Consider the following 57,671-nt stretch of genomic DNA (forward strand, 5'->3'; position numbering starts at 1 on the left):
AACGCCATCCTTTCCTATGATTCTACAGAAAGAATAGCGTATTTTTTCATTTTAGGGGGGATTTTATTTTGTTAGCTTGATAGCGATGTGGTGCTACCCCTAAAAGTAAATTATATAACAGATATAAGATATACATAAGAAATAGAGTCCCTTATTATTAGGACTCTATTTTTATGATTGCTCATGTATTCTTTCATGAGATTCACACTTCCATTAGCAATTGTTTAAGTTTTTAGGAAGCCTGTTTTTTATAAGAACGAATTTTTTTATAGCGACCATGTTTTACAACATGACGAACGTCTAATTCTTTATAACCCTTATTTTGGATAGTTTCTGAAACATCTACGATAATTGTGTTAGTTAAAATATTTACTACATAACCATTTAATTTTAAAGAAGGATTCTTGCGATTTGAAAATTGTACATAGTCACCAATTTTTATTGTTGGAACTGAAATCCTAATTCATCAACTTTACGATTTATACCAGTAGTTTTCATTTTTATTCTTCCTTAAATAATCCAATCAATGCTTTTTTGCTGTGGTTTAAAATTCAACTTAACAGTGGATTATACATTACGGAAAAGATAATTACCTTAAAATCACAATCTCGGCGACTATCAATATACAACCCCCTTTTTTATATAAATCCCAAATAAAACAAAACCACTCACGAGGCACAGCGAGTGGTTTTGCTCTTTACGTAAAGAAATTAATTATATCTCGCAACTTATACATCAATGAAAAGCAATGATAGCTTAACAAACTTCAAAATTGAATTTACTAGTGTTTTTTCACGAGAACGGGAAATCTTATAATTAAGTTCTTATATTTTCCAATAACTATTTCCCCTCATCTCTTCGGTCTCGAATCTTTTGTAAATAATCAAATATACAACTACATATCATTATAAACAACACTGCTCAAATAATCCAAACCCATAATTTCTTTAATCAGATAGAAAGCTAGGGGAAGTACATTTAAATTTTATGCAATTGTAAGTAATTGCAGTAATTCATTGTACGTTGAAAAAGCAACGCTTACAAAAGAACCTTTAATAGTCTAAAATAATTTTTATCGAACATTAATTTCACCATTCGTTTGAATTACATATTTATACCAATGAAACGAATCTTTTTTGTATCGTTTCATGGATCCATTACCTTCATTATCACGATCCACATAAATCATCCCATAGCGTTTTTTCATTTCGCCTGTAGTAAATGAGACAATATCTATAATTCCCCAAGGTGTATAACCAATTAAATCGACACCATCGTAGGTTACTGCTTTTTCTAATGCTTCAATATGTGATTTTAAATATTCTATTCTTTTCTGGTCATGGATTGCCCCATCTTTTTCTAGAATATCCGCATCTCCAAATCCATTCTCTACGATAAATAATGGAATTTGATATCTGTCATACAATCGATTTAATGTATATCTTAATCCAGTTGGATCAATTGCCCATCCCCAATCAGTAGATTTAATATATGGATTTTCCACACTTTTAGCTAAACCACCGTTTACAATATCTTTTGCACTACTAATTTCCACATCATTTTTTACTGTCGTGGACATATAATAACTAAATCCTAGGTAATCTACTGTACCATTTTTTAATGTCTCTTCATCACCTTCTTCGAAATTAATAACGTACCCTTCCCTTTCAAATTCTTTCAACGCATATTTAGGATAGTAACCACGAATTTGAACATCAGGGAAGAAGTATTTTAGTCTTAGTGATTCTTCGGCTAGCATAACATCTTCCGGGTTTGATGAATAAGGGTAAATAGGTATATACGAAATCATTGCCCCAATTTGGAAATCAGAATTAATTTCTTTTCCTTTTGCTACAGCTAATGCACTTGCAATTAATTCATGATGTTCCTACTTGATACATTACTTCTTTAGCATTTTCTCCTTCTTTTACAACCACTCCTGAGTTTGTCCATAAAAATAGTGGGTTATTTACATCCATTTGGTTATTGATTTCATTAAAAGTCATCCAGTATTTCACTTTATTTTTATATCGTTTAAAACAAACTTCAGCAAATTTTACAAAGAAGTCTATTACTTTTCGGTTTCTAAATCCACCATATTCTTTGGCTAGATGCAATGGCATTTCAAAATGAGATAATGTGATGATAGGCTCAATACCATATTTAAGTAATTCATCAAATACATTATCATAGAATTGTAGTCCTTCTTCGTTAGGCTCTGTTTCATCACCATTTGGAAAGATTCTGCTCCATCCGATAGAAGTTCTTAAACACTTTAATCCCATTTCACCAAATAAAGCGATAGCTTCTTTATATCTATGATAAAAATCAATTGCTTCATGGTTAGGATAAAACGTATTAGGTTCAACTGTATCTGTTATTTGTCTTGGCACTCCATGTTCACCTGCAGTTAGTACATCAACTACACTAGGTCCTTTATTCCCTTGATTCCATCCACCTTCGAATTGGTGGGCAGCTAAAGCACCACCCCATAAGAATTTCTTTGGCATTGTTTTCATTGTTTATTCCTCCTTATTTTACTACTGTAAATAATTTCTTTATAAGTATTCGAATTTGTTATGATAATAGGTGTAATTGTTTTTAACCCATGTGTTTGAATTAATTCTTTATCAAATTCAATTAATAAATCCCCTTTTTTGATTTTTCTACCATCTTCTACATGTATAGTGAAAGGCTTTCCAGCTAATTTAACTGTATCTAAACCAATATGTACAAGCAATTCAATATCAGATTCTGAGCGTAACCCAATCGCATGTTTGGTAGGTGCAATCATGACAACTGCTCCATCAAATGGGGCATATAATTTATGATCTGACGGATCTACAGCTAAACCTGTCCCCATAGCACCTGAGCTAAATACTTCATCAGGTACTTTTGAAAGTGTGATAACATTACCACTAAATGGAGCACCGATTGTTTCTTCATTATTCTGTTGGATATTTGTCTCGCGTTCTTGTTTTGCTGCTAAGTTTTCACCTTCTATTTTTTCTGCTGTATCTTCACCGAATCCAAATATTTGAACTAAAATGATAGGTAAAATAATCGCAACCCCAGAACCTAATAAAATTCCCCAGATAGACATTGGGTAGTCAGCATTTATACCATTTACAATCGTTAATGGACCTGGTAACCCCGCATAGGCAAAGTAGTATGGATTAAAAAAGCTAGCTGTAATTGCACCTATAGCGCCTGAAATACATCCGAATATAAATGGCTTTTTAAATCTTAAATTCACGCCATAAATAGATGGTTCTGTAATACCAAAAAGTCCAGTAATACCCGCTGAAACTCCAACTTTGCGCACTTCTTGACTTTTCCTTTTTAAAACAACACCCAGTACGGCACCAACTTGTGCAACCACTGCAATTGTTTGATAGGCTTGGAATGAATCTCTACCATACAAATCAAAATTTGCTAACACCATAGGAGTAGTCCCCCAATGAATACCGAAAATAACTATTACTTGCCAGAACCCTCCTATAATGGCTCCAGCTAATGCGGGTACATTTTCCGCTAAGAAATTATAACCATTTGCAATTTCTGTTGCTCCCATTGTTGTAAGAGGTCCAATCAGCAACAATGTAAGCGGAACCATTATTACCATACATAAAAGCGGTACAAATAACGGCCTAATTACCTCATTGATTCGCTTATTTAAAAATCTTTCAAGATAGGACAAAGTCCACACTAAAAATAGTGGTGGTAACACTGAAGATGTATACACTGTTTCAGTTAAGGAAATACCTAAAAAAGTAATACAATTTGCGCCGCCATTTCTGTCCATAAGGGACTTACTAATGCAGCACAACACGCCACTGCTATGTACATGTTTGTTTTAAAGTGCTTTGATACTGTAATTGCGATAAAAATCGGTAAAAAAGTAAATGGCGCCCAAGAAATAAAGTTTAGAACTTGATAAGTTCCAGTTTCTACAAAGTTATCAGAGAGTAATTTTATTAATATTAGTAAACCTTGTAAAATGCCAGCTGCGGCTAAAATATAAACAAATGGGGCAAAAACCGCTGAAATGGTTGCGATTATACGGTTTAACACTATTCTTTTTTCTGCTTTTGTTTCACTAGGAATATCGGTGTTTATTAAACCTGCAAATTCTTCATAGACTTCTCCTACATGTTGCCCAATAATAACTTGAAATTGCCCACCATTTTCTACAGCCGCAATAATCCCGGGTAAACTTGCAACTTTTTCTTTGGCTTTTGGATTAGATCTCTTAAGTACCAACCTAAGCCTTGTAGCACATCGTGTAGCATTAATAACATTCGTTTCTCCGCCGACAGCTTCTAAAATATCCTTTGCAAGTTTAGGATAATCTCTAATTTTTTTTGACAATCTAACTCCCTCCTTCGACTTTTATACACACCTATTATAATTGTACCGGTATAATTAATCAATAACTTAACAAAATTATTATTCATTAACGATTATATTAGATGTCCTATTAATAGGTTTATGCTATATTTGATATTAAGCGAAATAAATAATTTAATGAGGTATGTATATGTTAAAATACCAAACAATTGCAAATGAAATTGAAAAGTACATTGAGGATAATAAGCTTCAACAAGGAGATAAATTACCAAATTTAGAAACGTTAATGAATCAATTTGGAGTAAGCAAAAGTACTATTACTAAATCATTAGACCTTTTAGAGAGAAAGGGTGTAGTGTTTCAAGTTCGAGGAAGCGGAATATTTGTTAGAAGGCATAAAAGAAAAGGCTATATTAGTTTACTTTCTAATCAAGGATTTAAAAAAGATCTTGAGGATTGTAATATCACTGCAAGAGTAGTTGAATTAGAAGTTAAAAAACCAACACCAGAAGTAGCAAAGAATTTAAATATGAATCTAGATGATGATATTTATTATGTAAAAAGGATTCGGTACATTAACCAAAAACCGTTGTGTTTAGAGGAATCATATTACAATAAATCTATAATAACGTATTTAAACAAGGAGATTGTAACTGAATCTATATTTAATTATATTACGGAAGGATTAGGCTTAAGGGTTGGCTTTGCAGATTCATATATTCATGTAGGAAAACTAAATAAAGAAGAGGCCGGATATTTGGATTTGGATAATGGATCACCTAAGCTTTATGTTGAAGGCATTTTTCATTTAACAAATGGTCAGCCATTTAATTTTTCAAAAGTTACTTATAACTACGAGCAATCACAATTCTTTATACAAACAAATAGTCATTTTCTATAAAATCATATATCAAAACCCCCAATAACCGAACTGGAAATTGAAAAATGACTTATCCTATCGATAAGTCATTTTTATATCGTAATTATCAACAATATAATTTAATAAAGCCAAAAAATAAAAAATCCGATTTCAAATCATATTGGAAATAAAAGTAAGGTTATGACCTACTCTTACACGTATCTCGGCTGTACCCCATATAGATATAAATGTTAATTATGGGATTAACATCCCAAATTAACTAAAAATAATATATAATAAAAATATGATGGTTATCCTTTTATTTACTCCTTATCTTTTTTTATTTGTGGATTTTTGATACAAAAAGAATCCTTATCATAAGGGAGTACGGCAACAAAACGCGAATTTCGTATATTATCAAGACCTAAATTAATAAATGCTTAAAATTAAAAGGCCTACACATATTAGATATTACTAATATGTGTAGGCCAGCATTGTTTTGTCTATGTTCTCTTTATAGTAACTAGTCCCTCTTGATTTTTTTCGTGATCCCATTCCACTTAAATTTCGAATGTTACTTCTTCAAAGAACAAAGGGAATCTTCTACGAATGGATTTCTACATAGGAAGATTGTAAGCTTCATTGATATTCACCCAAACAGCTTTTCCTTCTGGTGAATCTTTTAGTAAATCCCCCTTAAAGTCTTTTGTAAAATAGTTAAATATCATATATCGGTCTTTGACGATCGGATTAACATATTCATAAAGTCCTTTATAAACAAGGTTGCTAACTTCAAGATCAGTTTCCTCTTTAACTTCTCTAATGGCACTATCAACAATACTTTCCGGAAATTCCAAAACTCATTACTAAAAACACAGTATCATACGGAACATTAAACACCGTTTATGGATTGTAGTGCTAGTCCATTTATTATTTCCAAACCCATTTAGAATGATCAATAAATGGGGGCAGATTATGTTGATATTTCGTATAAATAATATCATTACATTAATTTTCTTTCGGAAGTACAATTCTTTTATACAATTGAACTGTAATAAAATAGTAAATCGAGTAAATCACTACGAAAATAATAATTGGTACCCAAATACGATTGTACGGATCAGGCAAAAGAACTCTGAACATGTTCATACCAACTAATACGTGAACAATACCCACAATTGCTGGGACTAAGAATACAAAGAATAACTCCTTATAAATTGATTGTGCTAATAACTCTCGGCGAACACCGATTTTACGAAGCATTTGATAACGTGTACTATCTTTGGATGCACCGGATAGAATTTTAAACATTAAGCAGCTTGCCATCATTGCTAAAAATGCAACTCCAACGAAAAAACCCATAAACATTAGTCCGCTGGCAAAATCATGACTCACAATATACGCTTGATACTTACTATCCAATTCTTCCGCTTTCACATTTTTATATTTTGATATCTGTAATTCATCAAGTTTTTTCCATTCTTTTATGTATGATCCAAAATCATCTGTTTTCCCCATAAACACAGTACTTTCTTTACCCTTCAACCCATCGTATATGTTTTGATCTACAATTTTCATTTCATAATCAGGATATAAATAATTTGGCTGGATCGTTCTGAAAGCCTGGATCCATTGTTTTGTGTCGGTCTCTCCTTTAACCCATTTTATTGAAAATGCACCAATGGGTAATCCCTCTGAAACTTTTTCTGTTTTCATACCTTGCAAGAAAGGGCGATTTTTTTCTAAATCTTCTTTAAGATAATAAACATACCTATCATCAACTTTGTAATGATATTCAAGTTTTTCTTGAAATAAGATACCACCCAAAATTTTCTTTTCTTCCGCTGTTGGATTATGAATGACTGAATCATAAATTCGCATTTGATCTGTCATTTTTAGGATGTTGTTTTTAAATGCCATACCACAAGTAATTCCACCAGCACCAAGAGCTACTAAGATTGCTACTGTTGCAAGCACATTTGTTAGGCCATTAATGCGGAAATTTAATTGTGCAAAAGTAAAAGCATTGAGGCCTTTTTCACTACGTTTTTTATTACTCTTTAACTTGTTAATCATAACTGGGAGAAGTGATCCAAATAACATGTAAGTACCAACGGTTGCTGTGATTAATCCAACGGCCATTAATCCCAGACCAATTAGCGGGTTTGCATATTTCATATAGATTAGTGATGCATAACCAATACCCAATAAAATCACACCAAGGATTGCAACTACAACTGTCATTTTTCCTTTTATGGCGACACGTTCTGTTTGTGTATCTGCATGTACAAGTTGTAATACAGAAAAACGCGCTAGCTTAATACTACTTATACTTGCTGATAGTACAAATAATGCAAAGAAAAAGATGCAAGTAACCGTCATAGATGGCATGTAAAATGCTTGATAACCACTAACAGGAAGTTCTAATTGTTTCATTAGTAACTGACCGATACCTTCTGCGAGCCCTACACCAACTGTAATTCCAATCACAAGAGATGCGGCACCTAATATAATTGTTTCGATAAACATTAGTAAGGTAACTTTATGCTTTTTTGCTCCTAACATCATATACATACCAAATTCTTTTTGGCGAAGAGATGATAAGAAAGAGTTTGCATATAAAATATAAAAAAATGTGATAAACGCTAACAAAAAGGACCCAATTTTAAATACAGACACAATATCCCTAATAGAAGAGTTAGATTCAAGGAACGCCTTATTGAGTGCTAATGTTTGAAACATATAAAAAGTTGAAATAGAGACAATAAGACCAACAAGTAAGACAATGTAATCTTGCAACTTACTTTTTAGGCCTGACATGGAAAGCTTAAATAACATGATTGAACTTCCTTCCTTACGCTTTTTGTGTAACTAAGTTTGCAAGCACGTCTAAAATTTCTTTATAGAACTCTTCACGTGTACCACCGCAATAAATTTCTTTATATAGCTCACCATCTTGAATGAATAAAATACGCTGACAGTAACTTGCACTATATGGATCATGAGTAACCATCATAATAGATACCCCTTGCTCTTTATTTAAGTTTGTCATCGCATCCAGTAAACTCGTTGCATTTTTAGAATCAAGCGATCCTGTTGGCTCGTCCCCTAAAATAATTGCTGGTTCATGCACTAACGCACGTGCTGCTGCTGAACGTTGCTTCTGTCCACCAGATACTTCAGATGGATACTTTTGAAGTATTGCTGAAATGCCTAACATATCAGCTACTTTTTCTACTTTCGGTCCAATATTTCGTGATGAAACACCTTGAAGTGAAAGTGGAAGAGCGATGTTTTCGTAAATAGATAAGTTCTCTAATAAGTTAAAGTCTTGGAAAATGAATCCTAACTTTTGTGAACGGAAATCAGAAAGCTCACCTTGTTTCATTTTCGTAATATCCGTTCCTGCAATTTCAACAACGCCGCCCGTTGCTTTATCTAACGTTGAAATTACATTTAATAATGTCGTTTTACCAGAACCAGAAGGTCCCATAATTCCGACAAACTCACCCTCTTGAATTGAGAATGAAACACCTTTTAACGCGTGTGAGTGATTCTCACCTTTTTTACCGTACACTTTTTGGACGTTTTTCACATCTACAACTGGTTTTGTCATATATATCCTCCTACGTTTGTTTTTTCATTTCTTTAAAATAAGCTGCTATTCTTATTTGCTTTTAATAAAATTTTCATGTTGCATCCACCTTAAAGCTAAAATGAAAACTTTCTTCTTTATCTACTTCACTCACCTCATCGCTTTCAATATATACATGATAAACTATGAAAATTAGAAAACACCCCGTAAAAACCTTAAGAATTCTTAAGATTTTATAAAAAAAAGCTTATGGAACCTGTAATTCCATAAGCCATTCTATTTGATTGGATGTTCAACAATAAAGGACATCCAGCCGTCTTTATACTCTGCATGTATATTACCATGATGAAGTTCAACAATTCTTTTTGAGATAGCAAGTCCTAGACCATTTCCCTGGTCATCTTTTCTTGCCTTATCTCCCCTGAAAAACCTTTCAAACAATTTATTTGGATCGCTAACAGGTGGCTTCTCGACTTTATTTGATACTTTTAAAATTGCTTTGTTACCTATTAGTTCAAGACTTATTGATAATTCGGATGGTTTCATGCTGTACTTTATCGCATTCATAAACAGGTTTTCATAAACACGTACCATTTTTTCTACATCCATGAAAATAGGTATTGTTTCTTCCGTTATTGATTTTTGAACGATTAAACCTTCCTTTTCAAATATAGGTATGTATTCTCCAACTATTTGCTCCAACAAACCTGATAAATCAACTTCATTAAGGTTTAACTTAGCATCGAGGTCTGATAAACGGGTATATTCAAACAGTTCATCAATTAGATATTTCAGTCTCTGTGATTTTAAATAAGTGGTTTCGAGGTATTCCTGTAATTGTGTTTTACTGTCGTATTGCCCTCTTTTTAATAAATCTACATATCCGATAATAGATGTCAACGGTGTGCGTAAGTCATGAGATACGTTGGTAATGAGTTCATTTTTTGTACGTTCTAATCGTCTTTCCTGTTCAAATGTATTCTCCAATTCCTTGGACATATAATTAATATTTTGAGCAAGTTGGGTCAATTCGTCCCTACTTTCTATTCTGATTGTTAAACCAAGTTTTCCATTAGCAATATGGTGAACGCTCTCGGTAATAAGTTTCAAATATAATAATTTTTTCCGCACCATTAACAAAAATACTGCAATAAAGATAAAGATTATGATTGAAAACAAAATTAGCGTATAAATATAACCTGTAACTAGAGTAACTTCGGGCAGATAATTTTTTACGGATAGATGATAAAGCAATTTACTGAAGAGAAATATCGCACCAAGTGAAACAAAAAAACTAATTGCTACCGCAATAAGAAGTTTTGCAACTAACTTATTTCTAAGTTTAAACATCCTCATATTTTATATCCTACTCCCCATACTGTTTTAATGTAGATGGGATGTTTGGAATCTTCTTCTATTTTATCTCTAATTCTTGTAATGTGTACCATTACATTATTATCCGATTTGTAAAAATTCCCCTTCCAAACAGCTTCATATATTTTTTCAATGCTTAAGACCATCCCTTTGTTACGAGCAAGAAGTTCAAGTATATCGAATTCTTTAGGAGTAAGCCTGGTTTCCTTTCCCCTTACCCATACTTGACGTGCATCTGTATTCAAGGTCAAATTACCAATTTCAATAATATTTTTATTCTTGTTCGTTTCAGTATTATATTTTGTATATCTTCTTAATTGAGATTTTACTCTAGCAATTAATTCTAATGGGTTAAACGGTTTTGACAAATAATCATCGGCACCAGAAGTAAGCCCCTGAATTTTATCCATATCTTCGGATTTTGCAGAAAGCATGATAATGGGAATAGTTCGTTCTTCCCTAATCTTCATACATGCTTTAATTCCATCCATGTTAGGCATCATAATATCCAAAATAATGAGATCAAACTCTTTTTCTTCCAACTGTTTTAAGGCCTCAATAGCATCTTCAACCTTTTGAGTTTGCAAACCTTCATTTTCCAAATAAATAGAAATAAGGTTTCTGATTTCTTTATCATCATCAACAATAAGAATTTTAGCTTCCATATTTTTCTCCCTTATTTTTTGGTGTTGAACAGCTAAAAACAAAAGCTGGTGGTACGTTTCTAAGCTCCCATTTCTCATCTATTGTATCAAAAAACTGATTAAGGAACTTCTTTTTAAATTTTGTATATTGAAAAGTAATAAATACCCCATCTTTCTTTAAAATTTTTGTGGTAGTTAATAAAATTTCATCTGAAACATTTTGGGGCAAACTAGCAAAAGGAAGACCAGAAACAATATAGTCTGCATAAGGAATAGAGAAGTTTTTTAGATACTCGTCGATATTTTCCGCAGACCCCCATACAATGAATAAATTTTTCTCTTTTTTAAATTTTTCTTTCAACATTAAATAAAACTCTCTATTATTTTCCACTAGCATAAGAGTGGTATTCGAATTTCGTTTTTTAAGTAATTTCTCAGTGAATACACCCGTACCTGGCCCATATTCAATAATATATTTAGCGTTCTCAAAATTAATGTTTTCCATCATTTTTTCTGCGAGAAACTTTGAACTTGGAAGTACTGCACCGACGTTTCTTGGATTAGTTATACATTGAGATAAAAAAGACAAATGCTTCATATTTAGTCACTCCAATAGATTAACTTTACAACCATAGTTTAAAATCCAAACATGAAGAAACTGGAGTGAAAATCCTTAAGAATCCTTAAGATTTAAAAAAACTGTTAAAATTTCTCGGCTTCAACAGAAAAAATGCAGGAGTTTACACTCCTACGTTTTTTTACTCATATCGTAAACATTCAATTGGATCAAGTTTTGCAGCTTTGTTAGCTGGTAGTAAACCAAATGCAATACCGATTAGCATTGAAATGCCTACTGCAAGAAGTCCAAGTTCTGTTGAGACAACGAGAGGCCATCCGGCAAAGATTGAGACGATCCAAGCGAAGAAAATACCGAGCATGAATCCGATGAAACCACCTAGTCCAGTCAAAATACAAGATTCAATTAAGAATTGTGTTAATACTTTACCGCGTGTTGCACCAAGTGCTTTACGAATACCGATCTCACGTGTACGTTCTGTTACGGATACAAGCATAATATTCATTACACCGATACCACCAACAAGTAAGGAGATAGCAGCGATACCACCGAATACCATTTTCATCATACCGATTGATTCGTCTAATTGCTTCGTAAATTCACCCATATCTTGAGCTTTAAATTTATGCTCAAATTTAGGAGCTTTCATCTCGTTCAAAATAGAAACAGCTTGTTTTTCTACACTTTTACGTTCTGTTGGTGAAGTTAGTGTTAATTTTACAGAGTCATACTCAGTTACTCCTGAAATGACAGGAGCATTTTCAAGTGATGTATAACCTGCTGACATAGCCATTCCGGAATCATTTTTTGCTTCATAAACACCGACTACTTTATACGGTTTTCCTTTTATGTCTGTATATAGATTTGGTTCCCAACCATTAAATAATTTGTTGAAAGTTTCTTCATTTAAAATAACTGCAGAGATTGCTTGTTTTAGTTCACTATCGTTTAATTCCCGACCGTGAACTAATTTTATTTTCGCATCTGTCATAAAGGCGACTGTTCCACCTTTTAGATTAAGAGAGACATCTTTTGAACCAGAAGATGCTTTTACTTTCATACTCACATCTGGATCAACATCTTTAACGCCTGGCACAGTTTGAAGACGTTTGAGCATATCAGTTGTGATTTTGGCACTATCTGTTCCATAATCGGGGTTGTTATAGTAAATGGTTACTTCCGTATCTTTTCCTTGCCCTAATTCTTTTTTAAACTTTGCGTTTGTACCATCACCCATTGAAATGATGGTAATGATGGCGCTAATACTGATAATAATTCCTAGCATCGTTAAGATAGAACGCATTTTATGAGCAAAGATAGAGGAAAGGGCCATGCTTATAGTTTCACTCGTGTTCAAAATTAACCTCTCCAATCTTGGACGATATTTCCGTCACGAATTACAATTTGGCGGGCAGCCGCTTCACCGATTTCACGATCGTGGGTAATCATAATGATTGTTGAGCCTTGCTTGTTTAATTCATAAAAGAGGTCCATAATTTGTGTACTTGTTTTCGTATCAAGTGCACCTGTCGGTTCATCGGCTAAAATAAATTTCGGGTTATTTACGATTGCACGAGCAACCGCAACACGCTGTTTTTGTCCACCTGATAATTCATTTGGCAGGTGAGTAGCACGATCAGCTAAACTTACTTTTGTTAAAGCAGCTAATGAGCGCTCACGTCTTTCTTTTTTATCGACTCCAGCGTAAATAAGAGGTAATTCAATATTTTGTAGTGCTGTAAGTCTTGGTAGTAACATGAAGTTTTGGAATACGAATCCGATTTCTTTATTACGAACATGTGCAAGTTCTGTTTCAGACATGTTTGAAATATTTTGACCAGCTAGTTCGTACGTACCTGTCGTTGGTTTATCTAAGCAACCGATAATGTTCATTAATGTTGATTTACCAGAACCAGACGGTCCCATAATAGAAGTGAATTCTCCTTGGTTCAGAGTTACGTCAATTCCGTGTAATATTTGAACGGCTTCTGCACCATTTTGGAAGGATTTCGTGATGCCTTTTAAATTAATCATTCAACGACAACCTCCATACCATCTTTTAAGTCTTTTTCAGGTTTAGAGATAATTTGTTCTCCTTTTTTCACTCCAGAAACTTTTGCTTCGCTATCTGTCTCGAATTCAACAGTAATCGCTTGTTCTTTCGCTTTACTGTCTTTTACAACGAAGACAACATTTTTGTCCCCTTTTTTCACGATGCTGCTTTTCGGAACAATCGTACCAGTTGCTTCGCCAGATTTACTCGTTACGTATACATGGAAGCCGTTTTGTAATTCTTCACTATTATCTAATGTGACAGTGAATTGATAATTAGAAACAGTTTTATTTTCGTCCATACTCTTTAATGGTGTAGAACCGATTTCTGTTACTTTCCCTATCCAATTCTTACCAGTGACAGTTTTTGATGAGACAGTTACTTCTTGCCCAACTTTCATGCTAGCAAGTTCATGTTCAGAAAGTTGACCTTTTACTTTAAATGGACCAGCGTGACGAAGTGTAATGCCACTCATACCTGTTTTTTCATCAGCAGTTTTTACGATATCATCAATTACACCATCAGCAGGACTCGTTACAGAAAGTGTGTTTACTTTCTCTTTTGCTTCTTTAATCATTTCATCAGATTTTTCAACTTCAAATTTTTTCATTTCAAGTTGTGATTCTAATTGTTGCACTTCGATTTCCGATGCTTTTAATGCTTCCTGAGGAAGACCAGCATTTTTATCTTTTTGTAATTTTTGTTTCGCTGCATCAAGTTGTTTTTGATACAATGTTACTTCTTTTTGTGCGATTTTCTTTTGCATTTCTGCTTCCGTTACACCTTGTTTAGCAGTAGGGGCATTATATTTAAACAGAAGCTGACCTTTTTTCACTTCATCGCCTTTTTTAACAGCTGATTCATACGTACCTTTTGTTGGATCGAATGAAATTGTTTCAATTCCATTTGGAATAACTTCACCGCCAAATTTTTGTGCATTTTCAATTTGTTTTTCTATAACTTTATAACCGCTATATTCCATTGCTACTTCCGAACCGCCGCCAGCAAATGCAAAATATGATCCAGCAGCAATTCCAATTGCTACTACACTAGTAATTAACACTTTATTTTTCTTCTTCATCTATTTATCACCTTTTCAATGAGATTGTCACTATGTATCCACCTGAAAGCTACAAAGAAAATTTTCTTTTTTAATTTCTTCACTCTCCTCATCGCTTTCAATACATACATGATAAACTATGAAAATTAGGAAACACCCCGTAAAATTCTTAAGAATTCTTAAGTTTTATAAAAAAAGCTTATGGAACCTATAATTCCATAAGCCATTCTATTTAATTGGATGTTCAACAATAAAGGACATCCAGTCGTCTTTATATTCTGCATGTATATTACCATTATGAAGCTCAACGATTCTTTTTGAGATAGCAAGCCCCAGACCATTTCCCTGTTCATCTTTTCTTGCCTTGTCCCCCCTGAAAAACCTTTCAAACAATTTATTTGGATCGCTAACAGGCGGTTTCTCGACTGTATTTGACACTTTCAAAATTGCTTTGTTATCCATTAATTCAAGACATACGGATAATTCGGATGGTTTTATGCTGTACTTTATCGCATTCATAAAGAGATTTTCATATACACGTACCATTTTTTCTACATCTATGAAGATAGGTATTGTTTCTTGTGTGATTGATTTTTGAACGATTAAGCTTTCCTTTTCAAATATAGGAATGTATTCTCCAACTATTTGCTCCAACAAACTTGATAAATCAACTTCATTAAGATTTAACTTAGCATCTATGCCTGATAAACGAGTATATTCAAACAACTCATCAATTAAATATTTCAGTCTCTGTGACTTTGAATACGTGGTTTCAAGGTATTCCTGTAATTGTGTTTTACTGTTGTATTGCCCTCTTTTTAATAAATCTATATAGCCAATAATAGATGTTAACGGTGTGCGTAAATCATGAGATACATTGGTTATAAGTTCATTTTTTGTACGTTCTAATCGTCTTTCCTGTTCAAATGTATTTTCCAATTTCTTGGACATATAGTTGATATTTTGAGCAAGTTGGGTTAATTCGTCCTTCCCGTTAATCCCAATAGTCAAACCCAGTTTTCCATTGGCAATATCATTCACATTATCAGAAATGAGCTTCAAATATACTATTTTCTTTCGAACCAATATCAAAAAAATTACTATAAAGTTAAAGATTGCGAACGTGAATAAGAACAACATTGCGAATCTGAATTCAAACATGCCAAAATCTTCGTGTTTTATAAATAATGGATCTATGACGTATACCAAAATGAGGATTGTTAAACCAAATGAAACAAAAAAACTAACTGCAACAGCACCAAGAAGTTTTATAATGATCCTATTTCTAAAACTAACATTCTTCATATTTTATACCCAATTCCCCAAACAGTTTTAATATAAATGGGATGTTTAGAATCCTCTTCAATTTTGTCTCTTATTTTTGTAATATGCACCATGACGGTATTATCTGATTTATAAAAAACCTCTTTCCAAACTGCTTCATATATTTTTGCAACACTCAGGACAATCCCTTTGTTACGGGCAAGTAGTTCGAGAATATCAAACTCTTTTGGAGTTAGCCTTGTTTCCTTTCCCCTTACCCATACTTGACGTGTATCTGTATTCACGGTTAAATCACCAATTTCTAGGATGCTTTTATTATGATTTATTGACGTATTGTATTTTTTAAACCTTCTTAATTGGGATTTTACCCTAGCGATTAATTCCAATGGATTAAACGGTTTTGTTAAATAATCGTCTGCACCAGAGGCTAGACCCTGAATTTTGTCTATATCCTCAGATTTTGCAGATAGCATAATGATAGGCATATTGCGGTCTTCCCTAATCTTCATACACGCTTCAATACCATCCATATTAGGCATCATAATATCTAAAATAATAAGATCAAACTCCTTTTCTTCTAACAGTTGTAAAGCTTCAATAGCATCTTCAGCCTTTTGAGTTTTCAGACCTTCATTTTCCAAATAAACAGAGATAAGATTTCTAATCTCTTTATCATCATCAACAATAAGAATTTTTGACTCCATATTATTCCTCCACATTTTTTTCTAATATTGAACAATTAAAGACATTTGCAGGTGAGACATGTCTATCGTCTCTTTATTGTTAACTTGCAAACGGAAAACAAGAAATAACATAATGAATATAGTGATATCAATCCCCTAATATATTGTTCAATATATACTGCTAAGCCATATTACAATTCATAAGATTCCTTCTTCTTATAATTAATTTCCCTTTTAATACACGTGTGCTTGGCCCATATTTGACAATGTAATTTACTTTCTTCAAATCAATTCCTTCAATCATTTTATCTCCAATAAACCTTAAACTTGGAAGGGCTGCACCAACTGATTTTTGGCTCATTATATACAGAAATAAGAAAGTGAATTGTATTCATACTTAATCACCCCACTGGTAAGAATTCATACTCATACTCTAGAATCCAACCCTTAAGAAAAAGGGGCAAAAGTTCTTAAGAATTCTTAATCTTTCTACAGCAGTTTGTCTTAAAAATATATAGTCACTCTTGAAATGTCCACTATTAGCTTCTCATTGTAATAATATTTATTAATAACACCTAAAAAATAAAGTAAAGTATTAGATTCAACTTCCAATAATCCAAGAGGGAGTCCATAGTAATTTATAGAAGATTCTGGGGTAGGCATTACATTAAATAATATCGTAAAGAAATTCGTAAATTTAGTAAGATATATACGCTAGCCCAAAAGGAGACTGGTGCAAATTTTCTTAGCAGATAAAAAGTTGGTATGATTGCAGATGGATTTTATGCGATCGTTAGTAATTGATGTAATTCATCGTACACTAAAAAAACGAAATTTCGTTGTTGCAAAAGGATTATGAATATCTAATCCAATTAGAAGAATACAATAATCAATTATCCGAAGTTAACTTCATACAAAACTAATAACAAGCATTAAAAAACTTTGCCTACTCTTTAAAATGGAAACATAATCTATTTATCAAGTAGTCAATAATGAATAGAAATTTTGGGGCGCTTTACAAAGAGACTCCGCCTTTTCAGCGTACAATGAATCTCAACAATTACTAGCTACTTCCTAAACATTGTTTCTCATTTATCAACCTGTTTATGCTGGTTATAAAATTTGCAACAGAATCAACAATTTCTTTATATTACTTATTAACCATTAGTTGCTGGATCTTCTCCTGTATTCCCATCATAACTTGGTTGCGTTGGCGTTCCACGACCATCCCCATTGTTTGGCGGCGCTGTATTTCCTTGACCACTACCGTTGTTTGGCGATGTTGTATTTCCTTCGCCTCTACCATTGTTTGGCGGCGCTGTATTTCCTTGACCACTACCGTTGTTTTGTGATGTTGTATTTCCTTCGCTTCTACCATTGTTTGGCGGCGTTGTATTTCCTTGACCACTACCGTTGTTTGGCGATGTTGTATTTCCTTCGCCTCTACCATTGTTTGGCGGCGCTGTATTTCCTTCGTCTCTACCATTGTTTGGCGGCGTTGTATTTCCTTCGCCTCTACCATTGTTTGGCGGCGTTGTATTTCCTTCGCCTCTACCATTGTTTGGCGGCGTTGTATTTCCTTCGCCTCTACCATTGTTTGGCGGCGTTGTATTTCCTTGACCACTACCATTGTTTGACGATGTTGTATTTCCTTCGCCTCTACTATTGTTTAGCTCACTTTGCTTTTGCTCTTCTGGTTTCTTTTGCTTTTCTTGTTGCTTATTTTGATTATTATTACTTGGCTGTTCAGTCATATTTGGGGAAGAATCACGTTTCTCACCTTTAATACGTAATTCGCTACCTTCTTGAACTACACTGTTCGGCATTTTAAATTGCGACTTATCTGTAGCAAACTTACTCATCATTTCTTTAAAAATTAACTGAGCAATTTTCGTATTTTTACTACTAATATAATCGTCTTTACTATCTTTAATATATCCAGTCCATACTGCCATCGTATATTGTGGTGTATAACCAGCAAACCAACTATCACGAGTTGCACTTTCTGGTAGATTATATTGTGCTATTTGTTCTAAAGAATAGTTTGTTGTCCCTGTTTTACCCGCTACATCTAAAGAACCTATATTAGCTGCTGTACCCAACCCAGAAGAAACAAAAGTACGAAGCATATCAGTAATCATATATGCTGTAGAATCCTTCATAACTCGTTTGGGCTTTTGCTCAAAGCTTTTTGATTTACCATCTGAATAAACGACTTTCTTAACAAAATGTGGCTTCGTATACTTACCATCATTACCAAATGCCGCATAGGCACCTGCAATTTCAGTTGGTGACGCTTCATTTGTACCTATCGCTGTTGATTCGGTCGGTGCTACATTAAATGTAATACCTAGCTTTTCAGAGAAAGCTTTTGATTTATTCATTCCTACTTCTTTTGCAGTTTTAATTGCCGGGATATTTCGGGACGTTTTCAATGCATCACGCATTGTAATTGGTCCTAAATGCTTTCTATCTGCATTTCTAACTTCTTGTCCTGTTGAATACTTAAATGGAGAGTCGTCAATTTGATGGTAAGTAGCCCATTTTAAATATTCAATTGCAGGAGCGTAATCAAAAATTGGTTTCATCGTTGAACCTGCTGAACGATTTAATTCAATCGCTATATTATGTCCTTTAAATACAGCTTTATTTTCACCACGCCCGCTACCAATTGCACGAATTTCTCCTGTTTTCGTATCCATAAATGTGAAAGCCCCTTGGAATTTCTCATTTGGATAATTTATAATGTTTTCATTTAAAAGCTTGTCCGCAAAATCCTGTGCCTTTTGGTCTAATGTAGTATGAATTTCTAAGCCGTCAGATCCAATATTAGCATCTGGCAACTCTTTTTCAACCTCTTTCACAACCGCATCCATAAACGCAGGATATGGCATTTCTTTTTGTTCAGTTGCTTTCTTAAGTCCTTCTGTTACTGGAACTTTTGATGCTTCTTCCATTTCTTTTTTTGTAATATAACCATGTCGATTCATTAATTCAAGTACAACATTTCTTCTTTCTGTTGCTTTTTTGATATTTTTTTCTTTTGTTGGATCATAGTTATTAGGTGCTTTCATTAAACCAGCAAGCATCGCAACTTCTGGTAGTGTTAAATCTTTCAATTCCTTACCATAGTAATTTTGTACTGCTGTTGCGATTCCGTATGAACGGTTGCCTAAGTAAATTTTATTTAAATACATTTCTAAAATTTCATGTTTTGAATACTGTTGTTCTAGCTTATACGCTAAAAATATTTCTTGCGCCTTTCGCTTTGACGTTTTTTCCATCGATAAGAAGTAATTTTTAATAACTTGCTGAGTAATCGTACTTCCACCTTGAGAGCCGTAATCACCTTTTAGGCTGACTAAAACTGCACGTGCAGTACCTTTAAAGTCTACGCCACTGTGCTCGTAAAAACGTGCATCTTCTGTCGCTAAAAACGCATTTTCTACTAATTTAGGAATTTGATCATACATAATATTCGTTCGTTTTTCTTTCCCATATTCATATATCAATTTTCCATCTTTATCATAAATTTTTGAGGATAACGGATTAACAAGTTTTGCTTTCTCAAGTTTTGGTGCATCCTTGATCATAACAAAAAAAATAGCAACCCCTGCGACTAACCCTACAATACCAAGTAGTAAGCAACTGATTAAAAATTTGCGAAGAAACAATGTTTTACCTTGTTGTTTTTGTTTTTTAGAAGTTGGTTGTTTTTTCATTTTAACTTGTCGTCGCTCCTCTCGAGAACGATAATTTTCTGACATGTTACTTTCTCCTGCCTTTCAATTCTCCCGTTGATTTACTTAAAACTATTGAGGTCACCTTTAGAAATATACTTATATTAAAAAAGTATGGTAATCGAGATTAGTAAATATTTTTCTAATCAGCAGATTATAAAACTTAGATTAACTCTTGAACAAAATAGTTTCATATCTATTCTTTATAATAATGCTGCCCTTTAAAGTAAGGGAATGGTGAGCTGTTCCTCACCTCTTTGTACTATATCTAATGTTTGTAATAGTGAGTTCTTGAATTACTCGTCTAATTTAATGGTTCTTGTTAGCATAATCATAATGAAAAGAATGTGAAAAACGATTCTTTTGATGTAAAAAAGAATCGACTTCTAATTTTATCCTATAGATGGTATGGAATATAGGGAATCAGAAAGCAAAGGTAAAATCAATACCCTCACTTGAGAGCATCTATTGTAACCTTGGCAGTCTGCGCGATTAGCTCAGTATCATATATAGCATCTTGACTGGACAGAATTGCAATGATAATCGGTTCTCTGGTTCTCTATTCGGTGGCTAAACGATGGCAATATATCATTAGGTGTTCCGTAGCTTCCGGCTCCAGATTTATCATCGACTTCCCAATCTTTTGGTACACCCGCATGGATGAGTTCGTCTCCTGTAGCGTTTCCACGCATCCAATCCGTAGGGATTTTACGTTTATCAGTTTGGAGTGCATCTCTGACCGTGAAAGCCTTAAGATTGGTAGCAAGTGTTTTTGCTGTACTTGTATCACAAATGTCTCCCGGAATAGCTTCGTTCAAATCCTTTAGGTCCGTCTAATTTCTTGAATAAAGTGTTCCCCGCAGTGTTATCACTGTAACGAATAGCAGCCTCCGCAATTTTCCCAAGAGTCATACCGCTATCCACATGTTTCTCTGTAATTGGTAAATACTCTACTAAATCATCTTTTGTATAAGTGATAACTTCGTCTAATTTGTCAATTGGATATTGTAGTAACAATACCCCTGTAACCAGAGCCTTAAAGGTAGATGCGTAAACAAACCGTTCATTAGGTGATCGATAAGTAACTGCCCAGTTTGTACTGGTTTCGATTTCATAGACACCCAGTCGAGCGTCAAACTTTTTCTCGAGTTGTGCGAATTCTCAATGAGCCGCATGATTTGTATGTTTAGTTTTCTCTACTTTTTCTTTTGCTTCCACCTACAATGGTTCACCTGTAAAAAGTTTTACACTTGCAAGACTTAAACTTAGTATTCCAACACACATCCCTATTTTTAACATCCTTGTACTTTTCAAGATAATCAGTCCTTTCGTATTTTGCAGTACTTAAAATAGATGTCAAACCAGATTCAGTGTATCAAGTTTGGGCACTAAGTTTTTAGGATTACACTTAATAGACAATCTAAGTAATAAATTTGTTCCACATTTACAAATAAATTAAATTTAAGATAAAATAAAATCTTTGGTTTGTATAGTAACGGAACAGAAATGGTAATAGGGGTACGGCAATATCGCCATTAAGCTAAGATTTTAAAGTACCCCCTAAACGAAAATTTTCTTTCTCTAAAGGTAGTTACTTTGAGAAGTCAGATCACTTTTTTCGTTTTGGGGGCTAATTAGTTTTTTAACTTGATACGTTATGGTGGAACCCAATATGTAATTATAGTTATAGATAATTGTAATTCTTAAATACAGTTATCATGCTGATATTCTTCACAAATATTTAGATGTTGATAGTAGGATACTAAGGTATGTTATTTTGAAAGTATAAGATACGGATATTGTCTTATGATTTCTACTAATTTTTATCCAATTTCCTTCTGTTTTCCCAACTCTATTAATATTTATGTTTATAGTTAAAGAAATAGGGGATTTCCCTTCTAGAAACGCTTCAAAAACTACTGTTCCTTCTGGCTTATCATGATTAGCCAGAGCGGTTTCAAAGGCCTTTTCTGTTGCATCAGTTAAGTAAAACATACCTTTATCCTTTACACCTGGATTGCCAATACAATCCTTTTGATAGCTGTCTAGATTATTGTTACTAAGAAATATGAATTTCGTACATTATCAAGAATTTTTTTCTAAAAAATCCTTAAGAGAAAAAACATTTACAAGTTAAAATATAACTAATATGAAAATGCCTTTATTTAATTCCTTGTTTTTGAACTACCCCCACTTTCACTTCGATTAGAAGAGAGGGATTCCTAAGTAAAGAGTTCTATCGAACTCTAATTTATTAGGCTATCTCCACAGTCCTTGCGGTTAGAAGCCTTATCGCTTCATTCTTTAGATTGATACTTGCGTTAATATCCCTATCATGGTGTGTACGACAAGAAGAGCAGTCCCATTTACGTAGGTTTAGATTTTTAACGTCTTTGTTTTGATATCCACAACAAGAACATAATTGGCTTGAAGCAAATGTTTTCGATACAACAATGACTTGTTTGCCGTACCATTTTGCCTTATATTCCAACATAGTTCGAAACTGAGACCATGATACCTCACTAATTGCTTTTGCTAACTTATGATTCTTTAATATATTCGATACTTGCAAATCCTCTATACCGATAACATCGTGGTTTTTGATGATTTCAGTCGAGATTTTGTCCAAGTAATCTTTTCTAGCATTCGTCATGTATTCATGAATTCTAGTTACTTTTACTCGTTGTTTATTCCAGCGAGAAGATTCTTTCATTCTTCTAGAAAGAACACGCTGTGCTTTTGCCAACTTCTCTTCTAATGATCGAAAAAACTTCGGATTTTTATAGGTTGTTCCATCTGACAAAATGGCGAAATCTTTTAGTCCCACATCCATTCCAATGTAAGAATTTGTTTTCGGAAGTTCTTGCACTTCTGTTTCAACTAACAATGAAACAAAGTATCTGCCAGAAGGGTTCCGTCTAACTGTAGCATTTAAAATACGTCCAATTACTTCACGACTTTTGGCAAATCGAACAAGACCTAGTTTTGGCAATTTCATTTTGTTCCCTACAACGGCAATGTTTTCATTTGTTTGTTTTGTGGTATAAGATTGTACGTTGTTCTTCTTAGATTTGAAACGCGGGGCACTGTTTTGTTTTTTGAAAAAGCGTGTATAAGCATCCGCAAGGTTGCGAACAGACGACTGAATCGCAATACTGTCCACTTCTTTTAGCCAAACAAACTCTTTCTTCATGGCAGGAATTTTGGCAGAGCATGTACCGTATGTCAAACCTTTTCCTGTTTCTTTGTATGCATTATCCCATAGAGATAGGAAATGATTGAATACAAAACGAGAACAGCCAATTGTTTTATTGATTAGGGTCGCTTGTGCTTTATTTGGATAGATACGAAATTTATATGCTTTATTGATCATCATTCGTTTCACCCCCATTTCGATATGTGTCTATTATACAACAAACGTACATTCGATAGGTAGTGAAGTAACAGTTTATGTATGTCGAACAATTAAGATGGCTTCCTGCCATCCCTTGTCCGAAGCCATTTCATCTCCCACCTACTCACTTCGCGTTCCTTGAGGAAGGAGTCTTCTTGGCTAAAATGATAAATAATCCTTCATAATTTCACGTAAAATATCTTCATCTTCCACAATTAAAATTGTTCTTTCCATATTCTATCTTCCCCACGATTTATTTTCACGAAAAAATACTTTCTTTTCTAGTTTAATCAATTAAAAGTCTTTCACTATTTCCATTATTAATAAATGTAAGATACTTACATGAGGAGAATAACATGCTGATGTAAAGATAAAATGCAGAGATATGAAAATGCAAAATCTATTGTGAATTTGTAGTTGATGGAGGTACATAAAACCAAACCGTAATTTTATAACTAATTGTTTTAGTGGTTTAGTAGCAGCTAAAACAACAGAACCTGGTCTTGCCGTATCAATAACTACTGCTAACTTTGTTTGTAGTGGATCATAACCTAATTTCAAGCAAGAAACGGATACGAAAAATGACACAGGATCTAGGCAAAATACTGTATTGTTTGGGCAAAGTGAATAGTCATACACTGCATTATCCCCATTACAGAATATTCGCTCTTAATATATTCCTACTTAACCCAAATATTCAACCTATTTTACGAAAATACGTTCGCTATTTTGATGGATTTTAATATAAATAGTTACGAATCATATTTCTCAATAATTCCCATAGATTAATATAGTAAAATAAATGTGATATGAAAGATAGCTGATATATTTGTAATTGTAAGAAGAAATGGATGTTATTAAAATTAAGATGGTTCAAGTAGGAGAAAAGACACTCTATGAAGAGTGTCTTTTCTTTGTATACTTTATTAGATTTGAAATTTTCCAACTATTCCATCTTGATGAATAATAACTTCTTTATTTACTACGTCGCTTCAATTCGTTAAATAATAGATACATAACAAAACGGACCTGACACTTACTGCAGAACCTTTTTTTGAATCGGAGTAAATCTATTAATTTTTACAAGCATTTAATGTTTTACATTTTTTACGTGCTTTAATTTCAGCTGGCTCAGCACCAAGCCAATAGGTTGGAAATGCAGTCCCCTCAGTGACATCGCCATCACGGTGCATGTAATAGCGTTCATCATAGTGAGTTTTAACGTTACCTTCAAGCGCAAGTTCTACCCATTCTGCACCAAAACGGAAAATTTCTGCAGCTACTCCACCAAGCGGATGGAATTCATTCTCGTAGACGCGCAGCTCTTTTGGTGCTTCTACAAGCTCATAAAGACTTAATGCTTCTTCCAAACGGGTTAGTTCATCAAATTCTCCTATTCCCATGAAGACTGGACAAGTAATCTTTGGAGCCAATTTCCATAGGTTCATCTGGCTACTCAGCTCGTTTTCAAAAGCAACCTCATCAGTGTAGCCCGACATATACATAAAGTTTGCTTTGAAACTCGGCTGTGCTCGGTTGAAGATGGTATCAAATTCGCCATATACACCTTCAAAAGTTGCTAAAGCGTTTATACGATTATCACTTGCAGCAGCCCGCATCCCCCAATACCCACTCATACTGATGCCAAAAAATCCAATCCGATTGGGATTAACCTCAGGTCGTTTTGATAGAAAATCAATATAACAACTAACGGCGCGTTCGTAATTAGTCAAATCAACTTTTAGACCTCCTGATACAGATTCACCTTGACCTGGTCCTTCAATTGATAGAGCTACGATACCACGAGACGTATAATAGCGTTGCGCAATCTGTATATAATCTTCCTTAATCATATCCATACCTGGGCCTAATATTACTGCTGGTGCATTACGAATTTCACCTGAAGGTAAATGAAGTAGTGCATATATCTGTTTGCCTTCAAATTCTAATACTATACGTTGTACCGTTCCCCCTCCAAGTGACGAAATAGCTGCCACACATTCGTTACAACGCTCTCGAAACGCTAATTTTCGTGGATCATCATTAAAATATGAATATTGTGCACGTCCCCACATAACAGCAGCTCGCTGATACAGATCACGGGCAGTAACTGTGAATCCTTTTTGTTCATAATGTTTTGCTCGTTCTTGAGCTTGAGCAGCAACCGTGGCCCATGCTTTTGGTATCATTGCTCCACTCTTTACTTGAGAAAAAACTTTATCAAAATCAGTGTGGTCGTGTCCTAACTGTTCCATAGTTGCCTTTGCTTCAGGGTGCAAAGCATCAAACCCACCAAGTGCAAGAGCTATATCTAAAGCCCATCCTTGAGATTGTGAACGTTGAGTCATAATAATCATCCTTTACAATGTAATTAAGTACTTAATGATTAAGTACTTAATTAATATGATGAAGTATACTATCTACTTTTGTCAAGTCTATAAACTAAGTCGTTTTATTTAGGATTCAAAGTAAGTAGATATACTATTGCTTGGAAAAGAACAGCAAATCTATACTTAATTTGACTCTACTCTTTTCCATATGTTAATGTTAACTTCATATAATTAAGTACTTAGTTAATAAGAAAATGGTGATATTATGACAAATTCTATAAATAAGATAACTGCAATAGACGAACTTAGTCAGGCTATATATAGTCTGACTGCAGCCGATGGACGTTTAAGAGGGCGAGCTACTCGTACATTAGGAGCAGTTTCAATGGTCCATGCTCGAACTCTTAAAGTATTAGCTGAAGAAGGTGAATTATCAGTCAAAGAATTAGCTGATCAAGCAGAAACTACCGCCGCTGGTATTACTCAATTAATCAATGGATTACAACAAGCAGGCTACGTTGAGCGTGTTCGTTCAAATAACGATCGGAGAGTTGTCAAAGTCCGGCTTACGCCTAGTGGTTTAAATTGTCATTTAGAAAGGGAGGAAAAACTAAAACATATTCTTAATGCGAACCTTTCAGATTTTGATGCAGAACAAATCGAGAAATCTTCTGAAATAATTAGGTGCCTAGTTCATGTGCTTGATCAACTATAATAGTATTCTAAAGCTTTCTTAGGTTCTGAGAACTAACTCCATCGCCATTAAGTTAAGTAATATATCACCAGCAAAATTGAAAAATGGGCTGAATACTCAAATATAACTGTAAGATTTTGAACTACTCCCACTTAACGACTTTGCGGCCTTTTTGAAGTGGGAGATTTCTGTGAACATCGGTGTACCCACCAGTTATCTTAGTAGGATCCGCCCGTAGTTCCTATGGTGGGAACTGAAGTGTCTTTTACGTTGCCTCACCACGTTTCCTACTTTAGCTTGATTTTCGCAATTTCGGCAAGCGCGGGACGATAGGACGTTGAAAATTTTACGATTGCAACGAATTTTCTGCAACCAACCTCATATCTTCAGTTTTCAAAGATCAATCTGTACAAGTATATGGTTAAAAACATTTTGGCTTACGCCAACCGACATGCATCCCCCACTTAAAATTGACGTTTTACACCTTCACATTTTTAAGAAAGGAGTCTTTTGTCAGAAATCGATAAAATCGCTCCAATTCCTATTCATATAAATTAGTAAAAAATATTTTCCTATACCTTGGAATTAAATGTATCATAAGGCAGTCCTGCTTTTTTCCATGCAAGAAATCCTCCCTTTAAATTAACTACTTTCTTTATATCAGCTTTTTGTAAAATGCTAGCTGCTATAGCGGAACGTAAACCCGTTCGACATTGTAAAACTATTGGACAATTTTTCGGTACATCATCTAGCCGTTCAAGTAGATTACCTAAAGTGATATGTATTGCATCATGAAGATGTCCTTCATCCCACTCTTTTTTACTACGCACATCGATAACCTTTACACTTCCATCTTTTATTAACGGATATAATTCATTTGATGTTTTTTCCTTATAAATCTCTAAACTATGGAATCTTTGAATTACCTTTGAAGGTGCAAAAGCAATAATATTATCTAAGCCAATGGACTCAAAGTCTCTAATAACTTCCTCCACTTTAACATTTTCCGCATCTAAAATTATTAAAGTTTCTTTTTTATAATCTAATATCCCCCCACACCAAGTTGTGAAAGAATTGTTATAAGGTATGTTAATTGACTTCTCGATGTGGCCAGCAGCAAAACACTCTACATCCCTTATATCAACTATTTGCTGAACACCCCTCATCACTTCTTGAAGTTCTTCTATTATATAAATAGCAGTAATCTCTCTCTTCTTACGAGTTGGTGGACCATACTTATTTAAATGCTTCATTAATGGAAAATACTTTGGAGGCTCTGGCTGTCCCGTCAATAAATTCGATATAAAATTATCTTCATCATTACATTGAAACGCCCAATTAAACATCTTTTCATAACCTAATGTGGAAGTTGGAATTGCTCCTAATGCTTTTCCACATGCACTTCCTGCACCATGTGATGGCCATATTTGCAAATAATCGGGGAGTATTTTTATTTTTTGTATAGAATCAAATAATTGTTTCGCTCCTATTTTTGCGGTATCTTTAATACCAACAGCAATTTCTAATAAATCGGGTCTACCTATATCTCCTACAAATATAAAATCACCTGTGAATATTCCTATCGGTTTATCATTCATATAATTATTTTGACTTGTATCGGTTACTAAAAAGGAAATACTTTCAGGCGTATGCCCTGGGGTATGAATGACATTGAATTTTATATGACCAACCTTAAACTCCGTTCCCTCTCTAACCAAATTGTATCGGCCCTCGTTAAGATTTTGATATTTCCAATCACTATCTCCTTCATCTGATACATATAAATTTGCATTAAAAAGAAGGGAAAGTTCTCTAGACCCAGATAGAAAATCTGCATGAATATGAGTCTCAGCCGCAGCAATTACTTCCATTCCCTCTTTCTTAGCAAATTCTATATATTGTTCTATATAGCGGCTGGGATCAATAACAATTGCTACGCCTTCCTTCTGACAACCAACTAAATAGGAAGCATGAGCTAATTTTTCATCATAAAAATATTTTAAAAGCATAGCTATTCCCTCCAAATGCTTATTTCAAATTACTTCTCGGTTGTTACAACAACTCTCTATCTTTCCTTATAGAATCCCTTTCAACATTAAATTCCAATACATATAGGGCAACATATACCTTTTAAGTAAAAACATACTATACCGTTCTTTCGCTTGATTAAACGGAAACGTTTCTTGAGGCTCATGTTCATAGTTAAATTCAGCGAGTATAAGACTTTTATATCCTGTAACAATCGGACAGGATGTATACCCATCATAATTAGCCTGCAAGTCTCTTCCATTAAGTACGTCCAAAATATTTTGTTTTAAGACAGGTATTTGTTTTCGAATTGCCGCTCCAGTTTTAGATGTAGGTAAATTGGTACAATCTCCAAGTCCAAAAATATTCTTATATTTTACATGCTGCAAAGTATAAGGACTTATATCTACCCACCCCTGATGATCACTTATCTCACTTTCTTTAATAAAGTTAGGTGGCCCCATTGGTGGAACAACATGTATCATACTATATGGTACTGTTTCTCGTTTCAGTGTTTGCGTATCTTCAAAAATTGCTTCTCTCTTTTCAGCTATAATTTCTACTAAGTTTTTATTATAGTTCGTTATAATTTGCTTTCTTTCTAGTACTTGTTCTAATGTTTCAGCATAACGCGGTACCTGAAATATGTTAGCGTTCGCAGAATAAAACATTACTTCACTTCTGTTTTTCAAACCGCTATTACAAAAATACTCTTCTGCTAAATACATAATTTTTTGTGGGGCGCCACCACATTTAATAGGAGTATTGGGGTGGGTAAAAATCGCATTTCCTCCTTTGAATTTTTCAATTTCTCTCCAAGTAGAATCAACATATTTATAAGAATAATTGCTACAAACCCCATTAGTCCCAATAGACTCCTTTAAGCCTTTAATACCACCCCAATTTATTTGTATACCGGCTGCTACAATAAGAATCTCATATTCAAGTAGCATTCCATCATCTAAAAGTATCTTATTTTGATCTGGAAACAACTTAACAACACTTTTAGGAATCCACGTTGCTCCTTTTGGAATAAGTGATTCTTGATCACGCATCGTACATTCCTTTGAAACAATTCCTCCCCCAACTAAACTCCATAGTGGTTGGAAGTAATGTTTTTTAGATGAATCGATAATAGCTATACTTTCTTTCAATAGGGATACATTTCGTAACAAATGTGCAGTAGAAGATAGTCCTGCAGTCCCAGCGCCAATCACAATAATTTTATAATTATCTCTGGTCTTCATTATCCTCTTCCTATCTGAATTTAATTTTTAAGTTAACTAATTATTAGCCTTATTTCATCGTAGTAACAATATTATAAGATAAAAATACTATTATTTTATCTTATTAAAACGAATATTCCGTTAACTTTATCCGTCGACATTACTATATGCGTAAATCCCTTATGTTACTTCTTTAATTTGTTTCAAACTCTACAAACTTTACATTTCTCAATATTAGCCTGTATCCTATCTCACTTTAATGACATTACACTTCTATAGATAATGAAATGCAAGTTTCTTTGGTATGGTTTGTCCATCCTCCTTTTCAGGAGATAGACAAAAACAATCTTATTCCAATAGCTATATTACCTATTCTTTTTTGAATCTTTGTTATAAATATCTATACATGCATTTGAGAACGTCTTTGTTGTTTTTCCAGTCCCTCAATAATGTGAGAATTGCTATTACCATATTTCCCGTAGCCTTTGATTTATAGGGAGCTGAAAATAGTACATACCAACCCGACTGGAATATTGAACACCTCATAACAGGAGATACTTTCTACTTAACTCAACGTTTTGGTAGAGCGCATTTTGGTGCCAAAATGAAGATTTTCAAGGTTCACCCTGACGGCACTTTACAACGCTTTATTACAATTGAACCAGAATTTATTACTACGCCTAAAGGGTTAGAAATTTGGAGAACACCAATTACAAATGTATATACTAAAGGGACATATATTGCAGTAATTAAGTATAACCGAGAATTTACCTACTCAAATCATTTTCAAATTAATTAACTCTTTCCTACTCAGTAGCTAGAATTGATTAATTAGGTAGCTATGAAGAATTAAGATCTTAACCAGCTTCAATTTGATTTTAACTTTTTTAATATAAACACATTTTACTTTTAATAGAAGTAAGTTAACTATTATATCCACCTACTCTTCGTATGCAATATTGCATACGAAGGGCCTTAAATATTTTGGTATACTATGCATGTGGATTTTTCATCCAAAATTCCACTCAAACGCATATTTATGTATATGCCGACCCTAATTGCTAAAAGTGAGAAGAATGTTATTCATTCTTCTCACTTTTTTTATTTAAAATGTGTGCTTGTACTTAGGTCTTTAGATATTTTACATTTTGAATCTTAATACTAATCCACGTATGTGAATTTCCTTATAAAAATAAACTCCAAAATAGAATTAATCTTCCAAATTCCACCTATGGAGTCAGTTGTTTTCTAAAAAACATTCCAGCGTTTTTATCAATTGATTTTAGAATAGTCAAATAATAATACCGTATACAAGCTCTGCATAAATTATTCATTTTCTTTTATATAATACCTACCTTTTTACTTCTAATAAATCATTAAACATTGGATTATATTTCACTTTTATATAAATAAAAGCCAAATAGCCGTTCATAATGAACGACTATTTGGCATCTTACTAATAATTTGAAGTTTATTCATATTAATCTATTTTGCTTAATCCCGTAGAAGTAACTTGATAGGTTCTTTTTTTACCTATATATTCTTGTTTATTATTCTCAAGGTTAATAAGTGTAGCCCGTGTCTTTTCCTTTACTGCTTCCCCTTCTATATGGGTAAACTCGATATAATCTCCCACTTTGACTGGCACAGTTTGTCTTTCAGCAGTTTGCTGTCTATTTCCCACTATTTCCTTATTGTACACAACACTACCGGATGAATTCTGTACTTTGATACTTGCATACGTATTATTAAAATAAGAATGTGGTACGCCTGCTTCTAAATTCACCTGTATTTTCTCTGTTACCCTATTATAATTTACTTTTGCAATTTCTCTATCACTATATCCTTTTAAAGACCAACCAAATTGATTTCCGTCTAAAACCGTTGTTTCTGGCATTTTTTCTACTTTCTTCAGACCTTCTTTTGTAACTTCGTACATTGCTTTTTTTCCAAAGCTTTCTTGTTTACTATTATCTACATTTGTGAAAGTAGCTCTATGCACACCTTCTAGATGTGTTAACTCAATATAATCCCCTACTTTAACTGGAACTTTTTGCGATTCAGCATTTTGTTGTTTGTTTCCATAGATGTCTTTATTGTATACTACTTTTCCTGATGCATTTTGTACTTTAATACTCGCATATGTTTCATTAAAATAATGATGCGGTACACCTGCTTTTAAGTCCACTTGCATTTCTTCTGCCGACTTATCGAAATTGATTTTAGCAAACTCGAAATCACTAATTCCTTTTAGTGACCAGCCAAATTGATTTCCATCTAAAATTGTTGCTTTTGGCATTTTTTCTACTTTCTTCAAGCCTTCTTTTGTAACTTCGTACATTGCTTTTTTTCCAAAGCTTTCTTGTTTACTGTTATCTACATTTGTGAAAGTAGCTCTATGCACACCTTCTAGATGTGTTAACTCAATATAATCTCCTACTTTAACTGGAACTTTTTGCGATTCAGCATTTTGTTGCTTGTTTCCATAAATGTCTTTATTGTATACTACTTTTCCTGATGCATTTTGTACTTTAATACTCGCATACGTTTCATTAAAATAATGATGTGGTATGCCTGCTTTTAAGTCAATTTTCATTTCTTCTGTCGACTTATTGAAATTGATTTTAGCAAATTCGAAATCACTAATCCCTTTTAGTGACCATGCAAATTGGCTTCCTTCAAAAATATTATTTTCATTAGGCACATCTGGTTTAATTGGATTAGAATCCGTACCCTTCCAAATCTCTGCTGTTAAAATTGGATATCCTAATGCAGCCACTTTTTGAATGGTATCGTTATTTGGACGCAATCCCCACTTCTCAAAGAAAGGTATCAAATTTTGTTTGGCTACTTTTGATGCCGAAATCATAAATAATTGTTTTTTATTTTCATCAGTTTGTGGAAGTTCACTTGAAGACATGTCTCTATACAATTGATGCAATTTAGGATAGAAGTCCTCTCCATATGCTAACTGTAGTTGCCAAAGCATAACAAGCTTAACAAAAACATCACTAACTTCGTCATAATTTTTATTAGGTTGTTCTAAGTATTGAAATGCCTTAGTATAAGCGCCCTCCTGTTGCAATCTAAAAGATTGATTAGATGTAAATGCTTTTTCTACAGAAAGGCTGTAAATATTATTTTGTACTTCTGTCATATTATAAAACTTCCAAGGTGATTGCTGTCTCAAATGCCCTGCCTCATGCCAAGGACCCCAGCCATCTTTTATAAATTTATTAATATCTAACACGTATTGGATTGCATCTCCTACATATGCGGTTCGATAAGAAGTTGCATACATATAATAATCGGGAGAATGATTTTCTTCTACGTAATGAATATAATGTTTATCTACTTGTTCCTCGGATAAACCAGCTACTTTGTCTTGAATTCGAGTAGCTTCATCCATCTTTTTTAAGAGTTGTACAGGATCTGTATTAGAACCTAACAAATATTTCTTAACACGTGCAGGGCTGGCCGTAATTAATACACGTTCTCCTTTTAACTCCACTGCATGTGCATTGGGATATTGGTCCAGCATGTTTATTAAATCTTGTCTCGTATGCTTTCCTAGTTCAAAAAAGGGAGTAGTCGTTCCACCTGTTGTGACTGTTGTTCGAATGGTACCACCTTGTTGTTTATTATAAAAATAAATCATCCCCCCATTTGGAGATTGGATTGTGTTTATACCAGGTTTTAATGTAAATGATTTTATTTTAGAATCTTCTCTCCAAGAAGCATCATACGAATACGTTCCAATGTATGCTTGAATATTTTGATTTCCTTCTACATTAATCGTTATTTGTTCATTTGGCTTTGCATATAAACCAGTGGGTTCATATGGACTAAATGCCATACTTTTTCTTTCCTGTTGTTTCAGTACCTCAACATCCCCTTTTCCTGGGACTGTATATATTCTGTTTTCTGATTTAACTGGCTTTTCCTCTTGCAGTGATGTCGATATTTTTTTTTGCTGCTTTGTTTCCTCTGCAAAGACATCTGATGAAGAAACCATTCCAGTCGTAAGCATAGTTACTGTAGCAGTAGCTGCAAGTATTTTTCTAGTTTTATATTTTGAGTTATTCCCCATATTATCTCCCTCATTTTCCCTTAGTACATTTAAGGATTATTATTTTATTTATTACGTTTTTACACCAAAAATTTTTTACGCTATTTATGTTGTATCTAATACTCTATTTTTCCTCATAATAGTCTCCTTTTCTTTATTTCTAATTGTTTATAAATGTTATTTGATGACACATAAAATAACAACTTTACGATAAACTCATCAATAACAACCTATTATGTTTTGATTTAGTATTGTTAACTTCCATCTAATTGTATAAAAGTATTCAATTAGGAAAATAAGAATATAAAGCTCACTAATCATAGATTAGGTTTTATGGGAAAATTCATAAAAATCATTCACTTTAAAATTTCAAACTTGTATAACTATTTTCCGCATATAGGATGGAATTATAAAAATATTTCAATAAAATAAAAGACAGAGGCCTGATGATACCTCCGTCTTTTCAATTTATAAAGAACAAAAAATCATTTTATAACTGTATAAATGCCCTTGCAACAAATACTGTATTACGCTATTTTTTTGAAGAAACAGGATCCATTTTTAATGTTTTTATCCCTTCTTTTAATGTAAACGCATCCGCTCTCAATGTTTTCCAACTATCTTTCGCTGCATTCAAATTAGGTTTTAGGAATTTGAATTTATTTTGATCCGCTTTTTGGGATGCTTTATCAATATGACTAAGCACTCCCGAATATTGAGAATCTAAATCATGCCATTGTGCAGACATATAGGTAAGTGCATTAATAGCCGATCCAATCGCATTGTGCATTTCATTAATATTATTATACGCAACACCAACTACACGATTTAATGTTACTTTATAATCTATAGTCTGACGTAATTGTGCTAACAACGGCTCTAACGTACCTAAATTATTTCTTGCTACCCCTATCATTACACCACCAGCAATCCACGTAGGAATTGAGGGAATTGATACAGTTATTATTCCATCTGATTCTACTTGTTTAAAATGTCTTACTTGCTCTAAAACTTCATTTAGGCGCTTTTCATCTTCATCAATTCCAGATGCTTGGTTTTTCAGAATCGAATGCAAAATATCTTTATGACCTGCAAATGCTCGGACATCTTCTCCAATACTATCTCTTAACTTAGCTAGTTCTTGTATTAAATTCTGTGTATATGCTTGATTTTGTTTAATCTCACCTTGTAAATCTGTCATGCCTTCTTTTAATGTGTCTGCATCCCCTTCATTAATCGCTTCTACTAATGTGTCATAATAATTGTCGAATTTAGTATCATACTCTACAATCCCCGTCAGTGTATCTAAAAGTTGTTTTTTTATGTGTGACTCCCATTTCGTAGCATGCTCTCTTGCATTCTTTTGATCTTGTAGAATTTGACTAGGTAGATTTGTATATCCTTTAATGTCAATCCCTTCAAAGTTAACATCTGGGTTTTTAATTAACAAATAAGAGTAATCATTCATGGATTTTGCAAATACCCCAGCATCTTGCAAAGCTTTTTTCATCTTTTCGCTGTTTACAGAAAGAGATATATCTTCGGTACTAGTTTGTTCCATTTTACTTTCACTTGCGAAGGCTGCCACTGGAGAAACTACAGTAGTTGTTGTCAGAGTTAAAAACGTCGATACAGCAAGTAGTTTATAAGGAAAGTTTTTATTCATTTTAATTCCTCCTATACATATATATTGATTTTTAATTTGTTTTTTCTTGTTTAAAAGCAATGTCTTTTGAAATGAATTCTGCATCCTTATGAATATCACTCCAACTTTGTTTTGCAGCCTTTAAATCATCAGGTATTAAAGAAAGTTTATGTTCTTGCATTTGGTCGATATTATCATATAGATCTTTATAATTCGCTCCCATCGTATTCCATTGTTGCTGAATACTTGTTAGAGACATAATTGCTTGATCAACTGTTTGATACAAATATGTTAAAGTGTCTTTTGTATTAGTAAGTGAAATAACTGCTTGGTTAGCTAAATCAGCTTTCATACTTAATTCTCCAATTTTATTCGAAATTTCATTATAGGAGTTCATATGATTAGATGCCTCAACACCAGCTGCTGTTCCTAAACCGATACCAGCTGCCCCTAGAGCTGTTAGACCACCAACAACAGCTGGTGTCGCTGTGCCACCGGTCACAACAATTACTACCGCTCCTGCAATCGTTCCAATAACTAAAATAGCTGCTCCTAATCCACCACCAATTGACCAGGCTAATACATTATCAAAATGTGCTTTCTGCGTAGAACGTAAATTCTCAATTTCGGCCTGAAGTTGTGGGAATAGTGCTTGTTTTCCCGCTAATATAGCCGTTAATCCCCCTTGTCCATCTGGACCTCCAACATTATTTTTAAAATCTACAGTATTTGTATACAACTTTGTTTTGAAAGCTTCTAACATCTTAATAACTTCCGTAACTTCATTTGAATTTGTATGAATTGTACCGATTAAATCCCCTATTCCTTCTTTGAGGCCCGCCTTATCTTTCTTTTTTACAGTATCTACTAGTGTGTCGTAATAATTTTGAAATTGTTCATCATAATTTACAATATTACGTGCTGTCTTTTGAATGTTTGGCTTCGCTGTATCTAGCCAGTAATTTGCATTGATTCGTGACAGTTCCTGATTCAGGTGAATGTTTTTGATTAATTCTCCCCCTCCTGAACCTAAATCAATGTTGGATAAATTTACATTCGGTTGCTTAATCATTGTTTTTGCGTACAAATCCATTACAAGAATACGAGAGCCTGTTTCAGCCAACACTTTCTTTAACCCTTCAGATCCTAACGCATAATTTTCTATTTTCTGTTCTTGTGCTGTCTGTTCTTGTGCAAGTGCGTGAATAGTACTACCATTCGTAGCAGTTATAACCGTTGCTAAAGTGGCCAAAGTTATGACCTTAAATGGAAATTTCATTATTTGATTCTCCTCCTTATTTTCAATTGAGTTATTATCTTTTTATTAAACCTAAATTCTTAATATTAAAATTTACAAACTTGTTCTTCGAGTTGATTTGTTACATTTTTTAGTCGTCTTAATGTATCTTTTTGAGACTGAGTGTTACTAGTATCAACTTCAGTCAATAATTTTGTAATACTATTATTTATTAGATTCAAATCCTCTTTATAACGTTTCATTAGCTCAATTTCTCCATCTACTTGATTAGCAAATGTATGCAAATCATTTTGCATGAAAAGAATCATTGATTTTTGTAAATCTGCTACTGTTAATTTAGTTGTTAAGTCATATAATTTCTGATTTTGTTTCTCTAAATCATTTAAATATACTCTTTGCTCTGCTGTTAGTTTATTAATTTCGGCAAAGGTACTATATGTTTTTTTTATTTTTTCAGGATCAATCACTTTCATAAGATCATACTCTTTCGTTTTTGTAACTGCAGCTGCAGCAATTTCACCTTTTTTACTTTTCTCTATCGCTTCACGTGCTTCTTTTTTGGCAGCTTCAATTTCTATAGCTGATTTTCCCTTTTCTGTTGCTTCCTGCTCTGCTTTCTTCTCTGCTTCTACAATAGTATTATTTATTTATTTCTTTTCCTTTGTTATACGCTACTACCGCTGTTTGAGCAGCCGGTTCAATGATATCTTTTGATAGGCTATAAATCTCTTGGAATACCTTTAGCCCTTGTTCATTTAAAGCTCCTGGTAATAATGCTATTTGCTCTAAATCATTTTGAATTGATTTTTTTGTATTTAGCATTTCATTTTTTAACTTGTCTATTTTTCCTGTTCCCTCTGAACTAAGTACACTCTGTGCTTTTACCACATCTGTATCAAGATTTTTCAGTTTCTTATCTACCTGTAGTTTAAGATCTGTTAACTCATTAATCTGACGTTGCACGTTTTCTTTGTTTGTTATAGTCATATCTTGAAGAACTTCCAGTCTATCTATAAACCCTTCTTTATCTTCCTTATTATCTACAAATCCTTTTAATGTTGGATAATAGCTATTAAATTTGGTTGCAAATCCTTTACTTTTTGAATTTAGTAGAATTAATTTTGGATATAGTTCTGATGACCACTCTTTCATATCTTGTTTAATTAGAAATTGAGTTGTATTTAAAGATGGAACTTCTTCAAGTTGCACATTCGGACTTGCTAAGGCTCCATCTATAAAGGTTTGTGTTAATTTGGAGTGTGCACCTATTTTTCGTAATGCTGAGGAAATATCTATATTATCTTGTTTCGTTTCTGCCTGAACGATTGGCATTGCGAGAGTATTGATAGGAATAGTCGCTCCAGTAACGATTGATGTTATTAAAAATCCTGTCATAATTTTATTCTTCATTCCGTACACCTCTTCACTATTGTTTTTTACAGTTTTAATCGTAAATTTTGTACAACCTAACGTTAGGATTTCATCACACACACTTGAGGATAGAAATTTTTCCGATAGAGTAATCGTATCTCGTTTTTTATTTATTTTTGATAGAATATAAGGACCTTACTTCCCCCTCATTTTAAACACTATGTTTTTCATAAGTAAACCTGAAAATCACATTGATTAAATTTAATTTTTCAGATATTTATTATTCGAATTTAAAAATATTATATTTAAAAAAGTTAAATACAAATTTCATTTCATAAAGTGAAATAATTATACTATGATAATTAAACATAAAAATTCTTTGATTCCCTTAAATCTATATGAATCCCTTACTTAAAAATGATTTCAATATAATTTAATAGTGATTAACACATATGTGTCTTTTATATGGATATGTAAAATTACATATCCATATAGGAGTATCTAGCTTAACTACTCCAAAATATTATTATCGTATACATAATAATCATATTGCTACGAACACCACAGGAGAAAATTTCCCTCATGCACTTTAGGGGATAAATTGTCCATGAAATAATAATTTTCGCTTATATACTTACTATTCATTATAGGAATACAAAAAAGCGATTCTTTTCACAGTAAAAAGAATCGCTTTCTAGGTTCCTATTTTCAATTACATTACATAAAGAATTGAGAAATTATCATTTAAGAGCCTTAACTATAACTTCAGCTGCATCTGCAATTAATTTATTATCATAGGTAGCTTCTTTCTCATCTTTACTAGATAAGATTGCAATGATAATAGGTGCCCTGTTCGGTGGCCAAACGATAGCAATATCATTCCGTGTCCCATAACTTCCAGCTCCTGATTTATCTCCAACTACCCAGTCAGTTGGTACGCCTGCACGAATAAGTTTGTCTCCTGTAGCATTTCCTTTCATCCACTCTGTAAGAATTTTACGTTTATCAGCTGGAAGTGCATTTCCGACCGTAAAAGCCTTAAGATTGGTAGCAATGGCTTTCGCTGTACTAGTGTCACGAATGTCTCCTGGAGTAGCTTCGTTTAACTCTGGCTCAAAGCGATCAGCCATAGTAACCCCATCACCCATCTGTCTAAGTGCTTTTTCATATCCTTTAGGTCCGCCTATTTTATTAAATAAAATGTTCCCGGCGGTATTATCACTGGAACGAACAGCCGCCTCTGCAATTTCCCCAAGTTTCATGCCTGTATCTACATGTTTCTCTGTAACGGGTGAATATTCCACCAAGTCGTCTTTCGTATAAGTGATAACTTCATTTAATTTCTCAGTTGAGTTTTGCTGTAGCAATACTCCTGCCGCTAATGCCTTGTAGGTTGATGCAAAGGCAAATCTTTCGTTAGGTCGATAAGCAATTGTTCGATTTGTACCAGTATCAATAGCATATACACCTAATCGAGCATCAAATTTTTTCTCAAGTTGAGAGAATTCTTTATACGTCGCATGATTTTTATGTTTAACTGGTCCGGTCTTTTCTTTCGCTTCAACTTGCAATGCCCCTCCTGTAAAAGCTTCTAGGCTTGTAAGACTTAAACCTAATATACCAACACATAAACCTATTTTTAACATCCTCTTGTTTTTCAAAATCATCATTCCTTTCAAATTTTCAATACTGAAAACAAGTAGTAAATTCAATACACTGTATCCTATTTGAAAACCTGTTTTTATACGTACACATAATAGACCATCTAAGAAACAAGTTTGTTCCATAAATTTAAAACCTTTTTAACTAGTAGCCAAGATATTAACAAAAGTAAGAGATAGCAACTATGATAGCCGCTATCTCTTATTTCAAATCTTCCTTTTTCTTTAACTTATAAAGGCTTTTATATAAACAGGGTCTCTTCCCCTGAGAAAAGTGCACAAATTTTACTATCTTTGATTCGAACTATCTGTACTAGCAGCTCCACCATGCATACGTTGCTTTTTTAAATCAAAGTATACATCTAAAATTTCCTTTCCAATTATAGAATTAATTCCATTTTTATCATCATGAAGCCATGGGACTACTACAGAAAATGCTACTTCTGGATTATCATATGGAGCATATCCAACTAATGTTAAGTTGTAACATTCCATACGTTCTCCTTTTGCATTTCTACCAATTGGATCATCTCCACCATATACAGTTTGAGCTGTCCCTGTCTTTCCTGCTGGTTTATATGGCGCATTTTTGAAATACTTCACGCCAGTTCCATCACCTTCTTGGAATACCCATCTAAAACCTTCTTTTATCCGATCAATATGTTCTTTCTTCATATCAACTCGATTTAATACGACAGGCTCTATAGAGCGTATAACTTTACCGACCTCTTCTTCTTTTATTGATTGCTCTCGTATTTCTTGTACAATTTGGGGTTGCATTCTATATCCACCATTTGCAATAGTTGAAATATATTGTGCCAATTGCAATGGTGTATACGTATCATACTGACCGATAGAAAAATCTAGTAAAAACCCAGGTTGACTATCTACTTTTCTCGTTTGCCCAATTATTTCATTCGGTAAATCAATACCTGTTGGTACCCCTAAACCAAATTGTTTAAAATAATAACGCATTTTATCAAATGCTTCTTGTTTAATATCCAATGAACCATTCGGTACGTAATTAACTCCCGCAATTTTTAAAGCTGTCTGGAACATGTATACATTCGAAGATACTTGTAAAGCTCGTAAATCATTAATATTACCAAATCCGGATACATTCCATGATTTCTTGGCTTGTGTACCTTTAAATTTCATCGGTGCATCATAAAATTGATCTCCTGGCTGTATTGCCCCTGTCTCATATCCAGTTAATAACGTTGCGCCTTTTACAGCTGACCCTAGCTCATACGAAGTTGTCATGTTACCTAATGCCAAATCCTCAATCTCTATTTTCCCTTCTTTTTCTACAATCTTTTTGCCTGCCATAGATAAAATCTGTCCGTTATTTGGATTTGTCATGACGACAAACGCTCGGTCCAACAGTGGCTCTGAACTCTTAAAAGCTCTCAAATTTTTCTCTATACTTTCTTCCACTTTCTTTTGTAATTCCATATCAATCGTTAATGTTAAACTATTACCACTTTTTCCTTTAGAGATTATTTCTGTGTTTATAATGTTTCCTGATTTATCAGTAATGTTTTTCACTTCTTCTTTTGTGCCGTGTAATACATCTTCATATCGTTGTTCAATATAACTTTTTCCTACACGGTCATTACGGTTATATCCACGTACCAAATAAGAATCTAAGTTTTCTTTCGGTAATCCTTCTTCACTACTTGTAATATTACCTAACACGGAACGAAATAAATTACCATTTACATAATTACGTTCCCAATCAACTGTTGTATCTACTCCTGGAAACTCCGCAAGTTTTTCACTTATCCGCGCATATTCTTGATCTGTCACATCTTTTTTTATAATTTGTGGTGTCAGTTGATAACCTGAACTCATTTTACTTTTAATAGCTAACAGTTTTAAATCTTGTGCTGTTAATTCTGCCAATTCTACTTCTGTAACGCGACTTCGTCTTAAGTCTTGAATTTTTTTGTCTAGTTCTTTTCCCTCTATTCCCTTTTCTTTAAACTTTCCTATGTCGTTTTTAGTAATCTTTGATTCCGCACGTTTCGTATTCAATTGCATCCAAAAATCTTTTTTATCGATATCGGTTAATTTATTTATATCTTGCTCAGGCATTTCAAGTACCTTCGCCAAGTCTTTTGCTGTTTTTAAAATATCTTCACTCGTAATCCCCTTCACCCTTGTATACGTAATTGTGCGAAGAGATTTATTATTAACGACCGTTTTCCCTTCTCGATCTAGAATCTGTCCACGTGGAACTGGTATACTAGTTGTTTCATTTTGACTGTTTTCCACTTGGTTCTTATAAGCCTCTCCCTCAACGATTTGTACTTTTCCTAGCTGCATAATAATAGCTGAGAATAGTACAAATATGCAAAGGAACATTATATTCAATCGAATAGATATATATGTCTTCTGTTTCTTTACTTTTTGTTCTTTCATAAATCCTCCATATAATTCTTCAGGAAATCCTCACTAATACTTAGTAAATAAATATACTAAAAGCGTTCCCTATATATTAGAAACCACTATTCAGTTATAATAGTGTCTTATCTTTTTTGTTAAATCCTTGTAAGCATCCATTCCTTTTGGTTTAGCCGTGTAATTGATAAATCTCCCTTCCTGTTTTTTTCTCTATTTTTTTGTCGCCTGCATTAGAAATGCTAAACTGTATAATGACTCATATTAAACTTACACATAGACTTACTATTAACATGTACTTTTTTTCATACTGATTGTTCCTTTCTTCATGCTGTAATACTTAATAGACAATCTAAATCATAAAGTTGTTCCACATTTACAAAAAAAATAATTAACTATAAGATGGAATAGGCTACATAAGGGAGGGTTATATGTTACATACGAAAAGATGGAGATTTTTTGCGGTTCTTTCTATTGTAAGTGTGATTTTACTAATTTTATTAAAAATCAACTTCATTTCAATTACTATCGCAACTTCTTCAGCTGAAAGAGGAAAAATTCTTGATCAAAATGGTGTAATACTAGCTACAAATAAGAAAGTTAAGTCTCTATATTGCACTTCTAATGATGAAAAACTATCGAATAAAGATACATCAAACACATTAGCTTTTTTCAATCAATTTTCAAACGAGTTTCAACATGACATTTCTACAGAGGACATAAAATCTCAATTACAACAATCCTGTAATAAGCAGACTATGAATGAAATATCCTTATACTCTGATATAAATGAAAATGAAATTTCATTCATAAACAAGAATAAACCTAAAAATGTAGTGATCAAAGACGAATTCATTCGATATTATCCAAAGAACGAAATTGCTTCACAAGTAATTGGGTATGTAGAAAATGACCTTAATTCTAAAAATGTACCTGTTGGTAAAAGTGGGATTGAGTTTCAATATGAAAATGATTTAAAAGGAAAACCCGGAAAAACTCTGATTTTTAAAATGAATAATAAAAAGTTCTTATGGAACATTCAAAAAGTACAAAAAGGAAAAGATGTCCGGCTAGCTTTAGACTCTAAATTGCAGCAAAAAACAGAGGAAGCACTAAGATCTCAAATTAAGAAAGTACCTGATGCTAATGCTGGTTATGCAGTAGTAACCGATGTAAAAACTGGCGCAATATTAACTATGGCCAATTCGGCAGTTTTTGATCCAAATATATTAAATACACATGTATCATCTAAAAAAGAAAACATTAAATCCCTTTCGCAAAATAAAGCGATTCAAAAATTAAAATATGGTGAATCTTATGTAAATATGGCCTCTACTATAAAGCCACTTACTATTTTAATCGGATTAAACGAAAAGCTTTTTCAACCTGAGGATACATATTTGGATAATGGTAGTTTTCAGTATGATAATCAAAATAACATCACCAATGCTCCTGGAACACCAACAGGTGAAATTACACCGAGTCAAGCTATCATTAATTCATCAAATACATTTATGACAGCAAAAGTAGCTCTCCCCTTATTCAACCGAAATAATGGGAATATAGAAAAAGTAGCAAATATATGGACAGATTATTTAAAGCAATTTGGCCTCCGCTCTAAAACTGGTATTGATTTACCCTTTGAAGAAGACGGAGAATATGAATTTCATCCATCTAATAAGTTTGAAAATGGAATCTCTGCTTTATTAAATGCATCTTGGGGAGGAAATGAAGTACACACCCCTCTACAACTTGCTCAATATGCAGCAACTTTGGCAAGTAAAGGTGATAAATATAAACCTCAAATCGTAAGTGCTATTATTGGTCAAGACGATAAGGAAACAAAAAAGTTTAAACCACTCTTAGAAAGTTCAAATCGTTATCCTATGAAATTTTGGAGTGTCGTGCAAGGTGGGATGAGTCAAAATATAGAGGAGATTAAAAACTTGCCCTTTCATGTCGCGGGTAAAACAGGGATAACTGGCTCTCCGAACGAGCAAGAAAGAATGATAAATCATTCTCTTTTCATTGCATATGCTCCTACCGAAGATCCAAAAATTGCTATTTCTGTCGTTATTCCTGGTAGTAATTCGGAAAAAAATATTGCTGCTCTCGTTACATCAGAAATTTTAGAGTGCTGGAATTCACTTCAAAAAGAGGATAAAGATAAAGAGGAAGGTTCATTAAAGTGAACCTTCCTCTTTTACCATATAGAATCTATATTCGTTATTTCCCATATACCTTCATCATTCTTTTCAAATATGAAAGAATATTTAATATCAGTTAAAACATACTCTTTTTGTACATATCCAGTATAACCGTTAATTGTCGATACTTTTATAAATCCATCATTCTGTACTTTTTCTGGAATCAAAGCTTTTACCATTTCATTAGATACTTCATATAAAACTTGTGATTCTCGTTTTGGTTCAGCTAAAATTTTCGTTTTATTTCCAGTAACAGTTGCATATATAAAATGCGATTGCTTTGGTTGGTTACTTTCTGTCAATCCACTTGGTACTTTGTATGCTTTCTTTGTATCATTTGCAAATTCTCCCCCCATTGTAAGAGCGACTTGCAACTCATGAAAAATATCCTCATCAAACTTCAATTCATCCTTCTGATAACTTTTCCCTTTAAATAGAACTTCATCATTTAACGCTCTATACAGGTCATTTTCATTTTTTGAATTTGTACTTCGATATAACTCATTCATAAATTGTTTTAATGATGGATCTTGAGCAGACTCATCTTTTGTTTTAGGCTTAATTTGAGTACTACTTTGTACCGGTGATTTATTATCATCAAGCCAAGGTTGTTGAACAATAAAAAATAACATTGTACAAACCAAAACAACTACAATAGGCAATGCTTTTTTACGAAATGGTCTCTTGTATGGTACAGAGTCTACTTCACTATTTTGGTATATCGATTGCTTTATTTTATAAATAAATGCTTCTTCATCTTTACGACGCTCCATTGGTCCATTTTTTAATTTGCTATACCAGTCAGGATTTTTTTTACTGTTCATCACTTCTACCCTCCCCTATTAATTTTGAAACTTTACTTCTTGCTCTGCTTAACCTAGATTTGACTGTTCCAATGGATACACCTAATGTTTCAGCCATTTCTTCATAAGATAATTCATATTTCGCGTCCAATATTAGTATTTCGCGGTGTTTTTTAGGTAGTTTTAATACAACATCCCACACATCATTCATTTCCTCTTGATTAAAAAATTCTTGTTCTGCCGATGGAGATTGCTTATCGTCACTAAAAAATCCCACTAAAGATATCCTTTTAAAATAAGAGGATTTCAAATAGTTTATTGCCGTATTTCTTGTAATTTTTAATATCCACGTTTTAATAGATGACTCCTTTCGAAACGAATTCCAATGTTTAAAAACCTTAATAAATACATCTTGTGTGATGTCATCTGATAAGTGTGGATCTTTCGTAATAATAAATGAATAATTCCATACATCTTGCCAATAGTCTTTTATAACATAGTCAAGCTCATCATGATTACATTTTTCAATAAACTTCTGTTCCATTTCCACACCTCAAACTTATTTGAATAAACATAAAGCTGCCCTCACTTTTAATATGGTTTCAATATATAGACATGATACAAGTTTCATTTGTTCCATTGTTTATCTTTTTTTTCGACAGATGATATTTCTAAAAAAATGTAATAAAAAAGACCAGGATAAATTCTTAAAATCATCCTGGTTTTTCTGTATTAAATATATTTTCATTATTTTTTTATAATAGAAACCGCATCTAATACATCCACTTGACTCCCCATAGTTTTAGTGAGTTTTTTCCATTCAGTTTCTGCTTGTACAGCCGTAACATCATCTGTGTTATATGGTCTATCTTCACCATACGATTTATTGAAATGAAGGATTTCCATTGATGTTTCATTTACAGGGATTTGATTGAAAGTAGTATTGTCAACAATTACAATCAGCTCCTCATAATCTGAATTACGATAGTGACCAAACCAAGTATCGCTAGCATACTGGACTTCTATTTTCTTTTCATTAATTGTTAATTCCTTAATTTTTTTATTTTTCTTACTAGCCAATAATACAGCTTTACCTTTTGGAGCAGAAGGTAATGACTTTATTGGATCTGAACTCCATACTTCATTATCATTATCTGATTCTCTCAACACACCTATCTCAACCATTTTCTCTGCAGTTTTTCGTTCCATAATTAATAGTTGTTTACCGCCAGTTTCTGCTTTTTTCACTTTATATAAAGTGTTGGTCTTAATTTCACTTTTATGTTGACTTACTATTTCTTTTAATGATTGTTCTTCCCCAATCAATAAAGCGGCATTCCTTGGTTCTTCTTTCTTTCCAAAAGAACAAGCCCCTAACATAGAAATTGATACAACTCCTGCCATACACACTTTCATTACTTTTTTCATTTCTTTTTCTCCTCTTTGCTTGTTTTATCAATACGTTACATGATTTTTTTATATAACCGTTGTAAATAACGCCAACGGACAGTGAAAAAGTACACACTTTGAATGGATATAAAGGCTAGTATAATTAAAATGGACATCTTTAAAACAGAGAAGTCAATTAGCTGTTGCAAGGCTATAAAAGCGACACCACTATGAATAATCGCTATAATTAAAGGCAAGAAGAACATTAACGTAAGCTGACGCGTTACGATTTTCTTTAGCTCTCTTCTACTTAGACCGACCTTCGCAATCATTTCATATTGTTGTTGTTCCCTTTCTAAATCTGCATATAGCCTGAAATATAAAAGACTGGCTGCGAACGTAAAGAATACGATCCCTACTAATACACTGACAATAAGTAAAATACCGTTCTCTTGTTTCGAAAAAATCCATTCAGAATACAATGCTTTAAAATAATGATGTGCTTGCACCGAATTATTATTACCCATTGTTGCTTCTAATTTTTTTGTAACCACTCTTGATTTCTCCCAATTTTCCACTACAAATCCATATTGACTTTTCATTACGTAAGAATCATCTTCTGTCTTTCTATTCGGGATTGTATCGTACAAAGAATCCGAAACAACAATAATAGCTCCAATTGTATTTGGGAGAACTATATACGGGACTGCCTTCTTGACCCCAAGGGACATCTCTAAGTTTTCCTGTACTACATCTATTTTCTCGGGTATATCTTTTCCTCTTGCATACTTTTCTTTTTGCGAAATTATTGAGGGTACTATAATCGCTTCTTGATCATTATCTATCTTTTCCATTTCATACCCGAAGATTTTTGCAAACTTGTTATACTCTGATACTTTGATTAGCACTAAATTATTTTCCGTGAATTTAGGATTCGTAACCGCTACCTGATAAGAAAAATTTGAACGAGTGAGTTGTTTTTTTATTTCTGTAATGTGCTCTCCTTCTTGGGGATTCTCGCCTAACGAGGTATAGGTAAATGCAAATGGATTGATCATCTCCGTTAATCCCTTATTTCCCATTGCTAAACATGTACCAATTCCTGTGAAAGCCACCGCGGAAACAATCGCTAGCATAAAGAACATAGTTGCATTATCCTTCATACGATAAGCCAATTCAGATATGGTAAGTAGGTTCGTTTTATTAAAAAATACAGTGTCTTTTTTCTTTAAGACACGTATTACATACACGCTCAACTGTGAAAATAGAAAATATGTCCCTACCACTACAAAAACTACTCCTCCAAGTAAGTAAGGCATAATGAAGTTTCTTTCTAGTACGAAATAGAACACACATCCATACCCTAACCCAATTAATAATACGGAAAGGAATGCTAATGCTTTTGATGCCTTTGGCTCTGGTTTTGGCTTTTCCTCTGATTTCATCAAATCAATTAACTTGTTTGCTTTTACCATTTTAGAAGTAAACAACGAAATGACTAGAAACAGAATCAAAAATGCGCCAGTTGTCGTAAAGACAGCTTTTATAGGAACGTAAAAAGGAAGACCCTTATCAATCGCTAATATATTTTCACTTGCCAATAAATTGAGCTTTGAAAATATCAAACCAATTAAGATACCAAGTGTAATTGAAGCGACTCCAATTAACATATTTTCTAAAAAAATTAATTTATTTAACTGCGCCGGTGTCATACCATGCATGATTAAAATTCCAAATTCTTTTTTTCTTGTTTTTAAAAAAGAACTCACCGAATATAAAAGAAAGAAGAATGAAAATACAAAAATGAGATATTGAGAGATTTGCATCCCCATTGTTCCTAAAAGGCTCATTGTTTTACTTGTGGAGGCTAGTTCTCCTTGTAAATCAGGATGAAAAAGTAAGAGTGAATATGTGAAAAAAACCATAACTGAAAATGAGCTACTTAGAAAGTGTGCAGCATAAGTCCGCTTACTTCGAATGATATTATTAAAAGCGAATCTTTGAAAAGTCATGCTTACGACCTCCTAGTAATGCAAGTACATCTATAATTTTTTGATAAAACATTTGTTGGTTTTCTCCGTTATAAATTTCGTTATATAATTTTCCATCTTTAATAAATACAACGCGATCACAAAAACTTGCAGCCACTGGATCGTGCGTAACAAGCATCATTGTTGCATCTTGTTCTTTATTTAATCGTTTTAATAACTCCATTACATCATTAGCCGCTTTTGAATCTAAGTTTCCTGTCGGCTCATCTGCAAGTAATAATTTAGGTTTATGAATTAGAGCACGTGCAATTGCTGTTCTTTGTGCTTGTCCGCCCGATATTTCATATGTTCGTTTATTTAATATATCTTGAATGCCTAATTTTTCTGCAATACCTTCTACACGCTGATTCATATCCTCAACTTTAGTACCATCTAACGTCAGAGGAAGAACAATATTTTCTTTTACAGTTAATGTTGTAAGAAGATTGAATGCTTGAAACACAAAACCTAATTCACGTCTTCGAAATAATGCCAGTTCATTTTGAGATAATTGATATGGATTTTCTCCATTAATCAATATTTCTCCTGATGTGGGAGAATCAATAGTAGAAACCATGTTCAACAAAGTAGTTTTTCCACTTCCTGATGGTCCCATTATTCCTACAAACTCCCCTTTTTTCACACTCAAATTAATGTCGGTGAGCGCTTCATAAGATACCTTTCCTGTATAGATTTTACTCAGTTCACAGACCTTTAATATTTCCATATCGTTTTGCTCCTTTTTATCTTTTAATAACCTAAGTTTATCTAAGCGTCCCTTCTTCTCATATCGATTAACCTTTCATATATCTAACAGGTCTGTAATGTTTCTGAAAAGTCAAACTAAATACCGTTCTAACGATTTGCATAAGGGAAAATAATACAGATTGTTGTTCCTTTTCCTACTTCCGACTTTATTTCAATATCATGTTCCAATCTTTTTATAATATTTTTCACAAGATATAATCCCATCCCAGTAGATTCCTTAAATTTCCGACCGTTTATTCCCGTATAAAATGGGCGGAATACTCTTGGGAGGTCTTCTTTTGGAATTCCCACACCATGATCGTGTATTTCAAGGATTACTGAGCGCTCTTCTTCTAATGTAGTAATAGTAACGTTTTTTCTACTTCCTGCTGAATACTTAATGGCATTGGATATCACTTGATGAATAACAAACCGAAGCCACTTTCTATCGGTTTCTACCATAATAGTTTGTTTTACTTTTACTTCTGGATAAACATAGCTACGGATAAACAGACGTTTATTTTCACGGATTACTTCTTGAACGATTTCCTGTAACGAAACTCTTTCCACATAAAAATCTTGCTCAAACGTTTGTAATCGCGCCATATATAAGACCATTTCTAATCCGTACTGCATTTGATCTACTTCTTCCACAATACTTTCAAAAACCTCCCCATTCTCTTCTTGTGTGATCAGTTCAATAACTGATAGGGGCGTTTTCATCTGATGCACCCATTGATTAATAAATGTAAGGTGCTCTTTTTGTTTATATTCCCAAGTCTTTAACTGTTGATGATATTGACTGTATTGTGTCTTTAACACACGCTGAAGTGCTACTGATAATGGAGTGGAATCGAGTTCTTCTAAGGAGTCCTCTAATGTTTCAGAAGGGTTGGATAATTTGTTATAAAATCTACGATGGCTAAAGTAGCGATAAAGTAAAAACGCAATTAAAAAGCATCCTCCTAAAAACACACTATATAACGCAGTAGATAAGTGGTTATATCCATCCAGCCAATAAACAGTTAGAACGACAAATAGCTGAATGATTGAGAAACAGATGAAAGGGATATGTTCACGTAAAAATAAATTCATTATTATACCTCATCATTCTTCCAAGTTATTTTCAAACGATATCCAGCACCACGAACTGTTTCTAATGCATTTTTTATTCCGATTTCCTCTAATTTTTTTCGGACACGTGTAACATTTACACTTAACGTATTATCATCTACATACGTATAGTCATCCCAAAGTTTTTCTAAGATTTTCTCTCGACTAACAATACTAGGAGATTGTCGTAAGAGAGTTTCTAGTAAAACAGTTTCTTTTTTTGACAGTATACACATGCTATCATTTAGCTTTAATTCCATTTTTTCTGGATAAAGTATTAAACCGGATTGCTGAACAACTCTTTCTTCCGCTTTCGGTGCGTATTCTCCGTAAATTCTTCGAAGATGACTTCGGATTTTTGCCATTACAACTTCATAATGAAACGGTTTAGTGATATAATCGTCTGCACCATGTTCAAGTGCCATAACTTGCTCCATCTCTCCACTACGTGCTGATATAAATATAATGGGACAAGTAGAGACCGTTCTAATTTGTCGGCACCAGTAGAAACCATCAAAACTCGGTAAATTTACATCTAATAAAACTAAATCAGGTTGAATTTTTTCAAAGTTAGCCAAAACATTTTCAAAATCCTCTGTAATATTCCCTTCATACCCGTACTTATTAATATGGGATTGAAGTAGTTTAGAAATTTTTTGGTCATCTTCTACAATCATGATTTTATACATATATTTAGCTCCTTTTATTTATGTATCTATTTATTATCTAGAAATATCTAATTAATACTTTTATCTTTTAGTATAAAGAAATTCCCCTCTTACTTATATTGAATAACCTTACTTCAAACTAACAGTTTTGTAATATTTCTGAAAATAAAGTTAAGTATAATAGCTCTTATTTTTTAAATTTCAATTATCTAATTTAACATTTTAAAATTTGTTGTTTTATAATTTTAAAATAAAAAATAATCGTATTTAATTGTGTAAAAAACACGTAATTAAATACGATTATTAAAATCATAAAATCTGCGTTTAGACATAAATTAACCGATTCCTAATATAATCTTGAATCGGTAAGGTTTGTATATTTACTAAAGAAGTAAATTTCACCTTCTAATTAAGTATTATTTCTGAAAAACATGTTTTATTTTTTCACCTGGAACGTTGCTCCCGCCTCTTCCTTTTACATCTTCAATCATCATGGTAACAATCATGTTTGGCGTGCTTGCATCGAAAGCTGCAAACCAACCAAGTTCTTTACCCTCTGCTTCTTTCGATTCTTTCAGTTCTGCTGTACCTGTCTTACCAGCGAGAGTTATACCATCAACTTTAGCAATTCTCCCAGCACCATCAGGATCATTAATAACCTTTATTAACGCACTTTTTAATATCTCTTGATTCTTGGTAGAAATCACATTTTCTTTCCAATTTCCCGCTTCTTTTGTTTTTTTTATAAGATGCGGTGACGGAATGTTACCCTCATTGACAATCGGTGCATAAGTCAATGCTAAATGAAGAGGTGTCATTAATACTTGTCCTTGTCCGTATCCCGTGTCTGCTAATTGAATATCATTTTTTATCCCATCTTTTGCAATGATTGAAATAGGGAATTCGTATTCAATTGGTAATTTTTCATGAAATCCGTATTTCTTAAATTCATTTACATACTGATCTTTTCCTATTTTCAAAGCTTGTTGAGCAAAATAAATATTATCAGAGTACTTCATTGCCTTATCAAAATCAACTGGACTAGCATCCTTCACACGTGTTACATAATAATTTCCCCAAGATGAATCTTTTGTCCACTTTAATCCTTGAATTCTAAATTCTTCCTTAGGATTTATTGTGTTTGTTTCCAAACCAATTGCACCTGTTATCGTTTTAAATACGGAACCTGGTACAAATGCTTGTGTGAAGCGATTCATCATTGGCAGTTTCGAGTCGTTATTCCATGCTTCCCGTTGAGCTTTTGATGCTCCTCTAACTATTGTATTTGGATTATAAGCAGGGCTACTTACAAGTGCGATTGTTTCACCAGTTTTAGGATTGACCGCTGCACTAGATCCTGCTTCATTTTTCATCTCATTAAAGATTTTTTCTTGAATTGCAGCATCAATTGTTAACGTAACATTTCCCCCTTCTTTTGCTTCTTGTTTTGCTACGTTTTTAATCTCTTTCCCGTTCTCATCTTCCATAAATACGCGTCCACCCTTTTTACCACGCAATTTATTCTCTAATACTTTCTCTAAACCTGTCTTACCCACTAAATCATCTGCTTGATAACCTTTTTTTTGAAGCGATTTTAACTCCTCTGCATTTACCTTTCCTATATATCCCGTTAAGTGTGCCGCTGCTTCTCCTAATGGATACGTACGAATATTTACTGGGCGAGATAAAACTCCTTCTAATTCAATATAATCATTCTGCCTGGTTCCCTCTTTTAAAATACCAATTGGTACAAAGGAATCTGGTTTTATCCATTTCGCTGCGAGCTTTTGATCGACCTCTTCTGTAGACATATCAAGTAATTGTGCTACTATTTCCTTTGTTTGCGCTGCCGTTTCACCTAGTTTCTCTGGAATAATTCCAACCTCAGTCGCTTTTCCATTCGTTGCAAGCCCTTTTCCATTTCGATCATATATTTCTCCGCGTTTTCCTTGCTCTGTTTGCATACGTACTTTATAATCTTTTTTCATACCTGGGAAAATGAAGTCTGGTGTCCAATCTATTTTCCAAGATTCCTTATCTTTATCTTTCACGAGTTTTGCTTCATGGATGAATGAAACAGTTCCTCCATCCGTATCCATATTAACTTCAAAAAGAAAAAGTTCTTTATCTTTATTATTCTCTCCTTTCATTTTAATTTTTAAATTCTTAACTCCTATACCCTCATAAATTTTTTGATATTTCTCTGTGAACTCCTTTTTAGAAATCGTTTTTTTTGCATGTTCTGATAAATGATCATACATATTTGTAAATTTTTTATCATTCCATAAATTGATATATTCTTCAAATGCTTGTTTTGAGGGTTCGTTTTTATTACATCCTACCAACATAATTCCGAAACAAAAGAAAAGTAGCATCCATATTTTTTTCAATTCAATCTTCTCCCTTAGTTATAAATGATTATTCCTTTCTTAATTTATTAAATAAAAAATGTTTTAACGCTTAATAGACAGTGTAAGTAATGAAATTGTTCCACATTTACAAAAAAATTTAATTTATGGTTAAGCTGCATTCAAAAAGGGAAGATTTTAAGATTCTTACAAACGACGAATATATTTAGCGAACGTTATCATTATTAGTGTTGTTTTAACAATTCATTTAAAATACCTTTTAGTTCATTTTCGCCAATTTCATCTTTTTTCTTTATAGATTATTGATACAAAAAAAGAATCCTTATACTAAGGATTCTGCAACAGAAAATAACAAAAATATAAACAATAAAAAGAATTACTTAAAGTATAATTTATAGGCACTCTATATCCTTCTTTTTCGCACCCAAACTCCCTGTACAGCATGCGACAGGAGTTTAGGTCATTCTAAAGCTTATTTAAAAGAGTCGTGTACAGGTAAACTACTAAAAATCAATTCAGCAACTTTTACATATCCTTTTGAGTTTGGATGAATTAAATCCGTAGACCAAAGCGTATTGTCATTAACTAAATGATGATTCCAAAAGTCAACATGATGAAGCTTATACTCTCTACTCAGTGAAAGTATAACTTCATTTGCCTCTAATAATTGTTCTTTTAATACTTGTTTTTTTTCAGAAGAAAAAGGAAGCCGAACTGTAAAATCTGGAAGGTTTGCTATAATAATATCAGCACCTGCTTTACTTAATGTATCTATCATAAATTCCATATCGTTCTTATATGCTTGATGATTCCAACGTCCTTTTAAAACATCGTTTGCACCTGCAATTAGACTAACCACATCTGGATTAAAAGTTAATGCCTTTTCCAATTGCTGTGAGCGAATTTCTTTAGTTACTAACCCACGCTTTGCAAAATTAGCATATTCTATATCGTTTACACACAGTTGAACAAAATGATCTACCCAGCTTTTTAATGCTATTCCCTCAACTTCATCCCCTATCCCCTCTGTAAAACTATCACCAATCGCTACAAATCGCTTCCACATATATAGTCCCCCTTTTTTGTTATTCATATCTACACTATACAATAGCCCACAGCGTAATTGTTCTTCTTAAATGTTTTTCAATTTCAATTAAATTCCATAGGAGATTTTTCAAATGAGCAAGACAACTCGATTAAACTATTTCACATGAACAAAAACATGAAAAATCTACGTTATCTTCTCGCAGAAATAGGTTGAGACCAACTATCTTTCCCATTATCATTTAAGCGTACTTGAAAAACATATATAGGTTGAGAAAAGCCTTTTGTATCAGCGTAGTAATCTATATTATAATCTGTAATGACTAATGTATCACCTGCTTTGAAAGATATTATAGGATCAAAGTCTCCTTGTTTTAGTTTTTGAAATACTTCTTTGGGAGACAGAATTTCGACATCTCGAATATGTGATTTTTTTGTAACTGGCTCATTGTCATTAGGCATTTTTGTAATTTCCTCTTTGTAAACAGGCATTTTATTACCTTCGTCTTTTAACTCTATTGATGTTTTTATAGTGACATCAGTCATGTCTGTTTTTGTAATGGGATCTAAAGGCATATTCCCAAATTCCTTCATTTGATACGAAATCATTATTCCAAGTGCAACAAAACTTACTGTAATCGGAAGAAATAAATATTTGGTCATTTGTGTATCTGTTTCTTTTTTCTTCAACAATATAAGAACTATATTTAACATAGAATATCCTAGCATCATTCCTAAAGTATTATGAAGTAAATCGGCTAGTTCCATACTTCCACGTTGCATTGTAAATTCAAGGATTTCAATCAATAAACTTGCTATAATTGAGCTGATTAACATCCATTTTGTTTTTTGAAAAACATTACTAAATAAAGGTAATAAAATTCCTAACGGAAAAAGCATACCTATATTCACAATGATATGGAAAAAAGAAGAAAATGAAAAGGTATTCCATGCTTTTTTATAAACACTAAGTACATCAAAGTCAATTGTTCTTGCGAAAGTTATATCATCTGGACGACCAAATGAAGTGGCTGATAATACAAGGGAATAATATCCTATTATCAATATAAACAATATAACTTATTGTACGGTAAATTCCCTCCCTCCTTTACATACCTTTTTGTATACTACAAAGTAGCTAAAAACAAAAATGAGTAGTAACAAGAATGTGAGTTGTATTGTAGGAATTGCAAAGGTAACAAGTAGTTCGGAAATAAAATTCATTTTACACCTCTGTTTTTACGAATAAAATATTCAATAGTTTTATATAACATTTTAGATATAGATAGCGATGTGTTGTTACCCCTAATAATTATTAATACAGAATTAAACCTGTATACATTGAGCATTTCTTCCTCTTGAAACCAGCTTTATTTGACCAAGCAGCTACAAGGAAACTAGCGTTTTACTAATTGTACTTTCGGCTATGTCTGGAAAAACGTTACGAAGATTCTCTTTAGTAAGAGGATTTTTGGAGTTAAGTATAAAATTAAAAATTTGTTCAATTTTAGTATATTTATATAGAATCCGTAATTGACCGATTCCTAATATACTTAGGAATCGGTAATATTCGTATATTTACTAAAGAAATAAAATTCCTTCAAGCATTACACTTTTTTTCGAAAATTTGTTGTTCTTTGTTTTGCCCAGTTGATACATTTCTTTTCAATTAAATGATACGAAACTATAGAAAAAAGTATTGTCATTGAAATACACAAAGCAAGAAGGAAAAAGATAGGTATCTTTGTATACAAAAGTTTAAATAGTACCATCATGATTGGAAAATGACACAAATAGATACTGTATGAAATTTCTCCTAAGTATACAAATACACTCTTATTTAAAAATGCTCTTACTTTTAGGTTACTCATGGCCATTATTATAAATATACTAACACCGATTACGACACCCCAATCTTTTAATAAGAAAGTAGTATCATTACGGGAAAAACCATAAATTAAAATGGAATATAAATATAGAATAATCCCTAATGCAATAAGAAATCCTTTATTAAATTTTTTCATATTCCTATATAAGTAGATAAGCTTTTCCTGATGCTTAAAAAGTAACATTCCAACCATAAACATCGATGTGAAATGCAGTGTATCGGCATAACCATTATAAAATCCCTCTGCTTTCCCTATATGCAACATATTAAGGAAAACACTAATTAAAGAAAAGCTCAAAGCAAATAGTATCGTTTTCTTCCAACTCAGTTTATAAAAAAGAAGGAATAACAAAGGAAACACAATAGATATACGCATTTCTTGAGCCAATGACCAGATAACTGGATTATAATTTTCCGTAAAAAAGTTATTAAGAAGCACAAAATGGTTTATAATATCTATTTTTGTTATAGACCCTTGCCACCTATCATAGAACCAATCCCGTAGTCCAGCCACTTCATACGGCGAAAACAAAATAAATAAAGCAAAGGTAATGATTATCCAAAAATAATAAGGAATATAGATTCGTACAAATCGCTTAATTAAATATCCCCAATAATTTGTTTTTGAATGATAAAGTGCCATAGATAACACAAAACCACTGAGTACATAAAAAACGATTACAGCTTCCCCGCCAGCCCATAAAAACCTAAGCGGGGAAAATTTAATAGAATTAGGCAACGATGGTAGCATTAAACAAAAATGTCCAAATACCACTGTCAGTGCCGCTAACCCTCGTATGGAATCTAATTCTTTTATTCTCTTACTCATAAAATGTTCTCCTTGTAAATTGTAGATTTTGCTGTTAATAAAGGCCACTATACTAGTGTAGTGGGAGAATTATACATATTGTTTCTTTAAATTCCTAATATAAGCAGTACAAAGTCAATCTATGCGTCTGTATAAGGGAACTTTCTTATTTAGGCATAAGTTATATAATAATAGAAAGAAAAAAGAAATTTCATTCTATAAAATCGTATTGTCGTTTAGAAAACATTTTAAAACTGTTTTCTAACCCCTCGTTATAGTCTGTCTGCTTATTTGTCCATTGAACACC

Annotated in this window: 39 protein-coding genes and 9 pseudogenes (1 of these 48 running past the window's edge); 5 read left to right on the forward strand and 43 right to left on the reverse strand. The window is 33.1% G+C overall.

The features are described from left to right. Positions 1–232: 232 nt before the first annotated feature. The 3 genes and pseudogenes from ABH957_RS17400 to ABH957_RS17410 form a co-directional block, all read right to left on the reverse strand. On the reverse strand, positions 233–463 hold the full coding sequence (locus ABH957_RS17400; RefSeq protein ID WP_087944776.1) for a DUF2187 family protein: 231 nt from the start codon (positions 461–463) through the stop codon (positions 233–235). A 609-nt stretch (positions 464–1,072) separates the two neighbouring features. Further along, positions 1,073–2,519, reverse strand: a pseudogene (gene bglA / locus ABH957_RS17405) (6-phospho-beta-glucosidase BglA). Further along, positions 2,516–4,371, reverse strand: a pseudogene (locus tag ABH957_RS17410) (beta-glucoside-specific PTS transporter subunit IIABC). The pseudogenes bglA and ABH957_RS17410 overlap by 4 nt, the downstream one beginning before the upstream one ends. Before the next feature lie 169 nt (positions 4,372–4,540). Between ABH957_RS17410 and ABH957_RS17415 the strand changes: the two are divergent. Beyond that, entirely contained in the window at positions 4,541–5,251 is a 711-nt protein-coding gene (locus tag ABH957_RS17415) for a GntR family transcriptional regulator (protein WP_404511855.1), read from the forward strand. Between the two features lie 575 nt (positions 5,252–5,826). On the opposite strand, the gene ABH957_RS17420 is transcribed toward ABH957_RS17415, so the two are convergent. From ABH957_RS17420 to ABH957_RS17510, 19 genes and pseudogenes are all read right to left on the reverse strand, one after another. After that, positions 5,827–6,066 carry an NUDIX domain-containing protein gene (locus ABH957_RS17420; protein ID WP_233156266.1) on the reverse strand — a complete coding sequence of 80 codons (240 nt, stop codon included), beginning with the start codon at positions 6,064–6,066 and terminating at the stop codon, positions 5,827–5,829. A 151-nt stretch (positions 6,067–6,217) separates the two neighbouring features. Continuing rightward, positions 6,218–8,047: an FtsX-like permease family protein gene (locus ABH957_RS17425; RefSeq protein ID WP_404511857.1), complete on the reverse strand. Its 1,830-nt coding sequence runs from the start codon at positions 8,045–8,047 to the stop codon at positions 6,218–6,220. Between the two features lie 16 nt (positions 8,048–8,063). Next, a complete protein-coding gene (locus ABH957_RS17430; RefSeq protein WP_404511859.1) occupies positions 8,064–8,825 on the reverse strand; it encodes an ABC transporter ATP-binding protein in 762 nt (253 codons plus the stop codon). A gap of 255 nt (positions 8,826–9,080) precedes the next feature. After that, positions 9,081–10,160, reverse strand: a complete 1,080-nt coding sequence (locus ABH957_RS17435; protein ID WP_016126980.1) for a HAMP domain-containing sensor histidine kinase — start codon at positions 10,158–10,160, stop codon at positions 9,081–9,083. Beyond that, on the reverse strand, positions 10,157–10,843 hold the full coding sequence (locus ABH957_RS17440) for a response regulator transcription factor (protein ID WP_404511861.1): 687 nt from the start codon (positions 10,841–10,843) through the stop codon (positions 10,157–10,159). The genes ABH957_RS17435 and ABH957_RS17440 overlap by 4 nt, the downstream gene beginning before the upstream one ends. Continuing rightward, entirely contained in the window at positions 10,833–11,420 is a 588-nt protein-coding gene (locus ABH957_RS17445; protein WP_016126978.1) for a class I SAM-dependent methyltransferase, read from the reverse strand. The genes ABH957_RS17440 and ABH957_RS17445 overlap by 11 nt, the downstream gene beginning before the upstream one ends. 160 nt (positions 11,421–11,580) lie before the next feature. Beyond that, on the reverse strand, positions 11,581–12,732 hold the full coding sequence (locus ABH957_RS17450; protein ID WP_003193210.1) for an ABC transporter permease: 1,152 nt from the start codon (positions 12,730–12,732) through the stop codon (positions 11,581–11,583). A gap of 26 nt (positions 12,733–12,758) precedes the next feature. Next, a complete protein-coding gene (locus ABH957_RS17455) occupies positions 12,759–13,433 on the reverse strand; it encodes an ABC transporter ATP-binding protein (protein WP_016126976.1) in 675 nt (224 codons plus the stop codon). After that, positions 13,430–14,533: an efflux RND transporter periplasmic adaptor subunit gene (locus ABH957_RS17460; protein WP_016126975.1), complete on the reverse strand. Its 1,104-nt coding sequence runs from the start codon at positions 14,531–14,533 to the stop codon at positions 13,430–13,432. The genes ABH957_RS17455 and ABH957_RS17460 overlap by 4 nt, the downstream gene beginning before the upstream one ends. A gap of 207 nt (positions 14,534–14,740) precedes the next feature. Next, positions 14,741–15,817, reverse strand: coding sequence for a sensor histidine kinase (locus ABH957_RS17465; protein WP_404511865.1), 1,077 nt, complete (start codon positions 15,815–15,817; stop codon positions 14,741–14,743). Then, positions 15,814–16,500: a response regulator transcription factor gene (locus tag ABH957_RS17470; protein ID WP_002147746.1), complete on the reverse strand. Its 687-nt coding sequence runs from the start codon at positions 16,498–16,500 to the stop codon at positions 15,814–15,816. Before ABH957_RS17470 ends, ABH957_RS17465 begins: the two co-directional genes overlap by 4 nt. 160 nt (positions 16,501–16,660) lie before the next feature. Further along, positions 16,661–16,840: a hypothetical protein gene (locus ABH957_RS17475; protein ID WP_003193198.1), complete on the reverse strand. Its 180-nt coding sequence runs from the start codon at positions 16,838–16,840 to the stop codon at positions 16,661–16,663. Between the two features lie 796 nt (positions 16,841–17,636). After that, positions 17,637–20,246 (reverse strand): PBP1A family penicillin-binding protein, encoded by a 2,610-nt coding sequence (locus ABH957_RS17480; RefSeq protein WP_404511867.1) that lies wholly within the window; start codon positions 20,244–20,246, stop codon positions 17,637–17,639. Positions 20,247–20,670: 424 nt separating this feature from the next. Next, a pseudogene (locus tag ABH957_RS17485) lies at positions 20,671–21,539 on the reverse strand (serine hydrolase). Between the two features lie 411 nt (positions 21,540–21,950). Further along, positions 21,951–22,214 (reverse strand): hypothetical protein, encoded by a 264-nt coding sequence (locus tag ABH957_RS17490; RefSeq protein ID WP_242488377.1) that lies wholly within the window; start codon positions 22,212–22,214, stop codon positions 21,951–21,953. Positions 22,215–22,473: 259 nt separating this feature from the next. Beyond that, positions 22,474–23,595 (reverse strand): IS200/IS605 family element RNA-guided endonuclease TnpB, encoded by a 1,122-nt coding sequence (gene tnpB, locus ABH957_RS17495; RefSeq protein WP_404455334.1) that lies wholly within the window; start codon positions 23,593–23,595, stop codon positions 22,474–22,476. 186 nt (positions 23,596–23,781) lie between these two features. Further along, positions 23,782–23,847 (reverse strand): annotated as a pseudogene (locus ABH957_RS17500) (response regulator); the annotation flags it as partial. 213 nt (positions 23,848–24,060) lie between these two features. Further along, positions 24,061–24,252, reverse strand: a pseudogene (locus ABH957_RS29475) (Y-family DNA polymerase); the annotation flags it as partial. Positions 24,253–24,686: 434 nt separating this feature from the next. Next, positions 24,687–25,961, reverse strand: a complete 1,275-nt coding sequence (locus tag ABH957_RS17510; protein ID WP_404455328.1) for an alpha/beta hydrolase — start codon at positions 25,959–25,961, stop codon at positions 24,687–24,689. A gap of 247 nt (positions 25,962–26,208) precedes the next feature. Between ABH957_RS17510 and ABH957_RS17515 the strand changes: the two genes are divergently transcribed. Beyond that, entirely contained in the window at positions 26,209–26,658 is a 450-nt protein-coding gene (locus tag ABH957_RS17515) for a MarR family winged helix-turn-helix transcriptional regulator (RefSeq protein WP_404511869.1), read from the forward strand. A gap of 551 nt (positions 26,659–27,209) precedes the next feature. Here the strand turns inward: ABH957_RS17515 and ABH957_RS17520 are convergent. Together ABH957_RS17520 and ABH957_RS17525 are read right to left on the reverse strand one after the other, a co-directional pair. Beyond that, on the reverse strand, positions 27,210–28,646 hold the full coding sequence (locus ABH957_RS17520) for an MBL fold metallo-hydrolase (RefSeq protein ID WP_016126969.1): 1,437 nt from the start codon (positions 28,644–28,646) through the stop codon (positions 27,210–27,212). A gap of 66 nt (positions 28,647–28,712) precedes the next feature. Continuing rightward, the gene (locus ABH957_RS17525) at positions 28,713–29,912 is read right to left on the reverse strand and encodes an NAD(P)/FAD-dependent oxidoreductase (RefSeq protein WP_016126968.1); all 1,200 of its coding nucleotides are present in this window, start codon (positions 29,910–29,912) and stop codon (positions 28,713–28,715) included. A gap of 523 nt (positions 29,913–30,435) precedes the next feature. Between ABH957_RS17525 and ABH957_RS17530 the strand changes: the two genes are divergently transcribed. After that, the gene (locus ABH957_RS17530) at positions 30,436–30,690 is read left to right on the forward strand and encodes a DUF5065 family protein (RefSeq protein ID WP_080118804.1); all 255 of its coding nucleotides are present in this window, start codon (positions 30,436–30,438) and stop codon (positions 30,688–30,690) included. 681 nt (positions 30,691–31,371) lie between these two features. On the opposite strand, the gene ABH957_RS17535 is transcribed toward ABH957_RS17530, so the two are convergent. The 4 genes and pseudogenes from ABH957_RS17535 to hblC all read right to left on the reverse strand — a co-directional run bounded on the left by ABH957_RS17535 (position 31,372) and on the right by hblC (position 38,273). Next, on the reverse strand, positions 31,372–33,981 hold the full coding sequence (locus ABH957_RS17535) for a putative mucin/carbohydrate-binding domain-containing protein (protein WP_404511871.1): 2,610 nt from the start codon (positions 33,979–33,981) through the stop codon (positions 31,372–31,374). A gap of 511 nt (positions 33,982–34,492) precedes the next feature. Further along, on the reverse strand, positions 34,493–35,626 hold the full coding sequence (gene hblA, locus ABH957_RS17540; RefSeq protein WP_404455317.1) for a hemolysin BL binding component B: 1,134 nt from the start codon (positions 35,624–35,626) through the stop codon (positions 34,493–34,495). Between the two features lie 31 nt (positions 35,627–35,657). Beyond that, positions 35,658–36,887, reverse strand: coding sequence for a hemolysin BL lytic component L1 (gene hblD, locus ABH957_RS17545; RefSeq protein ID WP_404511958.1), 1,230 nt, complete (start codon positions 36,885–36,887; stop codon positions 35,658–35,660). 62 nt (positions 36,888–36,949) lie between these two features. Continuing rightward, positions 36,950–38,273: pseudogene (gene hblC / locus ABH957_RS17550) on the reverse strand (hemolysin BL lytic component L2). A 607-nt stretch (positions 38,274–38,880) separates the two neighbouring features. Here hblC and ABH957_RS17555 point away from each other — a divergent pair. Further along, positions 38,881–38,967: pseudogene (locus ABH957_RS17555) on the forward strand (undecaprenyl-diphosphatase); the annotation flags it as partial. Positions 38,968–38,974: 7 nt separating this feature from the next. Here the strand turns inward: ABH957_RS17555 and bla are convergent. Next, the gene (gene bla, locus ABH957_RS17560; protein WP_404491022.1) at positions 38,975–39,901 is read right to left on the reverse strand and encodes a class A beta-lactamase Bla1; all 927 of its coding nucleotides are present in this window, start codon (positions 39,899–39,901) and stop codon (positions 38,975–38,977) included. Positions 39,902–40,183: 282 nt separating this feature from the next. Then, positions 40,184–42,319, reverse strand: a complete 2,136-nt coding sequence (locus ABH957_RS17565; protein WP_404455311.1) for a peptidoglycan D,D-transpeptidase FtsI family protein — start codon at positions 42,317–42,319, stop codon at positions 40,184–40,186. Between the two features lie 410 nt (positions 42,320–42,729). Here ABH957_RS17565 and ABH957_RS17570 point away from each other — a divergent pair, with 410 nt between their 5' ends. Beyond that, complete coding sequence (locus ABH957_RS17570; protein ID WP_404490966.1) at positions 42,730–44,490, forward strand: peptidoglycan D,D-transpeptidase FtsI family protein; 1,761 nt, start codon at positions 42,730–42,732, stop codon at positions 44,488–44,490. An 11-nt stretch (positions 44,491–44,501) separates the two neighbouring features. Here the strand turns inward: ABH957_RS17570 and ABH957_RS17575 are convergent, their stop codons facing one another. From ABH957_RS17575 to ABH957_RS17635, 13 genes and pseudogenes are all read right to left on the reverse strand, one after another. Further along, positions 44,502–45,329: an SH3 domain-containing protein gene (locus ABH957_RS17575; protein ID WP_002127459.1), complete on the reverse strand. Its 828-nt coding sequence runs from the start codon at positions 45,327–45,329 to the stop codon at positions 44,502–44,504. After that, complete coding sequence (locus ABH957_RS17580; RefSeq protein WP_002127457.1) at positions 45,319–45,852, reverse strand: RNA polymerase sigma factor; 534 nt, start codon at positions 45,850–45,852, stop codon at positions 45,319–45,321. The genes ABH957_RS17575 and ABH957_RS17580 overlap by 11 nt, the downstream gene beginning before the upstream one ends. Positions 45,853–46,055: 203 nt before the next feature. Continuing rightward, positions 46,056–46,736, reverse strand: coding sequence for a lipoprotein BA_5634 family protein (locus ABH957_RS17585; protein ID WP_002127456.1), 681 nt, complete (start codon positions 46,734–46,736; stop codon positions 46,056–46,058). Positions 46,737–46,771: 35 nt separating this feature from the next. Next, positions 46,772–48,709 (reverse strand): FtsX-like permease family protein, encoded by a 1,938-nt coding sequence (locus ABH957_RS17590; protein WP_404511872.1) that lies wholly within the window; start codon positions 48,707–48,709, stop codon positions 46,772–46,774. Beyond that, the gene (locus tag ABH957_RS17595) at positions 48,684–49,454 is read right to left on the reverse strand and encodes an ABC transporter ATP-binding protein (RefSeq protein ID WP_404455299.1); all 771 of its coding nucleotides are present in this window, start codon (positions 49,452–49,454) and stop codon (positions 48,684–48,686) included. Before ABH957_RS17595 ends, ABH957_RS17590 begins: the two co-directional genes overlap by 26 nt. Before the next feature lie 128 nt (positions 49,455–49,582). Beyond that, complete coding sequence (locus tag ABH957_RS17600; protein WP_002017026.1) at positions 49,583–50,569, reverse strand: sensor histidine kinase; 987 nt, start codon at positions 50,567–50,569, stop codon at positions 49,583–49,585. Positions 50,570–50,571: 2 nt separating this feature from the next. Continuing rightward, complete coding sequence (locus tag ABH957_RS17605) at positions 50,572–51,276, reverse strand: response regulator transcription factor (RefSeq protein ID WP_404490970.1); 705 nt, start codon at positions 51,274–51,276, stop codon at positions 50,572–50,574. A 395-nt stretch (positions 51,277–51,671) separates the two neighbouring features. Then, positions 51,672–53,645, reverse strand: a complete 1,974-nt coding sequence (locus ABH957_RS17610; RefSeq protein ID WP_404490971.1) for a penicillin-binding transpeptidase domain-containing protein — start codon at positions 53,643–53,645, stop codon at positions 51,672–51,674. A 451-nt stretch (positions 53,646–54,096) separates the two neighbouring features. Further along, positions 54,097–54,690, reverse strand: a complete 594-nt coding sequence (locus tag ABH957_RS17615) for an SGNH/GDSL hydrolase family protein (RefSeq protein WP_404511873.1) — start codon at positions 54,688–54,690, stop codon at positions 54,097–54,099. A gap of 170 nt (positions 54,691–54,860) precedes the next feature. Beyond that, positions 54,861–55,892: pseudogene (locus ABH957_RS17620) on the reverse strand (VanZ family protein). Positions 55,893–56,054: 162 nt separating this feature from the next. Beyond that, a pseudogene (locus ABH957_RS17625) lies at positions 56,055–56,186 on the reverse strand (Fic family protein); the annotation flags it as partial. Between the two features lie 89 nt (positions 56,187–56,275). Beyond that, positions 56,276–57,433, reverse strand: coding sequence for an acyltransferase family protein (locus tag ABH957_RS17630; protein ID WP_404490974.1), 1,158 nt, complete (start codon positions 57,431–57,433; stop codon positions 56,276–56,278). A 142-nt stretch (positions 57,434–57,575) separates the two neighbouring features. Then, positions 57,576–57,671, reverse strand: the 3' end of a protein-coding gene (locus ABH957_RS17635) for a transglycosylase SLT domain-containing protein (RefSeq protein ID WP_016126958.1). 420 nt of this gene lie beyond the right edge of the window; only the last 96 of its 516 coding nucleotides appear in the window; the start codon falls outside the window, past its right edge; its stop codon occupies positions 57,576–57,578.

This window comes from Bacillus sp. RC242, from assembly GCF_044908245.1.
GTDB lineage: Bacteria > Bacillota > Bacilli > Bacillales > Bacillaceae_G > Bacillus_A > Bacillus_A mycoides.

Excerpts from the sequence above, each read along its gene's own strand:
- ABH957_RS17415 (WP_404511855.1), top strand. The coding sequence starts at position 4,541 with ATGTTAAAATACCAAACAATTGCAAATGAAATTGAAAAGTACATTGAG.
- ABH957_RS17425 (WP_404511857.1), bottom strand. The coding sequence starts at position 8,047 with ATGTTATTTAAGCTTTCCATGTCAGGCCTAAAAAGTAAGTTGCAAGAT.
- ABH957_RS17430 (WP_404511859.1), bottom strand. The coding sequence starts at position 8,825 with ATGACAAAACCAGTTGTAGATGTGAAAAACGTCCAAAAAGTGTACGGT.
- ABH957_RS17435 (WP_016126980.1), bottom strand. The coding sequence starts at position 10,160 with ATGAGGATGTTTAAACTTAGAAATAAGTTAGTTGCAAAACTTCTTATT.
- ABH957_RS17440 (WP_404511861.1), bottom strand. The coding sequence starts at position 10,843 with ATGGAAGCTAAAATTCTTATTGTTGATGATGATAAAGAAATCAGAAAC.
- ABH957_RS17445 (WP_016126978.1), bottom strand. The coding sequence starts at position 11,420 with ATGAAGCATTTGTCTTTTTTATCTCAATGTATAACTAATCCAAGAAAC.
- ABH957_RS17450 (WP_003193210.1), bottom strand. The coding sequence starts at position 12,732 with ATGGCCCTTTCCTCTATCTTTGCTCATAAAATGCGTTCTATCTTAACG.
- ABH957_RS17455 (WP_016126976.1), bottom strand. The coding sequence starts at position 13,433 with ATGATTAATTTAAAAGGCATCACGAAATCCTTCCAAAATGGTGCAGAA.
- ABH957_RS17460 (WP_016126975.1), bottom strand. The coding sequence starts at position 14,533 with ATGAAGAAGAAAAATAAAGTGTTAATTACTAGTGTAGTAGCAATTGGA.
- ABH957_RS17465 (WP_404511865.1), bottom strand. The coding sequence starts at position 15,817 with ATGAAGAATGTTAGTTTTAGAAATAGGATCATTATAAAACTTCTTGGT.
- ABH957_RS17470 (WP_002147746.1), bottom strand. The coding sequence starts at position 16,500 with ATGGAGTCAAAAATTCTTATTGTTGATGATGATAAAGAGATTAGAAAT.
- ABH957_RS17475 (WP_003193198.1), bottom strand. The coding sequence starts at position 16,840 with ATGAGCCAAAAATCAGTTGGTGCAGCCCTTCCAAGTTTAAGGTTTATT.
- ABH957_RS17480 (WP_404511867.1), bottom strand. The coding sequence starts at position 20,246 with ATGTCAGAAAATTATCGTTCTCGAGAGGAGCGACGACAAGTTAAAATG.
- ABH957_RS17490 (WP_242488377.1), bottom strand. The coding sequence starts at position 22,214 with ATGTTTTACTTAACTGATGCAACAGAAAAGGCCTTTGAAACCGCTCTG.
- tnpB (WP_404455334.1), bottom strand. The coding sequence starts at position 23,595 with ATGATGATCAATAAAGCATATAAATTTCGTATCTATCCAAATAAAGCA.
- ABH957_RS17510 (WP_404455328.1), bottom strand. The coding sequence starts at position 25,961 with ATGACTCAACGTTCACAATCTCAAGGATGGGCTTTAGATATAGCTCTT.
- ABH957_RS17515 (WP_404511869.1), top strand. The coding sequence starts at position 26,209 with ATGACAAATTCTATAAATAAGATAACTGCAATAGACGAACTTAGTCAG.
- ABH957_RS17520 (WP_016126969.1), bottom strand. The coding sequence starts at position 28,646 with ATGCTTTTAAAATATTTTTATGATGAAAAATTAGCTCATGCTTCCTAT.
- ABH957_RS17525 (WP_016126968.1), bottom strand. The coding sequence starts at position 29,912 with ATGAAGACCAGAGATAATTATAAAATTATTGTGATTGGCGCTGGGACT.
- ABH957_RS17535 (WP_404511871.1), bottom strand. The coding sequence starts at position 33,981 with ATGGGGAATAACTCAAAATATAAAACTAGAAAAATACTTGCAGCTACT.
- hblA (WP_404455317.1), bottom strand. The coding sequence starts at position 35,626 with ATGAATAAAAACTTTCCTTATAAACTACTTGCTGTATCGACGTTTTTA.
- bla (WP_404491022.1), bottom strand. The coding sequence starts at position 39,901 with ATGATTTTGAAAAACAAGAGGATGTTAAAAATAGGTTTATGTGTTGGT.
- ABH957_RS17565 (WP_404455311.1), bottom strand. The coding sequence starts at position 42,319 with ATGAAAGAACAAAAAGTAAAGAAACAGAAGACATATATATCTATTCGA.
- ABH957_RS17570 (WP_404490966.1), top strand. The coding sequence starts at position 42,730 with ATGTTACATACGAAAAGATGGAGATTTTTTGCGGTTCTTTCTATTGTA.
- ABH957_RS17575 (WP_002127459.1), bottom strand. The coding sequence starts at position 45,329 with ATGAACAGTAAAAAAAATCCTGACTGGTATAGCAAATTAAAAAATGGA.
- ABH957_RS17580 (WP_002127457.1), bottom strand. The coding sequence starts at position 45,852 with ATGGAACAGAAGTTTATTGAAAAATGTAATCATGATGAGCTTGACTAT.
- ABH957_RS17585 (WP_002127456.1), bottom strand. The coding sequence starts at position 46,736 with ATGAAAAAAGTAATGAAAGTGTGTATGGCAGGAGTTGTATCAATTTCT.
- ABH957_RS17590 (WP_404511872.1), bottom strand. The coding sequence starts at position 48,709 with ATGACTTTTCAAAGATTCGCTTTTAATAATATCATTCGAAGTAAGCGG.
- ABH957_RS17595 (WP_404455299.1), bottom strand. The coding sequence starts at position 49,454 with ATGGAAATATTAAAGGTCTGTGAACTGAGTAAAATCTATACAGGAAAG.
- ABH957_RS17600 (WP_002017026.1), bottom strand. The coding sequence starts at position 50,569 with ATGAATTTATTTTTACGTGAACATATCCCTTTCATCTGTTTCTCAATC.
- ABH957_RS17605 (WP_404490970.1), bottom strand. The coding sequence starts at position 51,276 with ATGTATAAAATCATGATTGTAGAAGATGACCAAAAAATTTCTAAACTA.
- ABH957_RS17615 (WP_404511873.1), bottom strand. The coding sequence starts at position 54,690 with ATGTGGAAGCGATTTGTAGCGATTGGTGATAGTTTTACAGAGGGGATA.